The 57,671-nt window shown below is 71.2% G+C and carries 48 protein-coding genes and 1 pseudogene (1 of these 49 running past the window's edge); 21 read left to right on the top strand and 28 right to left on the bottom strand.

What is annotated here, in order from left to right; translation table 11 throughout:
* From Van01_RS00245 to Van01_RS00230, 4 genes are all read left to right on the top strand, one after another.
* Positions 1 to 189, top strand: partial view of a nitroreductase/quinone reductase family protein gene (locus Van01_RS00245; RefSeq protein WP_203997556.1) — the 3' portion only. 165 nt of this gene lie to the left of the window's left edge; only the last 189 of its 354 coding nucleotides appear in the window; the start codon falls outside the window, past its left edge; its stop codon occupies positions 187 to 189.
* Between the two features lie 29 nt (positions 190 to 218).
* Positions 219 to 653, top strand: a complete 435-nt coding sequence (locus Van01_RS00240) for a VOC family protein (RefSeq protein WP_203997553.1) — start codon at positions 219 to 221, stop codon at positions 651 to 653.
* A 140-nt stretch (positions 654 to 793) separates the two neighbouring features.
* Positions 794 to 1,591, top strand: coding sequence for a hypothetical protein (locus Van01_RS00235; RefSeq protein WP_203997550.1), 798 nt, complete (start codon positions 794 to 796; stop codon positions 1,589 to 1,591).
* A gap of 99 nt (positions 1,592 to 1,690) precedes the next feature.
* Positions 1,691 to 2,476, top strand: coding sequence for a DivIVA domain-containing protein (locus Van01_RS00230; RefSeq protein ID WP_203997547.1), 786 nt, complete (start codon positions 1,691 to 1,693; stop codon positions 2,474 to 2,476).
* Positions 2,477 to 2,500: 24 nt separating this feature from the next.
* Here Van01_RS00230 and Van01_RS00225 read toward each other — a convergent pair whose 3' ends face one another.
* Entirely contained in the window at positions 2,501 to 3,733 is a 1,233-nt protein-coding gene (locus Van01_RS00225; protein WP_203997544.1) for a multidrug effflux MFS transporter, read from the bottom strand.
* Positions 3,734 to 3,840: 107 nt separating this feature from the next.
* Here Van01_RS00225 and Van01_RS00220 point away from each other — a divergent pair, with 107 nt between their 5' ends.
* Entirely contained in the window at positions 3,841 to 4,284 is a 444-nt protein-coding gene (locus tag Van01_RS00220; protein WP_203997541.1) for a MarR family transcriptional regulator, read from the top strand.
* Between the two features lie 39 nt (positions 4,285 to 4,323).
* Here the strand turns inward: Van01_RS00220 and Van01_RS00215 are convergent, their stop codons facing one another.
* Together Van01_RS00215 and Van01_RS00210 are read right to left on the bottom strand one after the other, a co-directional pair.
* Entirely contained in the window at positions 4,324 to 5,223 is a 900-nt protein-coding gene (locus Van01_RS00215; RefSeq protein WP_203997538.1) for an NAD(P)-dependent oxidoreductase, read from the bottom strand.
* On the bottom strand, positions 5,220 to 6,089 hold the full coding sequence (locus tag Van01_RS00210) for an NAD(P)-dependent oxidoreductase (RefSeq protein WP_203997535.1): 870 nt from the start codon (positions 6,087 to 6,089) through the stop codon (positions 5,220 to 5,222). Before Van01_RS00210 ends, Van01_RS00215 begins: the two co-directional genes overlap by 4 nt.
* A 148-nt stretch (positions 6,090 to 6,237) precedes the next feature.
* Between Van01_RS00210 and Van01_RS00205 the strand changes: the two genes are divergently transcribed.
* Both Van01_RS00205 and Van01_RS00200 read left to right on the top strand, forming a co-directional pair.
* Positions 6,238 to 6,594, top strand: a complete 357-nt coding sequence (locus Van01_RS00205; protein ID WP_203997532.1) for a winged helix-turn-helix transcriptional regulator — start codon at positions 6,238 to 6,240, stop codon at positions 6,592 to 6,594.
* 149 nt (positions 6,595 to 6,743) lie between these two features.
* Positions 6,744 to 7,112, top strand: coding sequence for a VOC family protein (locus Van01_RS00200; protein WP_203997529.1), 369 nt, complete (start codon positions 6,744 to 6,746; stop codon positions 7,110 to 7,112).
* Positions 7,113 to 7,120: 8 nt separating this feature from the next.
* Here the strand turns inward: Van01_RS00200 and Van01_RS00195 are convergent, their stop codons facing one another.
* The 10 genes from Van01_RS00195 to Van01_RS00150 form a co-directional block, all read right to left on the bottom strand.
* On the bottom strand, positions 7,121 to 8,230 hold the full coding sequence (locus Van01_RS00195; RefSeq protein WP_203997527.1) for a hypothetical protein: 1,110 nt from the start codon (positions 8,228 to 8,230) through the stop codon (positions 7,121 to 7,123).
* A 311-nt stretch (positions 8,231 to 8,541) separates the two neighbouring features.
* Positions 8,542 to 8,826: a putative quinol monooxygenase gene (locus Van01_RS00190; protein ID WP_203997524.1), complete on the bottom strand. Its 285-nt coding sequence runs from the start codon at positions 8,824 to 8,826 to the stop codon at positions 8,542 to 8,544.
* 71 nt (positions 8,827 to 8,897) lie between these two features.
* Positions 8,898 to 9,656, bottom strand: a complete 759-nt coding sequence (locus Van01_RS00185; RefSeq protein WP_203997520.1) for a MerR family transcriptional regulator — start codon at positions 9,654 to 9,656, stop codon at positions 8,898 to 8,900.
* 36 nt (positions 9,657 to 9,692) lie between these two features.
* Complete coding sequence (locus Van01_RS00180; RefSeq protein WP_203997517.1) at positions 9,693 to 12,029, bottom strand: putative bifunctional diguanylate cyclase/phosphodiesterase; 2,337 nt, start codon at positions 12,027 to 12,029, stop codon at positions 9,693 to 9,695.
* Between the two features lie 547 nt (positions 12,030 to 12,576).
* Positions 12,577 to 14,064, bottom strand: coding sequence for a hypothetical protein (locus tag Van01_RS00175; RefSeq protein ID WP_203997514.1), 1,488 nt, complete (start codon positions 14,062 to 14,064; stop codon positions 12,577 to 12,579).
* 76 nt (positions 14,065 to 14,140) lie between these two features.
* Positions 14,141 to 15,247 (bottom strand): hypothetical protein, encoded by a 1,107-nt coding sequence (locus Van01_RS00170; RefSeq protein WP_203997511.1) that lies wholly within the window; start codon positions 15,245 to 15,247, stop codon positions 14,141 to 14,143.
* Between the two features lie 130 nt (positions 15,248 to 15,377).
* Entirely contained in the window at positions 15,378 to 16,235 is an 858-nt protein-coding gene (locus Van01_RS00165) for an SRPBCC family protein (protein ID WP_203997508.1), read from the bottom strand.
* Positions 16,228 to 16,785 carry a winged helix-turn-helix domain-containing protein gene (locus tag Van01_RS00160; protein WP_203997505.1) on the bottom strand — a complete coding sequence of 186 codons (558 nt, stop codon included), beginning with the start codon at positions 16,783 to 16,785 and terminating at the stop codon, positions 16,228 to 16,230. Before Van01_RS00160 ends, Van01_RS00165 begins: the two co-directional genes overlap by 8 nt.
* Positions 16,786 to 16,887: 102 nt before the next feature.
* The gene (locus tag Van01_RS00155; RefSeq protein WP_203997501.1) at positions 16,888 to 18,228 is read right to left on the bottom strand and encodes a class I SAM-dependent methyltransferase; all 1,341 of its coding nucleotides are present in this window, start codon (positions 18,226 to 18,228) and stop codon (positions 16,888 to 16,890) included.
* Between the two features lie 22 nt (positions 18,229 to 18,250).
* The gene (locus tag Van01_RS00150; protein WP_203997498.1) at positions 18,251 to 19,630 is read right to left on the bottom strand and encodes an FAD-binding oxidoreductase; all 1,380 of its coding nucleotides are present in this window, start codon (positions 19,628 to 19,630) and stop codon (positions 18,251 to 18,253) included.
* Positions 19,631 to 19,754: 124 nt separating this feature from the next.
* Between Van01_RS00150 and Van01_RS33405 the strand changes: the two genes are divergently transcribed.
* Positions 19,755 to 20,456 (top strand): RICIN domain-containing protein, encoded by a 702-nt coding sequence (locus Van01_RS33405; RefSeq protein ID WP_203997495.1) that lies wholly within the window; start codon positions 19,755 to 19,757, stop codon positions 20,454 to 20,456.
* Positions 20,457 to 20,482: 26 nt separating this feature from the next.
* On the opposite strand, the gene Van01_RS00140 is transcribed toward Van01_RS33405, so the two are convergent.
* The 4 genes from Van01_RS00140 to Van01_RS00125 form a co-directional block, all read right to left on the bottom strand.
* Complete coding sequence (locus tag Van01_RS00140) at positions 20,483 to 20,950, bottom strand: DinB family protein (protein ID WP_203997493.1); 468 nt, start codon at positions 20,948 to 20,950, stop codon at positions 20,483 to 20,485.
* Positions 20,951 to 21,125: 175 nt separating this feature from the next.
* Entirely contained in the window at positions 21,126 to 23,078 is a 1,953-nt protein-coding gene (locus tag Van01_RS00135) for a VWA domain-containing protein (protein ID WP_203997490.1), read from the bottom strand.
* Between the two features lie 2 nt (positions 23,079 to 23,080).
* Entirely contained in the window at positions 23,081 to 24,526 is a 1,446-nt protein-coding gene (locus Van01_RS00130; RefSeq protein WP_203997488.1) for a sigma 54-interacting transcriptional regulator, read from the bottom strand.
* A 101-nt stretch (positions 24,527 to 24,627) separates the two neighbouring features.
* Positions 24,628 to 25,218 carry a TetR/AcrR family transcriptional regulator gene (locus Van01_RS00125; protein WP_203997486.1) on the bottom strand — a complete coding sequence of 197 codons (591 nt, stop codon included), beginning with the start codon at positions 25,216 to 25,218 and terminating at the stop codon, positions 24,628 to 24,630.
* A gap of 74 nt (positions 25,219 to 25,292) precedes the next feature.
* Here Van01_RS00125 and Van01_RS00120 point away from each other — a divergent pair, with 74 nt between their 5' ends.
* Positions 25,293 to 25,748 carry a GNAT family N-acetyltransferase gene (locus Van01_RS00120; protein ID WP_203997483.1) on the top strand — a complete coding sequence of 152 codons (456 nt, stop codon included), beginning with the start codon at positions 25,293 to 25,295 and terminating at the stop codon, positions 25,746 to 25,748.
* 57 nt (positions 25,749 to 25,805) lie between these two features.
* Here Van01_RS00120 and Van01_RS00115 read toward each other — a convergent pair whose 3' ends face one another.
* From Van01_RS00115 to Van01_RS33700, 3 genes are all read right to left on the bottom strand, one after another.
* Positions 25,806 to 26,873 carry a hypothetical protein gene (locus tag Van01_RS00115; protein ID WP_203997480.1) on the bottom strand — a complete coding sequence of 356 codons (1,068 nt, stop codon included), beginning with the start codon at positions 26,871 to 26,873 and terminating at the stop codon, positions 25,806 to 25,808.
* Positions 26,874 to 26,950: 77 nt separating this feature from the next.
* Positions 26,951 to 27,601 carry a response regulator transcription factor gene (locus tag Van01_RS00110; RefSeq protein WP_203997476.1) on the bottom strand — a complete coding sequence of 217 codons (651 nt, stop codon included), beginning with the start codon at positions 27,599 to 27,601 and terminating at the stop codon, positions 26,951 to 26,953.
* The gene (locus Van01_RS33700; protein WP_373306187.1) at positions 27,598 to 28,284 is read right to left on the bottom strand and encodes a sensor histidine kinase; all 687 of its coding nucleotides are present in this window, start codon (positions 28,282 to 28,284) and stop codon (positions 27,598 to 27,600) included. The genes Van01_RS00110 and Van01_RS33700 overlap by 4 nt, the downstream gene beginning before the upstream one ends.
* Before the next feature lie 752 nt (positions 28,285 to 29,036).
* Between Van01_RS33700 and Van01_RS00100 the strand changes: the two genes are divergently transcribed.
* Positions 29,037 to 30,320: a TIR-like protein FxsC gene (locus tag Van01_RS00100; RefSeq protein ID WP_203997470.1), complete on the top strand. Its 1,284-nt coding sequence runs from the start codon at positions 29,037 to 29,039 to the stop codon at positions 30,318 to 30,320.
* Positions 30,317 to 34,369: an FxSxx-COOH system tetratricopeptide repeat protein gene (gene fxsT, locus Van01_RS00095; RefSeq protein ID WP_203997467.1), complete on the top strand. Its 4,053-nt coding sequence runs from the start codon at positions 30,317 to 30,319 to the stop codon at positions 34,367 to 34,369. Before Van01_RS00100 ends, fxsT begins: the two co-directional genes overlap by 4 nt.
* Here the strand turns inward: fxsT and Van01_RS00090 are convergent.
* From Van01_RS00090 to Van01_RS00075, 4 genes are all read right to left on the bottom strand, one after another.
* Positions 34,338 to 36,308, bottom strand: coding sequence for an HEXXH motif domain-containing protein (locus Van01_RS00090; protein ID WP_203997464.1), 1,971 nt, complete (start codon positions 36,306 to 36,308; stop codon positions 34,338 to 34,340). The genes fxsT and Van01_RS00090 overlap by 32 nt on opposite strands.
* Positions 36,305 to 37,513, bottom strand: coding sequence for an FxsB family cyclophane-forming radical SAM/SPASM peptide maturase (locus Van01_RS00085; protein ID WP_239098788.1), 1,209 nt, complete (start codon positions 37,511 to 37,513; stop codon positions 36,305 to 36,307). Before Van01_RS00085 ends, Van01_RS00090 begins: the two co-directional genes overlap by 4 nt.
* Positions 37,495 to 37,665 (bottom strand): FxSxx-COOH cyclophane-containing RiPP peptide, encoded by a 171-nt coding sequence (fxsA, locus tag Van01_RS00080; protein ID WP_099847423.1) that lies wholly within the window; start codon positions 37,663 to 37,665, stop codon positions 37,495 to 37,497. Before fxsA ends, Van01_RS00085 begins: the two co-directional genes overlap by 19 nt.
* Positions 37,666 to 37,862: 197 nt before the next feature.
* Positions 37,863 to 38,831 (bottom strand): aldo/keto reductase, encoded by a 969-nt coding sequence (locus Van01_RS00075; protein WP_203997461.1) that lies wholly within the window; start codon positions 38,829 to 38,831, stop codon positions 37,863 to 37,865.
* Between the two features lie 83 nt (positions 38,832 to 38,914).
* Here Van01_RS00075 and mgrA point away from each other — a divergent pair, with 83 nt between their 5' ends.
* Positions 38,915 to 39,910: an L-glyceraldehyde 3-phosphate reductase gene (gene mgrA / locus Van01_RS00070; protein ID WP_203997458.1), complete on the top strand. Its 996-nt coding sequence runs from the start codon at positions 38,915 to 38,917 to the stop codon at positions 39,908 to 39,910.
* 53 nt (positions 39,911 to 39,963) lie between these two features.
* Here mgrA and Van01_RS00065 read toward each other — a convergent pair whose 3' ends face one another.
* Positions 39,964 to 40,875 (bottom strand): lytic polysaccharide monooxygenase auxiliary activity family 9 protein, encoded by a 912-nt coding sequence (locus Van01_RS00065; RefSeq protein ID WP_203997454.1) that lies wholly within the window; start codon positions 40,873 to 40,875, stop codon positions 39,964 to 39,966.
* A 147-nt stretch (positions 40,876 to 41,022) separates the two neighbouring features.
* Here Van01_RS00065 and Van01_RS00060 point away from each other — a divergent pair, with 147 nt between their 5' ends.
* Positions 41,023 to 42,024 (top strand): 2-hydroxyacid dehydrogenase, encoded by a 1,002-nt coding sequence (locus Van01_RS00060; RefSeq protein WP_203997451.1) that lies wholly within the window; start codon positions 41,023 to 41,025, stop codon positions 42,022 to 42,024.
* Positions 42,025 to 42,061: 37 nt separating this feature from the next.
* Here the strand turns inward: Van01_RS00060 and Van01_RS00055 are convergent, their stop codons facing one another.
* Positions 42,062 to 42,967, bottom strand: coding sequence for an AraC family transcriptional regulator (locus Van01_RS00055; RefSeq protein WP_203997448.1), 906 nt, complete (start codon positions 42,965 to 42,967; stop codon positions 42,062 to 42,064).
* A gap of 83 nt (positions 42,968 to 43,050) precedes the next feature.
* On the opposite strand from Van01_RS00055, the pseudogene Van01_RS00050 reads away from it, so the two are divergent.
* Positions 43,051 to 44,022, top strand: a pseudogene (locus tag Van01_RS00050) (SDR family NAD(P)-dependent oxidoreductase).
* Positions 44,023 to 44,052: 30 nt separating this feature from the next.
* Here Van01_RS00050 and Van01_RS00045 read toward each other — a convergent pair.
* Positions 44,053 to 45,480 carry an aldehyde dehydrogenase family protein gene (locus Van01_RS00045; RefSeq protein WP_203997445.1) on the bottom strand — a complete coding sequence of 476 codons (1,428 nt, stop codon included), beginning with the start codon at positions 45,478 to 45,480 and terminating at the stop codon, positions 44,053 to 44,055.
* 218 nt (positions 45,481 to 45,698) lie between these two features.
* Here Van01_RS00045 and Van01_RS00040 point away from each other — a divergent pair, with 218 nt between their 5' ends.
* The 3 genes from Van01_RS00040 (at position 45,699) to Van01_RS00030 (ending at position 48,248) form a co-directional block, all read left to right on the top strand.
* The gene (locus Van01_RS00040; protein ID WP_203997442.1) at positions 45,699 to 46,535 is read left to right on the top strand and encodes a helix-turn-helix transcriptional regulator; all 837 of its coding nucleotides are present in this window, start codon (positions 45,699 to 45,701) and stop codon (positions 46,533 to 46,535) included.
* A gap of 152 nt (positions 46,536 to 46,687) precedes the next feature.
* A complete protein-coding gene (locus Van01_RS00035) occupies positions 46,688 to 47,740 on the top strand; it encodes a trypsin-like serine peptidase (RefSeq protein ID WP_203997440.1) in 1,053 nt (350 codons plus the stop codon).
* A 109-nt stretch (positions 47,741 to 47,849) separates the two neighbouring features.
* Positions 47,850 to 48,248: a carboxypeptidase regulatory-like domain-containing protein gene (locus tag Van01_RS00030; RefSeq protein WP_203997438.1), complete on the top strand. Its 399-nt coding sequence runs from the start codon at positions 47,850 to 47,852 to the stop codon at positions 48,246 to 48,248.
* Positions 48,249 to 48,292: 44 nt separating this feature from the next.
* Here Van01_RS00030 and Van01_RS00025 read toward each other — a convergent pair whose 3' ends face one another.
* A complete protein-coding gene (locus tag Van01_RS00025; RefSeq protein ID WP_203997435.1) occupies positions 48,293 to 48,793 on the bottom strand; it encodes a MarR family winged helix-turn-helix transcriptional regulator in 501 nt (166 codons plus the stop codon).
* A 180-nt stretch (positions 48,794 to 48,973) separates the two neighbouring features.
* On the opposite strand from Van01_RS00025, the gene Van01_RS00020 reads away from it, so the two are divergent.
* The 4 genes from Van01_RS00020 to Van01_RS00005 form a co-directional block, all read left to right on the top strand.
* Positions 48,974 to 49,690 carry a TspO-related membrane protein gene (locus Van01_RS00020; RefSeq protein ID WP_203997433.1) on the top strand — a complete coding sequence of 239 codons (717 nt, stop codon included), beginning with the start codon at positions 48,974 to 48,976 and terminating at the stop codon, positions 49,688 to 49,690.
* A 228-nt stretch (positions 49,691 to 49,918) separates the two neighbouring features.
* Positions 49,919 to 53,848, top strand: a complete 3,930-nt coding sequence (locus tag Van01_RS00015; RefSeq protein ID WP_203997432.1) for a ThuA domain-containing protein — start codon at positions 49,919 to 49,921, stop codon at positions 53,846 to 53,848.
* Positions 53,849 to 54,009: 161 nt separating this feature from the next.
* Positions 54,010 to 54,600 (top strand): TetR/AcrR family transcriptional regulator, encoded by a 591-nt coding sequence (locus Van01_RS00010; RefSeq protein WP_203997430.1) that lies wholly within the window; start codon positions 54,010 to 54,012, stop codon positions 54,598 to 54,600.
* Between the two features lie 136 nt (positions 54,601 to 54,736).
* A partial coding sequence (locus tag Van01_RS00005; protein ID WP_203997426.1) for an AfsR/SARP family transcriptional regulator occupies positions 54,737 to 57,671 on the top strand: 2,935 nt, incomplete at its 3' end.

Genomic DNA, 57,671 nt, shown 5'->3' with positions numbered 1-57,671 from the left:
AACGTCCAACAGACCCCGATGGTCCAGTTGGCCGTGGATGGCACCGCGTTGAGTTCCAGCGCCACCCCGATCACCGAGGCCGACCGGGTCGACCACGTCGTGGCGATGTTCCGCGACAAGTACGGCGCCGACCAGATCGCCTCGCTCTACCCGAAACACGACGTCGCCGTCCAGGTCCCCCTCGGGTAGCCGTCGCAGATCCGGGTTACCTTGCTGCGATGGAACAGCGACTCAGTCTGATCACGCTCGGCGTCGCCGACCTGGCCCGGTCCCGCGACTTCTACCGGCAGCTCGGCTGGCAGGGCCAGGAGGTCGAGCAGACCGTGTTCTTCCAGGCCGGCGGGCTGGCCGTGGTGCTGTGGGCGCGGCAGTCGCTGGCCGAGGACGCCGGTGTCGAGGACCGGGGCGCGGCCTGGTTCGCCGGGGTGGCGCTGGCCCACAACGTACGCGAGCGCGCCGAGGTGGATCAGCTGATGTCCGCCGCCGCCCGGGCCGGGGCCCAGGTCACCCAACCGGCCCGGGACACCTCCTACGGCGGGTACGCCGGCTACTTCACCGACCCGGACGGGCACCTCTGGGAGATCGCCTGGAACCCGGGTTTCCCGATCGCGGCGGACGGCACCATCACCGTCCCCAACTTCGGCACGGCCTGACCACCTCCGCTGCGGGCGCCCCGGACGGCCCCGGGACAGGCCGCCGGGCCCGCCTGGCAGCACAGTCGCCGGGAGGACAGCCCGACCAGTCGGCCCATGTCATGCTCTCCCCAACGCCTCATTGATTCGAGGGGGTCGATGTGGAGTTGCGGAGAAGCCGTGGCCCGTTGGTGCTCGGCCTGTTCTTCTTCGTGGCCGGCGTGTTCCTGCTGGGGTGCTTCGAGCTCACCGAAATTGGCTGGATCATCGGTCTTCTCGCCCTGCTGATCGGCGGCGGGATCGTCCTCGCCGAACGCCGGCCGTTCAGGTTCCAGATCGGGCCGAACGGGCTGGCCGTCCGGGTGGCCGGGCTCAACCGGGCGGTGCCGTGGGCCGAGATCGACGCGATCATCCTCGACCAGGATGTGCCGACGATCAACGTGAAGAAGCCTCCCTACTCCGGTCTACTGCTGGTGCCGGCGGCGGGTTCGACTATCGACGGCCCGTTCGACGGGCAGAGCCCGCTCGACGGGCGGCCGGCGCTGGTCCTGCTGGATCTCGCCGACGTCAAGCAGTCGTTGGACGAGGTGGCGGCGGCTCTGGCCCGCTTCGCCGGGAGCCGCTTCATCGACGTCCGCCACCAGCGTCGCGCACGCTTCGAGTCGCTGGACTTCGCCGTCGGGCCGGGAGGTTACGACCCGGCCCGGGTGGACGAGTTGATCCGACAGGGGCGGGACGGGCTGCTCATCGACGAGTTGCTGCCGCGCTGGGCGGCCAGGGCGCGCTTCGAGCAGGCCCGGGCGGAGTTGCCCACAGGTGAGCTGGGCTACGACCGCACCGCTGTGGACGCGGTGCTCGACGAGCTCGCGGTCCTGATCGCCCGCTGGCCGGACCTGGACGACCGACGCCACCAAGGCGACCCACCGGACCAGCGCGGCCAGGGCGCCCCGTCCGACTGAGCGTCAGCGATCGACGGTGGGCCGATGCCGGCGGGGTCAGCGTCGGTTGCGTCCGCGTGCCATGCTCTGCACGGCCGCATAGATGATCGAGGTGTCGCTGTGGAGTTGCGCAGGAATCGGCGTTCGCTGGCACTCGGGGTGCTGCTGCTCGCATTCGGGGTGTCGCTGCTGCTGGGCAAGGACTCCCCCGGGACCGGTGTCTGGATCTTCGCCGGAGCCGCACTGCTGACGGGTGGTTGGATCACCGCCCGGTCGCTGCGGCCGTTCCGGTTCCGGATCGGCGCCGACGGGCTGGACCTGCGGGTCGCCGGGCTCAACCGGCTGGTGCCGTGGGCCGAGATCGCTGCGATAGTGCTGGACCAACCGGCGCGGGCAGCGGGCGCGGCATCGCCCACCCCGTCGTTGCTGCTGGTCCCGGGCGTCGGGTCGACTATCGACAGGCCGCTGACCGGCCGAAGCCCGGTGGACGGCCAGCCCGCTCTGGTCCTGCTCGACCTCGCCGACGTGCGGGAGTCGGCCGACGAGGTGGCCGCCGAGTTGACCCGGGTCAGCGGTGGTCGCTTCACCGACGCCCGGCAAGGCCGAACCAACGCGCGGCACGGTGAGCGGGGTGTCTCCGAGCCGGTCTTCGACACGGCGCTGCGCGGTTATGAGAAGCAGATGGTGGACGGGCTGGTCCTGCGGGGCCTGGACGTGCTCGCCTCGGGGACGGCTGTGCAGCGGCAGGCGGTCAGGGCGGAGTTGGATCCCACCACGCTCACCGTCGCGCTGCGCGGCTACGACATGGGGCAGGTCGACGCCTTCCTGGAGCGGCTCGCCGCCGCCCTCGCCAACGAGTCGGATCAGCCCGAACAACCGCAGTCGCCGCAACCGCAGCCCGAGTAGGCGGCGTAGCCGGGGTAGCCGGAGCTATCGGGCGCGGGTCGGGCGGGCGAGGGTCAGCAGCATCAGCAGGGAGGCGGCGGCTGCGGCGCTGAGCACCACCGCCATCGGGAGCGCGCTGCCCTCGCCGCCCAGCCCGACAAGGGGTGCGGCGCTGGCGGCGATGACGGCCTGGATGCCGCCGAGCAGCGCCGCTGCGGTGCCGGCGCGGGAGGCGTGCCGGTCCAGGGCGAGGGCGGTGCCGTTGGGCATCACCAGGCCGAGCGAGCCGAGGAAGACGAAGAGCGCGGCGATGACCACTGGCAGGTTGTTCAGCAGTGCCCCGGCGAGCACGCCGAGGGCGGCGATCAGGCCGAGACCGAGGCCGGTGACCAGCAGCGGTCGGGGATCGTGGCGGTCGAGCAGGCGGGCGTTGAGCTGACCTACGGCGACGAAGGAGAGCGCGTTGAGTCCGAAGATGATGCTGAACGTGCCGGCGGAGAGGCCGAAGACGTCCTGGAGGACGAACGAGGACCCGGAGAGGTAGGCGAAGAGGCCGGCGAAGGCGAGGCCCTGGGTCAGCGCGTACCCGAGATAGACGCGGTCGGCGAGCAGCGCGCGGCCGGCGGCGGCGGTCGCGGCCAGGCCACCGGTGTTGCGGCGCTCGGCGGGCAGGGTCTCCGGCAGCCGCAGCGCGACGGCGGTGGCGAGCAGGGCACCGACCAGGGCGAGGGCCACGAAGATGGTGCGCCAGTCACCGACGTTGAGGACCAGGCTGCCGAGGGCGGGGGCGACCATCGGCGCGATGCCGAAGATGAGGACGAGTCGGGAGAAGTATTTCGCGGCGGCCCGGCCGGAGTACAGGTCACGCACGACGGCGCGGGCGACGACGGTGCCCATGCCACCGGCGAAACCCTGCGCGAAGCGGGCCACCGCGAGCGTCTCCGCCGACGGCGCGAGAGCACAGACAAGCGACAACAGGGTGTACGCGGCGACGCCGACGAGGACCGGGAGACGTCGCCCCCAGCGGTCGCTGAGCGGGCCGGTGACGAGTTGGCCCAGGGCCATGCCGATCAGGCAGGTGGTCAGGGAGAGCTGGATCTGGGCCTGACTGGCGGCCAGGTCGCGGGTCATTCCGGGAAACGCCGGCAGGTAGGTGTCAAGCGACAGCGGACCGATCGCGGTGAGCGAGCCGAGCAGCACCAGCAGCGCGAGGGCGGCGCGGCCGGTGGGTGGGGTGATGCGCTCCGGCGGGCGTACGGGCACGTCGGTCTGCGGCATCCGTGTCCCCTCGGCGGTCGGCGCCACCACGGCGTGGCCGGCTGCCGGGGGCGTCCGGCTACGATAGCTCTGCCTACAGAGGTGTTGCAGCGTGAAAGGGCGGCACTGTGACCGACGAGACGCTCGACCAGCTCGGTGCCGCCCTCAGTGACCTGCATCGGGTGCTCCGCCGGCGGGCCATCCAGCGGACCGGGCGTGCCGCCCTGCCGGACGCGCAGGTCGAGGTGCTGCGGCTTGTGCAGCGCCAGCCCGGGATCAGCGTTCGGGAGGCCGCCGAGCGACTGGGTACCGCCGCGAACACGGTGAGCACCCTGGTCGGCGAGCTGACCAGCGCCGGTCTGCTGCGTCGGGACCGGGATCCGGCCGACAGGCGTACCGTCCGGTTGGCGTTGACCGAGGTGGCGTGCGAGCGCATCGCCGCCTACGGTCAGCACCGCCGCGAGTTGCTCGCCGCCGCCCTGGCCGGCCTCGACGCGACCGACCGGGAGCGGCTGCGCGCCGCCGCGCCCGCCCTGTCCCGCCTGGCCGACCACGCCGCGGAGCTGCCCTGACCGCCGTCCCCCGGACGCCCGCCGGCCGCAAGCCCGGTCTCAGCGCCTCGCTCTGATCACCTCGTACAGGGCGGTCCAGTCCTGGTCACCGTGTCCGGCGGCGACCGCCCGCTGGTAGTGCGAGTTGACCGCCTTCGGCAACTCGGTGTCGACGCCGGCTGTCTCGCTGGTCCGCAGGATGTGTTCGGCCGTGGCACCCATCATCCGCGCCGTGCTCAGGTCGCCCGGGTGCTCGCCGGCCTCCAGTGCGCGTGCCAGCTCCAGCCCGTCGCCGATCATCGCCGGGATGTCGGTGAGCGTGGTAAGCGCGCCGGGCAGGAACTCGGCCGCCGGTACGCCCGCCGCGGTGACGAGTGCGGTGGCGTGCAGCAGGCTCGACAGGCAGGTGAGGAAAACGTCGAGGTGCGCCTGGTAGAACAGTTGCGCCAGCCCCGGATCGACACCCAGGTATCTCGGTTCGCCGATGATCCGCAGCACCGGTTCGCTGCTGTCGAAGGTGTCGCGGGGCCCGCTGTAGAAGACGTACGCATCGCCCGTGCCGATCATGGGGGCGGGCACCATCACCCCGCCGGTGACGAACCGCGCGCCGTGACCAGCGGCCCAGGCAGCCGCCTCGCGGGAGATGTCGGGGGTGTCGGAGCTGAGGTTGACCAGGGTGCGGTCGGCCAGGGCCCCGGGCTCGTCGGCCAGCGGGCCGAGGATGTCGTACATCGCCGGGTAGTCGGTGAGGCTGAGGATCGTCAGTTCGCTTGCGGCCACGGCGGCTGCGGGCGTCGGTGCGAGGGTGGCTCCCCCGGCGACCAAGCCGTCGGCGCGGCTCGGGGTGCGGTTCCACAGCGTGACCGGATGTCCGGCGCGCATCAGGGCGGCGGCCATCGCCTGTCCCATCGGGCCGAGACCGATGACGGTGACCGGTCGGAGATCGCTGTTCCCGCTCATCGGGCACTCCTCAGTTCCTCGAACATGCGGGCGGTGCCGTGCTCCCCGAATCCGGCGGCGAGCTGCCGACGGACCAGGTCGTGCACCGGCTTGAGCACCTCGTCGGTGACGCCCTGCCCGGTGCTGGCCTGCATCACCGTGCTGAGGGCCGTCTCGGTGAACCGCAGGCTCTGCTGGTCCGGCCCGAGGTAGTCCTGCTCGTCGATGGTCGCGGCGTAGTCGGCCAGTTGCTCGGTCATCGCGGCGAGGAACGGCGCCTGCCGCCGGACGAACTCGCCGGCCGGCACCCCCTCGGAGCCGACCATGGCCGCGCCGTGCAGGAAGCCGGCGAACATCGCGTACATGCCGGCGAGCATCGCCGTGTCGTAGAGCGCCGCCATGCCCGCGTCCGGCCCGAGGTAGCTGCTCTCGCCCCACAGGTCGAGCAGTTGTCGGTGCTGTGCGAAGCCCTCAGCCGATCCGCTGTAGAAGATCGCCGACCCGGGGCCGCCGATCGTCTCCGGGACGGCCATGATCGCACCGTCGAGGAGATCGATGCCCCGATCGCCGGCCCAGCGGGCGAGGTCGCGGGACTGGTCCGGCGTCGTGGTGGTCAGGTTGATCACGGTACGACCGGACAGGCCGGTCGCCACGGGTTCGAGCACCTCGCGTACGGAGGTGACGTCGAAGAGGCAGACGACTACCGTGCCCGTACCGACGATCGCCTGCTCGACGCTGTCGGCGAGGACGGCGCCCCGCTCGCCGAGGCTCTGCGCCCGGTGAGCTGTGCGGTTCCAACAGACGATCCGGTGGCCGGCGTCCAACGCTGTTGTCGCGAGCGCGCTGCCCATCGCGCCCAGTCCCAGGAAGGTGGTGCTGACTGTCATTCGGTGGTCCCCTGCTCTGTCCGGTGATCCGACGGGCGCGCCGATCACCATGCTTGGCGACCACAATCAAGCGGGCAAGTACCCACTATTTTGTTCAATACTTACCAGAAGGTAAGTATTGAAGATCGGCTACCGAGGAGGCGGATCCATGGCATCGGGAGACAGGTGCGGCCCATACATCTGCGGGATCGACGCCGCGATGGACGTGGTGTCGGGCAAGTGGAAGTCGCTGATCCTGTGGGAGCTGGACAATCACGGCACCCGCCGGTTCGGCGAGCTGAAACGTGGCCTGCCCGGGGTCAGCGAGAAGATGCTCATCCAGCATCTTCGGGAAATGGAGCAGGACGGTCTGGTCCACCGCGAGGTCTACCGCGAGGTCCCGCCCAAAGTGGAGTACTCCCTGACCGAACACGGCCTGTCGCTCAACGAGGCGCTCGGCCCGCTGGGCGAGTGGGGCCAGCGCCGGGCCGAGCGGCTGGCCGCCGAGGCGGCGGCCGCGTCCTGATCGTGTCCCGTCGCCTGCCCGGCGGGGCGCGGCCGTCCGTGACCGCGCCCCACCGCGTCGGGTGACTCGACGGCGAACCTCGGCTCCTGTCGTACCCGGGCCCTAGCCTCTGTTTCGTCCGAGCCCTTCCCGTGCGCCGGAGGCATCAGATGCTCGACCATCTCGGCATTCAGGTCCGTGACCTCGACGCCAGCATCACGTTCTACGACGCCGTCCTGGCCACGCTCGGCGCCCGCCGGATGTTGCAGTATCCCGAGGCCGTCGGTTACGGCAGCGGCAAGCCGGACTTCTGGCTCAGCCCGGCCCCCGCCAAGGCGACGGGGCGGGAGAGCCACATCGCCTTCACCGCACCCGACCGCGCCTCGGTGCGGGCGTTCCACGACGCGGCGGTGGCCGCCGGGGCGCAGGTGCTGCACGAGCCTCGTGTCTGGCCGGAATACCACGCCGACTACTTCGGCGTGTTCGTCCGCGACCCGGACGGCAACAACGTCGAAGCGGTCTGCCACGCGCCCGGATAGGCGGCCGGTCAGTCCCAGACGGTGCGGCGTACGCCACCGTGCAGGCCGCAGGCTTTGGGGCTGCCGCCGGCCAGGCTGATCTTGCCGTTCTCGCACTGCACCAGGTAGCCGCGTCCCTCCCAGAACCCGGGCACGCAGTCGAAGTGGTCGCACACCTCGCGGGCGGGCTCGCGGACCCGGTCCCCGCCGCAGAAGTCGTACCCCATCGGGTTGTCGGGGGCGCCGCAGCGCCGTTCGGGCTTCGGGCTGGCCTGGCGCGCCTTGGCTGAGCCGGTGGCGCGCGGTGTCGTCGAGGCGCTGGCCGCGGCGGACGCCGGGGTGGCGGCCACAGCGGTTTCGGTGCTTGTCGGGTCGGACGGGCCGGAGTTGGCCAGGGCCACCGGCACCATCACCGCGAGCGCGGCGGCGACCACGGCGGTCCGTCGCCCGCCGGGGATGAGCGCCGACAGCCGGGCCTGCCCGGGGGTGGCGATGCCGGGCCGGGACGGGCGCAGCCGGGCGTGCTCGCTGATCAACTCGTCGAGCTGGTCGATGACCGCCTGGCGTTGCTCGATGGCGTCGGCGAAGGCCAGGGTGAGCACGAACCGGAACTCGGCCGCCACGTCGGGGCGCAGCAGCAACCCGGAGGCGCGCCGCCGGTCCAGCACCTGGATCAGCGTCACCGACGCGTGCGGGTCGTGCGCCAGACCTGTCATCCTGCCGTACGCCCAGTCGCGCCGGCCCCGCCCGCCGAGCAGCACCAGCCGCCGGTTGGTGATCACCGCCATGCCGGCGTCGGCGACCCGCACCCCGTCGGGAAGGCGTCGCCGCAGCCGGCCGGTGGGCGCACCGACGGTCAGGTCGGGAGCGGGCAGCACGGCGTCGTGCCGCAGCTCCACAAGTTGCGCCGCCGGTACCACCCGGAGCACGACCTCGTCGGATGTCAGTTCCAGCGGGAGGCCGTCGCCGGCCGTGGCCGAGCCCTGACACTGCTCGGCGAGCGTGCGCAGGCGGCGCAGTTCGCCGTCGCGTCTCCGCCAGGTCCCCTCGGCGCTGCGGAACAGCCGCAGCCGGCGCTCGTTCTGCCGGCGCGCCCACCGGTACCGCCATGTCGAACCCGTCGAATCAGTCCTTGCCACGCCGACTCCTTCGCCGCGCATGCCACCAACCGCAGGCCACCAAATGGGGTGTCACAGTGTTAACGGCTGCGGGCACCGGCATGGACACGGGCAGAAGCGGTCGAATTACCCGATCGGTGGAGCAATACGGACGAGACGGCGGTTTCGCTCTACCCCGTTCGCCTTCCGTTCCGGCGGCTGTGACGTAACCGGCCACCGGTACGCCGATCAGTAGTGGGAAGTAGACGAGGGCTGCAACGCATGCCCACCACCAAGCGGGGCCGGGCGGGTTCTCCCCGACCCGTCCGGCCCCGCGCCCGCCCAACCGACGATCAGGGTGACTCGACTGCGCTGATCAGGAACTTGTTGACCTCGGCCTCCACGATCGCCACCTGCTGCTCCGGTTCCGGGCCGGAGCCGCGGAAGTCGAGCAGTTGATCCTCGGACTCCCACCGCTCGTAGACGTTGATCCGCCCCGGTTCGGTCAGGTCCGGGCTGATGGCGAAGTCGAGGCAACCGGGCGCCTTGCGCGCCTGGCGGACGATCTCGGCGCAGGTGGCCAGGTAGTCGTCCCGCTCGGCGGGATCGACGTGCAGCGTGCCGGCGACGATCAGCAATGCAACCTCCGAAGATCGGGAGAGCGGACGCCAGTCATACTCTCCCGATCCTGCACGGTCCACACGCCCGATCAGGCACGGGTGATCGCGTTGGCGTGGATCGCCTCAGCCAGATACTCCGTCAGACCGGGAGCCATCGCCTCGTAGTGCGCGGTGAACCGTTCGTCCGCCAGGTACAGGTCGGCCAGCCCGGTGTGGATCTCGTACGTGCACTCGTAGAACCACCTGCTGATCTGCTGCCGGTGTTCCTCAGCCAACTCCATGGCCGTCGGCCCGTCGGCCGGCGCGCCCGAGGTCAGCAGCGCGACGATCCGCCGCCCCCAGTCCTCGGCCTCCGCCTTGAACCGTTGCCAGTCCTCCTTGCGGTAGCTCGACGTTCGCCGGGTCGACTCCTGGTACGCCTCGGTGCCACCCCACCGCTGTTCCGCCTCCTGGGCGTACGCGTCCGGGTCGAAGCCACCGAAGACCTCGAACCGCTCCTGCGGGGTCAGCTGGATGTTCATCTTGCTCGCCTCCATCGCGAATTCGATCGCCGAGACCATCTCCTGAAGGCGCTTGATCCGCACCGTCAGCAGTTCGTGCTGGCGGCGCAGGTGCGTCCCCGGGCCACTCGCCGGGTCGTCGAGGATCACGGCGATCTCGTCCAACGGGAACCCCAGCTCGCGGTAGTACCGGATCAGCTGCAACCGCTCCAGGTCCGCCTCGGAGTAGCGGCGGTATCCCGAGCCGCTACGCCCGCTCGGCGTCAGCAGACCGATCTCGTCGTAGTGGTGCAGCGTCCGGACCGTCACGCCGGCGAGCTTCGCCACCTGACCAACCGTGTGAGCCATGGTTCCCCCTTTCCGGAACCACGGTCCCGCCTGCCGTTACGTGAGGGTCAACCCCGATTCTGCGACGCCTGACACACCCGGCGGGTCGGCCTTCGCCAAGACGGCCCGCAGCTCGGCCAGCGCGGTCGGGCGACCGTAGCGGTAGCCCTGCCCCTGCACGCAGCCGATCGCGGCCACCGCGTCGTGCTGCCGCTCGGTCTCCACCCCCTCGGCCACCACGCCCAGGTCGAACGCGCCGGCCAGCCGGGTCACCATCTCCACTGTCGCGTACGCCCTGGCGTCCTCGGGGATCCGGGCCACGAACGACCTGTCGATCTTCAACTCGGTCGCCGGGATCCGGTGCAGGTAACTCAACGACGAGTACCCGGTGCCGAAGTCGTCGATGGCGATCCGGATGCCCAGTTCCCGCAGCTGACCCAGCCGGTCCAGCACCGCGTCGCTGCCCTCGATGAGCGCCGACTCGGTCAGCTCCAGGGTCAGTGCCCGGGGCGCCAACCCGGCACCCGCGGTGGCCTCGGTGACTGTCGCGATCAGGTCGGGCCGGCGCAGGTGCGACGCGGCGATGTTCACCGCCACCGTCGCCGAGGGAACCCGGTCCTGCCAGGTGGCCGCCGCCCGGCACGCCTCGTGGATGACCCACCTGTCGATCGGCAGGATCAGCCCGGTCTCCTCGGCCAGCGGCAGGAACCGGGCCGGGCTGAGCACACCCAGCCGGGGATGCCGCCACCGCACCAACGCCTCCGCGCTGCGTACCGCCCCGGTGGCCAGGTCCACGATCGGTTGGAACTCCAGGTGCAGTTGCTCCTCGTCGACGGCCCGCCGCAGGTCGGCGATCAGCTCGGCCCGGCTCACCGCCGACTCCCGCAACCCCTGCGTGCACCGCCGGTACGCGGACTTGCCGGCCGCCTTCGCCGCGTACATGGCGATGTCCGCGTCGCGCAGCAGGTCGGTGTGGGAGATGTGCTGCGGCCCGTACTCGGCGATGCCGATGCTCGCCGACGGGTGCACCCCCACCAGTTCCTCGCCCGGCGACGGCTGCAGCGCCGCCAGCAGCCGCTCGGCCAGCCGCTCCGGCGCCAACGGCCGCCCGTCGGTGACCAGCACGGCGAACTCGTCACCACCGATCCGGGCGATCATGCCGTCGTCGCCGACCGCCCGCCGCATCCGTCGCGACAGACCAGACAGCAGCGTGTCGCCCGTGGTGTGCCCGAACCGATCGTTCACCTGCTTGAATCCGTCCAGGTCCAGCAGCAGCACGGCGACCCGGTTGGTACCGCGCAGGGCGCCCCGCAGTCGGCGGGTGAACGCCAGCCGGTTCGGCAGCCCGGTGAGCTGGTCGACGTAGGCCAGCTTGCGTAGCTGCACCACCAGGCGCAGGTTCTCGTTCGCCGCCAGCCCCTGCCGCAGCGCCAGCGTCGCCAACAGCGCCATCATCGCCAGGAAGATCGGCATCGGCGTGTGACCGCTGGCGTCGCGGGCCAGCATCGTCGCCACGATCGCCCCGCCCACCGGCAGATAGGGCAGCACCACCCGCCACCATTGCGGCAACGGCGCCTCCCCGACCTCTCCGACCTCCTCGGCAGCTCCGTGATCCCGTGGCGGGGACATCCGGGTGGCCACCACGATCAGCAGGTAGCTCAGCGGCCAGAGCACGTCGACCGGAGTGCCGGGCTGATAGGTGCCGGCGGCGACCAGCGACACGTAGACCGTGTCGGCCACCGCCCGTACCGTGAGGCTCACCCCCAGCAGCGCCATCGGCCGCCACACCGGCCGGCCGGGGCCGACCACCGCGACCAGGATGGTCAGCTGCATCAGGTCGAACATCGGGTAGAGCAGGCCGGCGGTACGCAACGGCTCGTCCAGGTCGGCCAGGCTGACGTTGCGGAAGATCAGCAGCCAGCCGATCGGGATCAGCGCCAGCCCGACGATCACCCCGTCGAGCAGGGTCCGGGCCCGACCCACAGTGGTACGCGGTGCGGTGGTCCAACAGAACAGCGCAGCCGTCCCGGTCAGCAGGCTGGCCGCGAAGATCAGCCCGATCGGCAGGGTGTGCGGCAGGCGCTCCCCGAGCAGCCGCTGCGACGTCCACAGTGCCCGCCCGGCCAGCGACAACGCCATGGTGACGGCCAACAGCAGCCAGAACCGGCGCAACGTCACCGGGTGCCGGCGGGCCGCCGCGACACAGGCCACCGCGGCCCAGCCCGCCGCCGTGAGCGCACCCAGATCGCTTACCAGCGCGCCGGCGGGTAGCCCCAGCACCAGCCAGAACGCCTCGACCGCGACGACGACACCGGCACCGACCAACCCCACACGGCCGACCCGGTCCTGTCCGGGCGAGCGCGCGGCAGCCTGCTCGACGTCCTTCCGCGACACAGTGATCGCTCCGGCTCTCTCTCGTGCGTACACCCTGGACGGCGGGGGACCGGCCCTGGCAAACCCCGAAAGCCTAGCCACGCCCGCAGCCGCCCCGCCAGATCCAACGGGTACGCAAGTCCACAACCTGACGACTCCCGGGCGACCGCGACGCGGGCACGACCCGCCGCAACACCGCCATGACCCTGCGTCACCACGGCGACGCATCACTAACCGTGACCGTCCGGTCCACCACCGACAATGCTGTCTTCCACCTTTGCTCTGCTTACCTATACGCAACCCCACGTTGAGCTGGCCTTACCGGGAAGGCACAGCGTTCACCCCGGTCACTCAGCGCAACCTGTGCGTATAGGTAAGCAGAGCAAAGCGTCTGAAGGGGACAGTGTCCCTGCCGGGGGATGGTTACCGTCGGCGACCGGCGACCGGCAACCGGCAACCGGCGACCGGCGGTCTGCGGTCGCGGGTCAGCGGTCTGCGGTCGGCGAACCGGCTCCGCGATGGGTGGGTTTGTCAGGGTGGGTGGTCCGTCGGAGGGCGGCGCATGCGCTCACGCCCATTGTTCGTCGGGTGCTGCGGCTCCGGTCGCGGGTGGACCGCCGTGGGTCCACGGGGTCTCATCCGCCGTGGGGAACGCCGCGCCCGGAACGTAGGCGTCGCTGAGCGTGGTGTAGCAGAGCCGCTCCCCCACCTCCGGCACGCTGCCCGGGCTGGCCGTCAGGCCGCGCCCCATCCCGCCGGACAGTTCCAGCACCACCTCGGTCTTGCCATCAGCCGCCGGGGTGACGAACACCGTCCGGGCCTTCTGCCCGGGGCGGGACGGGCTGGACAGGGTCGCGCCCACCGGTACCAGCACCGGGTCGGTGGTCATCAGCTGGATGCGCGGGCGCAGTACCGGCCGTCGGCCGCTGTCGTCGACCCGGGTCGGGTCGGCCAGCAGCACCTCGCCGACGAGCGCCTCCCCGGTCAGCCGGTACTCCGCCATCACCAGCGGGTCGTCGTAGGCGCGCTGCACCGCGTAGGTGGCCGCGGCCCGTTCCAGGCGGTGCAGCCGGGCCGCGGCGGTCACCGCACCGTCACGGCGTGGCTGTGGCGCGCCGTCCGCGTCGAGGTGGTCGGCGTGGGCGGTGAAGGCGTCCCGGTCGCCGTCCCACCGCGCGGCCACCCGCGCGCCGGGTGGCAGGGCGCGCAGCAACCCCAGGCCGCGCCACATCAGCTCCCAGGTGGGCGTCAGCTGGTCCCGCAGCAGCCGCTCGATCTCGGCGTACGCCTCGACGCGCGTCGCCTCGTCGGCGTCGGCGTACGCCTCGATGGCCGGTGCCAGCAGCCGATTGTCGAACTCGGGATCGGTGGCCGGGCCGGCCGGCGGGCAGATCGACGGGTCCTCGGCCCGGGCAGCAGCCTCGGCACCGGAGAGCCCGCCGGGCGGGGCGATCCACCCCAGCAGCGCCGGCAGGTGCAGATCCTCCACCGCGCTCTGCCCGGTCGCCCAGTGCAGCGTCAACGCCTGCGTCATCGCCACCAGCGCCGACGAACCGGGGTGCTCAGCCCGTTCGGCGAAATAGGTGAGCCAGCGGCCCAACAGCGGCACCTGCGGCGGTACCGGATACTCGCCGTCGACCCGACGGAACCTGGTGGAACGGCCGAGCAGCCGCAGGAACGTCACGCCCGCCGGATTCGGCACCAGCAGCTGCGGTGCGTCGAGGTACCGGTACCTGACGTCCCGGCCCCGGTCCACGGCGATCGCCTCGTTCGCCGTCCGGTGTCCGTCCACGTAGGGGAGCACGATCGCGGCCAGTTCGGCGGCGAACGCGAACCGTTGGTCCCGGTTGCGCGGCTGCGGCACGATCAGCAGCCGCGCGTCGCCAGGGGCCGAGCCGACCATCGCGGCGAGTGGCGCGTTGGCCTCTCCCGCCATCGCCAGCGGCACCAGCACCAGCGGCCTCCTCGACAGGTGCAGATGCCGGACGGTGGCCACCGGTTGGGCCACCCCCGAGGCGACCGCCTGTGCCGCCGCCAACGCCCGCACCGTACTCATGCCGGCACTCCGCTGCGCTGCGTGCCGGCATGAGGCATCACAACACTGAGCCTGATGATTCCCTCGCTCCGCTCGCTCATGCGGTGGCGAGGGCGTCGGCGCGCAGGCGGGCCGCGGTTCGCAGCAGCGCGGCGGCCTCCGCCCGCTCGGGGTCGGTGGCGGGTTCCCCACCGGCGAGTGCCAGCACCTCGCCGACGTCGGCGATCCCGCCCAGCGCCTCGCGGACCGGGCGGCCGAGCGTCCCGGTCTGCCCCCGTGCCTCGTGTCGGCAGAAGTACGCCAGCTCGCAGCTGGCCAGACAGTCGGGGGCGTACCGGGCCGGCACCCGCGCCAGCGAATCGGCAAGGGCCGCCGGATCGGCGGCGGGATCGGCTGTGAAATCGGCCGGCACGTCGGCCAGCAGCGTGTCGAGCCGGTCCATCCGGTCCAGTTGCCGGCGTACCACTAGCAGTTGCCGGCGGACGTCGAGCAGGTGCGCGACCGGCTCGTTGCTGAAGTCCCGAGGGCAGACCAGCAGCACCTCGTGCGACACGAGCTGCGGGTCGTGGCCCCGGGCGGTGAGCAGTTCCCGCAGGGCCAGCACGTAGACGGCGGACTGCACCGCCGCGGCGGCCAGCTTCGCCGGGTCGGCCTGGCCGTCGATCACCGGGAAGGACTTGATCTCGACCACGTGGAACCGGCCACCCAACCGGGCGGCCACCAGGTCCGGTTCCAGGTGCACCCGCTGCCCGGCGACCGACAGGCCGAGCATCGGATGGTCGAACAGCGCCGCCGACTCGGCGGGGTGGGATCCGGTGGGCGACAGCGCCTCGGTGAGCAGGGTCGCCGATCGTCGGGCCCGGGTGGCCGGGTCGTCGCCGTCGCCGAGGTCCGTCCAGCTGGCCGCCGCCGGCACCGGTACGCCCAGCCGCTCCGCGACCAGTCGTAGCAGCTCGGCCCCACCGTCGGCCTTCACCTGCGCCTCGAAGACGTTGCCCCGGGTGATGGCGAACCGGGACTGCCCGAACCGGGCGGGAAAGCCGACCCGCTCAGCCAGTGCCGGCTTGTCCACCCCGGCACCGTCGAGGACCGCTCGCCGGGTGCAGCCCGGGTTGCCTGTCAACGCGGCGATCGTACGGGCGTTGTGTCGTTTCGGCGGTGCGTCGCCCCGGATCGCGGCCAGGCGCTGCTCGGTGTCCGTCACGACAGGCCACGATAGTCGCGGTGACGAGTTCCGGCCCGTCGCGAATCCCGGCGCATCACGGGCAAGCCAGTCAGCCGGTCGGCGCGGACGGCCACCAGGCTGCCCCGGTGACCGCCCGTGCCGGTGCGGCTCAGCCGGCCGTGGTGGCGGACTCCTCGGGCAGCCAGATCGGCTGCCAGTCCGGCACCTCGTGGAAGCGGCGCAGCTCGGCCCACCCGGACACGATGCCGGACCAGGCCGCGTACGGCGGGTTCTGCTCGTCGAAGCCGCTCTGCACGAAGGTGAGCTTCGTGCGGCCCTCGGACTCGGCCAGTTCCCAGCTGCTGACGCCGGCCGGTCCCCAGTCGATGGACATCTTCCGGCCCGGCTCCAGGTCGACCACCTTCGCGGCGAAGCCACTGTCGAAGCCGCCCATGGCGTACCGGCCGCCAACCCAGGGTTCGATCCCGATCGGGTAGCCGAACCAGGCGCTTGCCTGCTCGGAGTCGGTCAAGGATTCCCACACCTTGTCGGCCGGCGCGCCGATGACCATCTCGCCCCGGAAGTCGCTGCTGGTGAAGTCCGTCCTGGGCAGCAGCGGCTGGCCGGCCAGGTGGGCCTCCAGGTTGGCGATCGTGAGCGCCCAGTAGGTCTGCAGGACGCCCCGGATGCTGGTGCCGTTGACCACGTCGTTGAAGTCGAAGTGGGTCTGCGACAGCCGCAGCACCGTGGCGTCCGGCCCGTCCGCGCTCAACGTGATCTCGGTGGTGGTCTCCACGCCGTCGAGCAGCCAGGCGAAGCGCAGCCGGTCGTCGTCGGCGTGCAGCAGCCGCTGATGTGGAGCGTCACCCTCGGGCGTGTAGCGCCCCCAGAACTCGTACCGCTCGGGCAGCTCGACCTCGGCGTGCTCGGCCAGCCAGACGCGCAGCTCGGCGGGGTCGGTCAGGGCCTGGCGCACCCGCGCGACAGGCGCGGCGAGGCGGGCGGCGAGGGTCATCGGTTCAGTCACTGTCATTCCCCTTCGGGTAGCAGGCCACGGCGAGCTTGAAGGCGTCTCCCTCGGCGCCGCCGTAGCGCGTGAACAACTCCTGCAGCGCGGACTGCAGGTCGTGCAGGAACTCCTGCCGGCGCTCGGCCGGCACGCGGATCTCGCCGGAGACGCCTATCGAGGGCAGCTCCGGTGCGGTGCGGTCCAGGGCTGCGACGTCGGCCTGGACCTCCTCCATCAGGTCCAGCAGGTAGCCCAGGCTCAGCTCGTCGCGGGCGCGGCGCAGCCCGATCCGGCCGACCAGGCGGGGTGAGAGCCAGTACGACCGGGCCGCGGCCTGGTAGATGCCCTCGGTGATGCCGCGGACCTTGCGCTGGTCGACCTGCTCGACCAGCCCGGCCGCGACGAGTTGCTTGACGTGGTAGTAGACGCGCTGCGGCGTCTGCTCCAGCCGGGCGGCCACCTCGGTGCAGGTGCGTGGCTCGGCCAGCTGCCGCAGGATCTCGACGCGCTGTGGTTTCAGCAGCGCCTCGGCCTGCTCGATCTGCTCCAGGTACAGGACATCTCTCATGGCAAAATCAGTTTGTACGTAAAAAACTTCCTTGTCAATGGGTTCGCGAAAGGCCGCGCCGGCAGATCCGGCGCGGCCTCGCGCAGTCCCGCAGTGCCCCGGTCAGGGCAGCCAGTCCGGGCGCAGCGGGTAGCCGTTCACCGCGTCCGGACCGTTGCGCGTCGCCACCACCTGGTGCAGCTGGATGCCGTTGCGCTCGAAGGCCAGCCGCGAACCGGCCATGTAGAGCCCCCACACCCGGGCCGTACCCGCACCCACCTCGGCGACGCAGAAATCCCAGTGCCGCACCAGGTTGCGGCACCAGGCCGCGAGGGTCAGCGCGTAGTGCTGGCGCAGGTTCTCCTCGTGGTGCACCTCCAGCCCGACATCGTGGATCTCACTTATCACCCGGCCCGGGCCGGCCAGTTCGCCGTCCGGAAAGACGTACCTGTCGATGAACGCTCCGGACCGGTGCGGTGCCCGGCTGTCCGCCCGGGTGATGCAGTGGTTGACCAGCCGCGCCCCGGGACGCAGCCGGTCCCGCAGAAAGCCGAAGTAGGCAGGATAGTTGCGCACCCCGATGTGCTCGGTCAGGCCGATCGAGGAGACCGCGTCGAACTGTTCGTGCGGTGCGTCGCGGTAGTCGAGGTGCCGCACCTGCGCCAGGTCGGACAGCCCCTCCCGCTCGATCGCCGCCTGCGCCCACTGCGCCTGCGCCCGCGACAGCGTCACGCCGAGCGCCTTGACGCCGTACTCGCGGGCCGCGTGCCGGACCATGCCGCCCCACCCGCAGCCCACATCCAGCAGCCGCATCCCCGGCCGCAGCGCGAGCTTGCCGGCGACCAGGTCGTACTTGTTCGCCTGGGCCTGCTCCAACGTGTCGTCCGGGCCGCGGTACACCGCGCAGGTGTACGTCATCGACGGGCCGAGCACCTTCTCGTAGAAGGCGTTCGACACGTCGTAGTGGTGTGAGATGGCGCTGCTGTCGCGGGTCCGCGAGTGCCGCAGGCCGCCCATGATCCGCCTCCAGCGCGGCTGCGCCTCCTGTGGCGGTGCCGGCGGCGGCAACAGCCGCTCCCAGCCCAGCCCCCGGACCAGAGCCAACCCGTCGGCCAGCGCCGGAGGCCGCATCCGCAGCCCACTGAGCACCCGCAACGCCTCGTACGGGTCGCCCGGGTGCACCCCCTCCAGGGTCAGGTCACCGCTGACGTAGGCACGTGCCAAGCCCAGGTCGCCAGGTGCGGTGAGCAGATACGACAGCCCTCGCTCGGAGTGGATCGACAGGGTGATGCCGGCGTCGGCCGGCCCGACGGTGCTGCCGTCGTACCCGGTGACACGTACCGGCAGCGGGCCCGAGGTCACCGCGCGGACGATGTCCGCCACGGTCAACCCGTGCCGCCGGCCCCCCGGGGGCGGCGTGGCGGGAGCGCCTGCCGCTCCCTGGCTACGGTCGGTGAGGCTCATGCCGACACTCCGCTCCGCTCGTTCATGCTCGTGCTACCGCCTTCTCGTACAGTCCGGTGAGCCGATGGTCCGGGTCGTACCGGTCCCGCACGGCGCGCCATGCCCCGCCGCCGTAGAGCCGGTCGAACGAATCCCGGTCGTAGTACGCGTCGGAGTAGAGCGACTTGTGCCCGCCCTTCTCCGACACCGCGCGCTCGATCTCCCGGTTGACGTCGCCGTCGGCGGCGCCCTCGGCGATCGGCACGCTCCCCCAGAACCCGATGTTGACGTAGTCCAGCCCCTGCCGTAGCGGATACAGCGGCCAGGACCGGGCCGATCCCGCGCCGGCCGGCTCGCGCAGCCGCAGCGGACACAGCCACACGGGCGTCATCCCGACAGCGGCGGCGAACCAGTGCAGAAACTCGGCGGTGCGGTCCAGCGGAATCTCCACGTCCTGCACGACCCGCTCCCGGGCCGGCTGGCCACGCCACCTGTCGATCCGGGCCGCCACCCGGTGGCGGTGCTCAAGGCGCACGATGCGGTGGTACACGTCGCTGCGCCGCCACCGTGCCGGCCACAACCGCCGTACCACCGGGTGCTGCGCGCCGAACGCCGCCGAGCACCAGAACCAGTCGGTGTCCCAACGCCACAGGTAGTCGTGGCTGGTCAGCGCGTCGTGGGTGCGCTGGCGCAGTGAGCGGTAGTAGATCTCCTGGCCGGTGTAGTCGGAGACCGCCGGCACGTGGTCGGTGAAGCTGCCCAGCACCAGGTACGCCTCACCGGGACTGAACATCACCCCGTCCATCGCGTCGACGCTCTCGCCGGCCCAGCGGCGGGTCGCGGTGATCTCGCCGATCGCCTCGGTCAACGCGGTCAGGTTGGTGAACCGCAGATTGCGCAGCGCCACGTACCGACGGACCGGTTGCAGCTCGATCCGCAGCCGGGTGGCGTACCCGAGGCTGCCCAGCGAGTTGGGAAAGGCCGCGTACAGGTCGGCGTGCGGGCCGTCGGGCCGGGCGGTGACCACCTCGCCGGAGCCGGCGAGCACGTCCAGCTCGATCACCGACTCGTGTGGCAGGCCGTTGCGGAACGAGGTCGACTCGATGCCCAGCCCGGTCACCGCCCCGCCGAGGGTGATGGTGCGCAGCTGGGGCACCACAAGCGGCATCAGGCCGTACGGCAGGGTCGCCGCGACCAGCCGTTCGTAGGTGCACATGCCCTGCACATCGGCGGTGCCGGCGGCCGGGTCGACGGTCAGCACCCCGCCGAGGCCGCTGACGTCCAGGCCGGTGGCGGGGGCGCTGCGCGGTCGGAACAGGTTGGAGGTGCGCTTGGCCAACCGCACCGGCTGGCCGGATGGCACCGCCGCGTACGACCGTCGCAGCTGGGCCACCGCCAGGTCATGATCACGCAGAGCGTGCATGGGATCACTTTACGCGTCACGGGGGCGGCTGGCGGGATGTCCACCGGAGGCGTTTCGCACCGGAATCAGGCCAGCCGCCGGGGGCGGTTGGTCGGCACCGTGCGTCGTGGGACAGGATGCCGGCATGTCGGAAACCGATGGCTCGGGCACCGTCTACGGCACCCGCCGCCCCGGCGGGCTGCCCCGCGACCCGCTACTGGTCACGGCACTGGCGGTCGGGCTGGTCGGCGTACTGGCCGGGGTGCTCTTCGCCACCGGCGTGCTCGGTGGCGACGGCCCGGAGCCGGCACCGACGGTGGCCGCGCCCAGCCCGAGCACGGTGCCGCCCGACCCGACCGAGAGCGCACCGGCACCCAGCCCCACGAGGTCCGCGCCGTCCCCCACCCCGAGCCCCAGCCAGGACCCGGACGCGGTCGTCGGGCCGAAGGTGTTCCGTGGCGTCGGTTCCGGTCTCTGCCTCGGCCTCGACGGTGACGGTGAGAAGGCCGCCGCCAAGCTGGCCGACTGCGGCGGCGGGCCGGAGCAGCAGTGGGTGGTAAACGCCTTCGGTGCGGACACGGTGACGCTCACCAACGCCGCCCACAACCAGTGCCTCGACGTCGAGGGCGGCAGCGGCGACGACGGTGCCCGGTTGCAGCAGTTCGGCTGCCACGGCGAGGGCAACCAGCAATGGCGGCTGCAACCCGTCGACGGCGGCGCGACAGTGCTGGTGGCCGTGCACAGCGGCAAGTGCGCCCAGGCCCGCGACGGCGGTGCCGCGGCCGGCACGGACATCGTCCAGGCCCCCTGCGACGGCAACCCGGCCCAACGCTGGGCCCTCCAGTAACCGCAGTGGCCGCACGGCCGTCGCGGTCAGGTGTTGGCGCGCAGCGCGCGTAGCTCGCTGAGGTGTCGGGGCAGGTGCACGCGGGCGTGCAGGTCGATGGTGCGGCCCCACGGCAGCGGCTCGTCGATGACGAGTTCGAACCCCTCGCGTAGGTGCGTCTCGACCGGGGTGTCCGCCGCCGCACCGAGCTGCGCCACAAGCGCCACCAGTTGGTCACTTGTGGCGCGCAGCCGGGTGGCGAGCCCGTCGAGGCCGCCGCACTCGGCGGCCAGTTGGTCCAGCTCCGGTCGGTGGACCTCGTCCAGGTCGTAGAAGGCGTACGGCGAGCCGGCCAGCACCGCCTCGGTGGCCTCGCGCATCAGCTCGTCGTTGGCGACCAGGTGCGCCACGACCTGCTCGGCGCTGTACCGGTCGGGCGGGGGCGGCCCGAACCCGCCCGCGTCGACCTCGGCCAGCACCTCGTCGTACGCCCGTCGCAGCCCGTCGACCTCCACCCGGCCGAGCTTAGTCCGCGTTTCATGAGACCGTGCCCGGCTACGCCGGACTCAGACGGCGACCGGCCGCGTTGGAGGTCTGTCCGGATACAACACCGGTATCCGGACAGACCTCCGCCTCGCCGGACCACCGCCTGAGCCTCGGCTCGCTCGGGCGAGCCGCATGAAACGCGGACTAGCGGCGGCCCCGGCGGGCCCGCAGGTAGTCGCTGACCACGTACTCGCCGAGGTCGTCGGCGTCCGGGGTGAACACCCGGCCGCCGCTGCGCCGGGCCACCGCGTCCACGAAGCGGCGCAGCCCGGGGTCGTCGCCGAGCATGAAGAGGTTGAGGGTGGCCCCGTAGCGGCCGAGCCGGTCCACCTCCCGGACCGTCGCCTCGATCGTCTCCGGCGACGACGGCCACGCGAACAGCGCCTCACCGTCGTCCGGGTCCAGGTGGGCTGTCGGTTCCCCGTCGGTGACCACGAGCACCACCGGCTCGGCGTCCGGATGGCGCCGCAGGTGCCGGCCGGCCAGCCGCAACGCGTGCTGCAGGTTGGTCCCCTGCATCATGTCCGGCTCGACGGCGGCCAGCTCCTGCTGGGTAAGCGTCTCCGCCCGCCGGCCGAACCCGATGATCTGCAACGCGTCCTGTGGGAACCGGGTCGCCATCAGGTGGGCCAGGGCCAGCCCGGTCTGCTTCATCGGCCCCCACCGCCCCTGGGAGATCATCGAGTACGACAGGTCGACGCAGAGCGCCACCGCCGCCGATGCCCGCCGTTCGGTCTCGACGACCTCGAAGTCCTCGACGGCCAGTTGCACAGGCACCCCGGGGCCGGCCCGGCGGATCGCCCGGGTCAGCGTCCGCACCACGTCCAGCGGCTGCTCGTCGCCGTACTCCCAGGGCCGCGACGCCCCTGTCACCTCGCCTGCCGCACCGGCCGAGCGCAGGTCGTGCTGGCCGCGCGGGCCGGCGGTCAGCTCGGCGAAGACCTGGCGCAGCGCGGTGCCGCCGAGCCGACGCAGCGCCTTCGGGCTCAGGGTCAGCCCGTCGGTGTCACGGGTCACCCAACCCTGCCGGCGCAGCTCCCGCTCCAGCTCCCGCAGCCGGCGTACGTCGTCGGCCGCGTCCCGGCCCAGCGTCCGGGACACCGCGTCGACGTCGATGTCGTCAAGGGTCGCGCCGGGGTGTGCCTGGCCCAACTGGTCGAGCAGATCGTCCAGCTCGGCGATCTCGTCCAGCGCTCCGGTCGCCTCGCCGTAGCCGAGCGCCTGGCCGCCCTGCATCCGCTCGCCCCGCCCCCAACGCAGGTCGGGCCGCAGCGCGCGGAGGTTACCCTCCAGCGCGGCCAGCTCACCGGCGAGCCGGTCACCGAGGGACTCGCGCATCAACCCGGCCAGTTCCTCCCGCTGCCGTTGCGACAGCGAGTTCATCAGCCGCTGCCCGGCCGCCGACCGTCGGGCCAGCAGGTCGACAAGTTCGTCCACGTCACGGGGGCGTTCCGGGAAGAAATCGCCGTGCCGGCGCATGAACTCGGCGAACGCGTCGGTGGTGTCCTCGGCGCGGGCGTGCCGGGCCAGCAGGGCGTTGAGGTCCCGCACCATCTCGGCGACCCGCTCCTGCACCGCCGGGTCACCGGCCAGCCGCGTCGAGTCGCGCAGGCCTGCGAAGCGCTGGCCGAGCACGTCGTCGCGCAGCCCGTCGAGGATCCGCTGGTAGGTCTGCCGCGCCTCGTCACTGACCCACCGGTAGTCGGCGAGGTCGCGCACCGCCTGCGCGGTCGAGCGGGGCAGATCGTCCAGGACCGTCTCGGCGAACCGGGCCGCCTCGTCGTCCCGGCGGGCCAACTCGTCCCGTTCGGCGGCCAGTGCCTGGTCGAGCAGCGCGCGCGCCCGGGTCACCGCGCCGTCCAGCTCGCCCCGGCGCAACGCCTCGCGGCGCAGCCGGCGGGCGCGGGCGGTCAACCCGTCCAGCCCGCCCCGCCCCTGCGGGCCCCGGCGCAGCAGGTCCCGCAGCGCGTCGCGGAGACTGCCGCCGGCCAGCACCTCCGCGCCGACCTGGTCCACCGCGGCCTGCACGTCGTACGGCGGCGCGAGCGGATCGGGACCGCCACGCCACTGCCCGTATCGGAACCGGTTGCCGGCCATCGCTAGTCCCGGCCGCCGTAACGGGTCCGCCCGGTGTCGGTGACGTCCTTGCCCAGCCGACGGCCCAGATGCAGCCCTTCCAGCACGAACTCGACGGCCGCCGCGGCCTGCCCGGTGCTCGGCGCGTCGCCGATACCGAGCCGGTCGAGCACCTTGGCCAGCCCCGGCACCGTGCCCACCTGCCGCAGCAGCTCAGCCGCCGAGACCAACTCGCCGGTCTCGACCACCTGCTCCTCGTCGACGAGCGCGGTGAAGCCGGACAGGTCCAGCCCGGCCAGCCGGGCCCGGAACGTCTCGGCGGTGGCGGTACGCAGCAGGTGACCGAGAAGCTCGATCTCCCGGCCCTCCTCGCCGCTCTCGAACTCCACCTTGCCGCGCAGCGTCGAGGTCACCGACACCGCGTCCCCCACCCGCGCCACCGCCTCGGCGGACGGCAGGTCCGAGTCGGCGCCGAGCAGGCACGCCCGGCGCAGCGCGGCGGCTGCGACGGTCTCCGCGGCGGCGATGGCGAACCGCGCGGAGACACCTGAACGCGGGTCCACCGCCGGCGACTCGCGTACCGCCCGGGCGAACCGGGCCAGCACCTCCAGCACGTGCTCCGGCACCTCGGCGACCAGGTCGGCCTCCTGCCGGATCAGGTCCAGCTCCAGCTCCAGGTCGGTCGGGTAGTGGGTGCGGATCTCCGCACCGAAGCGGTCCTTGAGCGGAGTGATGATGCGGCCCCGGTTGGTGTAGTCCTCCGGGTTGGCGCTGGCCACCAGCAGCAGGTCCAGCGGCAGCCGTAGCTGGTAGCCGCGTACCTGGATGTCCCGCTCCTCCAGCACGTTGAGCAGCGCCACCTGGATCCGCTCGGCCAGGTCGGGCAGCTCGTTCACCGCGAAGATGCCCCGGTTGGTACGCGGCACCAACCCGAAGTGGATCGTCTCCGGGTCGCCGAGCGTGCGCCCCTGGGCCAGCCGGACCGGGTCCACGTCGCCGATCAGGTCACCGACGCTGGTGTCCGGGGTGGCCAGCTTCTCCCCGTAGCGCATGGAGCGATGCAGCCAGCCGACCGGCAGGTCGTCGCCGGCCTCGGCGACAAGCGACCGCGACGCCGGGGTGACCGGGTGCAGCGGGTGCTCGTTGAGCACCGAACCGGCGATCACCGGCGTCCACTCGTCGAGCAGCGTCACAAGCGATCGGATCAGCCTGGTCTTGCCCTGGCCACGTTCGCCGAGCAGCACCATGTCGTGGCCGGCGAGCAGGGCGCGCTCCACCTCCGGCAGCACCGTGTCGTCGTACCCGACGATGCCGGCGAAGCGCGGCGCGCCGTCGCGCATCCGGGCCCGCAGGTTGTCGCGTAGCTCCTGCTTGACGGTGCGGTGGCGGTGCCCGGCGGCGCGCAGCGCACCGAGCGTGGCGGGCAGGTCGGCGGGTGGGAGCGGTGGAACAGGCGATGACTCACTCACCCGCCCACGCTAGCTCGCCACCGCCCGGGTCAGTCGCCGCCAGCCTGGCTCGATGATGAACAGTGCGGTTCGGCAGGCGACCGCACCCGCCTGCCTGAGGCTCAGGGCTCGGTGTCGAGCGCGGCGAGTGCGGCGTCGAGGGCGCTCCGTTGGGCCTGCTCGCCGTAGGTCTCCGGGTCGACGCAGGCGAGCGTGTTGAGCCCTTCGACGAGGGCCACCAGGCTGGTGGCCGTGTCGGCCGTCTCGGCCGGGCCGAGCTCCGGCCGGGCGGCGCTGACCAGCCCACGGATCCGGGTGACGAACCGGCGGTTGTAGTCGCGGTGCAGGTCGGCCAGGACCGGGTCGGCCAGCGCGGCGGCGAGGAAGCCGACCCAGACCCGTGCCTCCTCCCGCTCCTCCTCGGTGGGCGAGGCGGCCTGGAACAGCACGGCCCGCAGCGCCTCCAGGGGGCTGCTCGCCGCGGCCTGTGCGGCGTCGGCCCGCTGGCCGGTACGCCGGTGCAGCAGCTCGCGGGCGTGTACCAGCAGGGCCTGCTTGTCGGCGAAGGTGTGCAGCACCATGCCGGTGGTGCACCCGGCCCGCTCGGCGACGGCGCGCAGGGTGAGCCCGGGTAGGCCGCGTTCGGCCAGCACCGACCAGGTGGCTGCCGACAGGCGTCGCTGCTGGTCGGCGAGATCACGGCGTCTGGCCATCCGTACCCCTTCCCGATTGACGACCCATACCGTAGCGTACGTTACGGTAACGCTCGTTACGGAAAGGTTGACAGGTGCTCAGCATCGTTCGCGAACCCTGGGAGTCGACGGACGCCATCCGGCTACGTGCTGCCCAACGGGCCGAACTCGACGCCCGCTACGGCTGCGACGACCACGAACCGGGTGAGGAGCCCACGGCGGAGACGGTGAGCGTCTTCCTGATCGCCCGCGACCCCGACGGCACCGCCGTGGGCTGCGGCGGCCTGCGCTTCCTCGCCGCCGGTTCCGCCGAGATCAAACGGATGTACGTCAGCCCGCCGGCCCGGGGCACAGGTGTCGCGACAGCCATCCTGCGCGCCCTGGAGCAGGCCGCCCGCGACGCCGGCGTCCGCACCCTGTTGCTGGAGACCGGCACCGCCCAACCCGACGCGATGCGCTTCTACGAGCGGGAGGGCTACCAGCGGATCGACAACTTCGGGCCGTACCGGGACGAGCCGCTCTCCGTCTGCTACGCCCGCGACCTGCCGTGACGTGTGGACCCGGTCCGCCGCCCACCCCCGTGCCGGACGGCGGACCGGATCCGCAGGTCACCGCTGGCCGCAGCGACCGCAGGCACCCCGACGACGCAGGTGGTAGGCGTACGTCGCGGCACCGAGCGCGAGCCCCCACAGCGGGAAGAACATCAGTGGGGCACCTGCCGCACTGAGCCCGCGGTCCGGCTCCCAAAACGCCGGAACGCTCACCGCGCTCACGCCGGCCGCGGTGGCCAGGACCGCGACCACCGTCGCGGGGACCACGGCCAGCCGCACCGGCACCCGCCTACCGGCCAGCCCCACCATCCAGCGCGGGAACCGCTCACCCCAACGCTGCACCAACCCGAGGGTGAGCACCGCGCCGACGGTGGCGAAGGCACCCAGCCCGGCCCCCGCCCAGACCGCGCCGTTCTCCCACAAATCGGCGAGGTCGTCCCGGGAGATGCCGAGCGGGATGCCGGCCAGCCAGGCGAACCGGGTCAGCGCGTAGCCGAAGGGGATCACCGCCGCGATCCAGGCGGCCCATCGGCCCCAGCGGGCGGCGGCCGTAGGGGTGGTCCAGCCCTGGTCGGTGCCGTCGCGGCCACATCTCCCGCAGCGTCCGGCGGTACGCCGCTGCCATCCCACCAGCGCCCCGCCCAGGAGCACGCCGCCCGCCAGCGCGGCGACCCGGGCCGCCAGCGCCCAGGTGAAGACGTCGGCGTAGTCCACAGGTGGCCAGCCGAAGGGTGCGCCGAGCAGCAGCATCGGTGCGTACCCGGCCAGGGCCAGCACCTGTACGCCGGGCACCACGACGGCCAGCACGAGCGTCACGGCCCAGCCGTAGCCGAGCAGCAGCACCCGCAGCGGGCCGGTGGGCGTGGTCGTACGGCTGACCAGGACCAGCGCGGCGGCGCTGAGCAGCATCCCGGCGAGGAACTGCGGCCCGGCTTCCGGCGGGAGCAGCCGGAGCAGTGTCGAGTCCCGGTGCGGATCGTCGGCACCGAACGGGTAGCCGGTGCCGGTGATGGCCGCCACCAGGGCGAGCAGGCCCCACAGCCCGAGCCAACCGGCGGCGAGTGGGGCGAGCAGGCCGGGACGACGGGACGTGTCGCGGTGTTCGGGTACGGCTACCTTCGTCATGCTTCCCAGCCTCGGCCGGGGCGCCCGCCCCGCCCTCCCGTGCGGCGGGGAACCGTCTCCCCTTCGTGGAGGACACCTCAACCGGCTGGCGTGACGAACCCCGACTCGTAGGCGGCGATCACCGCCTGGGTGCGGTCACGCACCCCGAGCTTCGTCAGCACGTTCCCGACGTGTGTCTTCACCGTCTCGACCCCCACCACCAGGCGGGCGGCGATCTCCGGGTTGGACAGTCCGGCGGCCATCAGCCGCAGCACCTCCGCCTCCCGCTCGGTGAGCCGGGCCGCGCGCAGCCCGTCGGCGTTGCGCCGCCCGTACGCCCCGACCAGTCGACGGATCGCGGCCGGGAAGAGCAGCGACTCACCGCGCGCCACCACCCGTACCGCCGCCACCACCTCTGCCGGTCGGGCCCGCTTGAGCAGGAACCCGCTGGCCCCGGCGCGCAACGCGTCGTAGACGTACTCGTCGTTGGCGAAGGTGGTGATGACAAGCACCCGGGGCGGGTCGGCGGAGGTGGCCAGCAGGCGTCGGGTGGCCTGGATGCCGTCGATCCCGGGCATCCGCACGTCCATCAACACCACCTGCGGGCGGTGCCGGGCGACAAGCGGCGGTACCTCCGCCCCGTCAGCGGCCTCGGCGACGACCCGCAGATCCGGCTGGGCGTCGAGGATGGTCCGCAGCCCGATCCGGACCAGTTCGTCGTCGTCGACGATCAGCACGTCCACGCTCATCGATCCGCCCCGACCGGTAGCCGCACCCGTACCCGCCACCGCTGCCCGTCCGCACCTGCGGTGATCCGGCCGCCGAGCAGCAGCACCCGTTCCCGCATGCCGACAAGCCCGCGCCCACCACCCGGCACCGCCGCACCACCTACCCGCTCGGCCATGGCGTTCACCAGTTCGATCTCAAGTCCGTCCGGCGTCACGTCCACCCGCACGGTCACCGGACCGTGGCCGTGCCGGGCGGCGTTTGTCAGCGCTTCCTGCACGATCCGGTAGCCCTCGCGGGAGACCGCCGACGGCAGGGCGTCCAACGGGCCGCGGTTGCGGCTGCGGACCGACATGCCGGCGGCCCGGGTCTCGGCGATGAGGTCGTCCAGATCGGACAGGGTCCGTTGGGGAGCGACGACAGGCGGTTCCCCGGTCTCCCGGAGCAGCCCGAGCACATGGTCGAGATCGTCCATCGCCCGTCGGCCGGTCTCCTCGATCGCGGCAAGCGCCCGGCGAACGAACTCCGGGTCGGCGTCGAGCACCTCCCGGGCGGCACCGGCCTGGAGGGTCGCGACGGTGAGCGCGTGGCCGACCGAGTCGTGCAGTTCCCGGGCCAGCCGGTTGCGTTCGGCCAGTCGCGCGGCCCGGGCTTCCAAGGCGGCGATCCGCTCAGCCGACGCCGGTCCGAGCAGCGCCGGCGCCATCGACGCGGCAAGCGCGCCGAGCCCGGCCACCACATAGCCGAAAGCGGCAAGCACGAGCACCGCGACGAGCGCCAACCAGCCGGTGTCCCCACCGTCGAACGGCCCGAACCGCTCGGCTCCGGTGAGGCCGACGTCCACCCCGGTCGGCGCGGCGATCAGGGCGAGTGCCATCGGCACCGCGCTGAACAGCGCGGCCACCACAAGCGCACCGCTGGTCAGATGGAGTCCGATCCAGAGCGCGGCGCGCAGCCGGGTCTCCCGGTCGAGCCGACGACCGGGCAGCGGCTCAGGCAGGTCGACCCCGAGCAGCCCACGGACCGCGGCTATCTCCAGCGCCCGGCTACCGCCCAGGAAGACCGGTACGACGGCGATGGTGGCCGCCGGCACCAGCAGCATCAGGACCAGCAGCCGGGGTGCGCCGGACGTGGTGAACAGCTGTGCGAAGGCCGCGGCGAGCAACGCGTACGGCAGCGCGAGCACCCCGCCGAGCAACAGGAACACCCCGCGCCGCCAGGTGGAGCCGGCGACCAACGGACGCAGCGGCGCGCGAGGATCCATCGCCTCATGATGCCGGTGCCCCGCCCGGCCGGTCACCGCCACCTGGGATACGACAGTTCGGCGGGCTGCCACGCCCCGTTTCCGCACCTATACTCGCGGTGAAGCTCCCGCCGCCACGGCCGTCGGCACCTGGCCCACCGGCGACAGCCACGACCCAGCCACCCCATGGCCAGAGTCCCAGGCGCGGAGGTGCGGTGCTGTACTTCTTCCTCAGCTACGCCAGAGGCGACGAGGACGCACTCGTCCAGAAGTTCTACGAGGATCTCAGTGCGGAGGTGCGGCTGATCGCCGGTCTGTCCCGGGACGAACGGGTCGGGTTCGTCGACCGGACGATCCTGCTCGGTGAACGGTGGCCGCAACGGCTTGTCGAGGCGCTCGGTAGCTGCCGGTCCTTTCTCGCGCTGATGACACCCAGGTACTTCCAGAGCCGGGTGTGCGGGCAGGAGTGGCAGCTCTTCGCCGAGCGCACCGCCCGGTTCGAGAGCCAGCGGCGGGTGGACACCTCACTGCTCAAGCCGTTGATGTGGATTCCCGCGCAGCCGGGGCGGATCCACCCGGTCGCCCAACCGTTGCAGTACACCTCCGACAGTCTCGGCGACCTCTACCAGCGCCTCGGCGTCCGGCAGCTGATGCGACTGCAACGGCACAGCGACGACTACCGCACCTTCCTGTTCGAGCTGGCCAGCCAGATCGTGACCAGCGTGGAGGCCAATCCGCTGCCGGAACAGCACCGCCCGGTCGACCTCCAGGCCGTGGACAGCGCCTTCCATCCGGAGGAGGCCACGAACGGCGTCGACCGGGGCACCGCCGCCGGCGGGGACGCCACCGACCCGATGCGCGTGCACTTCGTCGTGGCCGCGTCCAACCGGGACGAGATGCGTGGGATACGCCAACACGTCACCGTGTACGGCGACGACGCGTTGCAGTGGGCACCGTACCGGCCGCCGATGCCGGAGCCGCTCATCGACTACGCCCGCGAGATCGCCGCCGACCACAGCTACCAGTCCACAGTGGTGGAGGTGGACAGGCTGCCGCACAGTGCCGAGCTGGCCGCCCGCTACAACCAGATCCTGGTGCTGATCGTCGACGCCTGGATGACCCGCCTGCCGCAACGACGGCAGGCCCTGGTCGAGCACGCCTCGGCGGCGCTGGGCAACAGGAGTGCCGCCACCGCGGTCCTCATCCCCAGCAGTCGCGACGACCCGGAGACCCGCGAGCACTGGCAGACCCTCTCCCGGGCCTGCCGGGAGATCTTCAACGAGTTCACCTCGGACGACGAGCTCTACCGGTCGAACATCATCACCCACCGGGCCTTCGAGGACGAGCTTCCGGAGGTCCTGGAGGTCGCCCGGAACCGGGTGTTCAGCCGAGGTTCGGTGCACCGGCCGCCCGACCCGTCGACGGACCCCTCGCCGCCCCGGCTGGACGGGCCGTGGGCACGCGACGACGACCAGCCCGGAACGGGAGGACCAGCGTGACGAGCAGCGACCCGGTCGCGGCAGCCGCCAGCGGAGAAGGCCGGATCATCACCTTCTACTCGTACAAGGGCGGCACCGGACGCACCATGGCGCTGGCGAACGTGGCCTGGATTCTCGCCGCGAACGGCCACCGGGTGCTCGCCGTGGACTGGGACCTGGAATCCCCGGGTCTGCACCGCTACTTCCACCCGTTCCTGCTGGACAAGGACCTGCGCACCTCGCGCGGGGTGATCGACATGGCCCGGGACTACGCCGACGCCGCGGTACGCCCGATGGACGAGACGGAGGACCCGGACTGGATCGGCACGGCGGCCGACGTGCTGCGGCACGCGGTGTCGCTGGAGTGGCGTTTCCCGAACCCGCCCCGCGACGTCACGGGCGGTGCCCGTCCGGTCCGGCCCGGATTTCTGGATCTGCTCCCCGCCGGGCGACAGGACCCGTCGTACACGAAGGCGGTGAGCACCTTCGACTGGCAGTCGTTCTTCGAGAAGCTCGGCGGCAACGGCTTCCTGGACGCGCTGGCGGCCAGTATGCGGGCGAACTACGACTACGTGCTCATCGACAGCCGGACCGGAGTCAGCGACGGCGCCGGCATCTGCACGGTACGGCTGCCCGACGCGGTCGTCACCTCCTTCACCCTCAACGAGCAGAGCATCGACGGTGCCGCCGCGGTCGCCAGGTCGATCGTCAGGCAACGCGGCGACCGGCCGGTACGGATCCTGCCGGTGCCGATGCGGGTCGACAACGCCGAGCAGCTCAAGCTGGAGGCGGGCCGGGATCAGGCACGTCGACGGTTCACCCCGTTGCTGCCCCGGCTCTCGCCCGAGGAAAGTGACAGGTACTGGGGCGAGGTGGAGATCCCCTACCAGCCCTACTACGCCTACGAGGAGATCCTGGCCACGTTCGGGGACCGGGCCCACCACGAGGGGACCCTGCTCGCCGCGTACGAGCGGTTGACCCGCGCGATCACCGACGGTGCGGTCGAGGACCTGCCCCCGTTGGACGACCGGCTCCGCCGGACCTGGCTGGCGAAGTTCGAGCGGCAGCGGCTCGTCGGTGCCGCCCCGGACGTCTTCGTCAGTTACGCGGCGCTGGACCGGGCCTGGGCGGAGTGGATCTGCGACGAGGTTCGCGCCGCCGGCCTGCGGGCGGTCATGCGGGAGGTCGACTTCCCCGCCAACCCGTCCGGCGGTGACCGCGCCACCGTCGGCCTCGACGACGCCGCCCGGCTCGTCGTGCTGCTGTCCCAGGAGTACATGCAGTCGCCGAACGCGGCCGAGCTGTGGAGTCAGGCCACCGCGCACGATCCCACCACCGGCACCAGCTACCTGGTGCCGGTCCGGCTGGACAATTCCCGCGCTCCCGGGTTGTTCCTGGAACGCATACCTGTCGACCTGGTGGGGATCGACGAGCAGGAGGCGACGGCCCGGCTGATGGAGGCGCTGGACCATCCCGCCCGGCCCGCCCCCGACCCGGAGGACGCCCAGCGACGCCGCCGGTTCCCGGGCAACGAGCCGCCGGTCTGGCGGGTCCCGCTACCCCGCAACGTCCAGTTCGTCGGTCGTGGTCCGCTGCTGGAGGAGATGCGCGACTGGCTGTCCAGTTCGGAGGCCGGACACGTGCCGTTGGCGCTGCACGGTCTCGGCGGCGTCGGCAAGAGCCAGATCGCCCTGGAGTACGCGTACCGGTTCCGCGCCGAGTACGACATCGTGTGGTGGATCTCGGCGCAGCAGCCGAGCGTCCTGCGGCTCGCCCTGGGCGCGCTCGCCGACCGGCTGGCCGCCGAACTCGACGCCCCGTTGAGCGGCAGCGTCAGCGAACGGGTCAGCTGGGTCCTCGACGTGCTGCGCCGGGGCGTGCCGTTCCGACGGTGGCTGCTCGTTCTCGACAACGCGGACGAGCCCTCGGAGCTGCTCGACCTGCTCCCGCAGGGGCCCGGGCACATCCTGGTCACCACCCGCAACCACGCCTGGGCACGGCCGGCCCGGATGTTGGAGGTCGGTGCGTTCGACCGGGAGGAGAGCGTCGCCCTGCTGCGGCGACGGGCCCGGCATCTGGCCGACGGCGACGCCGACCTGATCGCCGACCGGCTCGGCGACCTGCCACTGGCCATCGAGCAGGCCGGCGCGTGGCTGGCCACCACCGGTGAGACGCCCGCGCAGTACCTCACCCGGGTCCGGCGCTACCTGCCGGACATGCTCGCCGGGGAACTGCCGGCCGACTACCAGCAGACAGGTGCCCAGCCGTGGCTGGTCTCGCTGGACAGCCTCCGGGAGCGCAACCCGGCGGCGGCCAAACTGCTTGAGGTCTGCGCCTTCTTCGCCAGCGAGCCGATCCCGATGTCCCTCGTCAACGGGGACCGCTTCATAAACGTGCTGCTCTCCTACGACGGGTCGCTGCGCGACCCGCTGCTGATGGGCAGGACGCTACGCGACATCGGCCGCTACGCGCTGGCCCGCATCGACAGCGTGCGGGGCGGCGGCCGGGGGCGCGGTCAGGACCGCGCCGACGAGGCCGGTCAGACCAGCCTGCGGATGCACCCGCTGGTGCAGGAGTTGATCCGGGAGTCCCTCTCCGAGCAGGAGAAGGACGAGAACCGTAAGCACGTGCACGCCATCCTGGCCGCCGCCAACCCCAAGGATCCCGACAAGCCCGACAACTGGCCGATCTACGCGGAGCTGTGGCCACACCTGCTGCCGTCGCGGACCCTCACCTCGGACCAGCCGGAGGTCCGGCAACTGCTGCTCGACGTGGCCCGCTACATGTGGATCCGGGTGGACTTCGCCACCTGCGCCGAGCTTGCCGAACAGGCGATCGCGCTGTGGCAACGTCGGTACGGCCCGGACGATCCGCAGACGTTGATGATGCGGTTCCAGTTGGCCAACGCGCTGCGCCTGGAGGCCCGCTACCAGGACGCCTACGACATCGACCGGGACGTCTACGACCGGCTCCGCCGCAGCCTCGGCGAGGACCACGAATACACGGTCATCTCGGCCGGCAGCCTCGCCGCCGACCTGCGGGCACTCGGCTTCTTCGAGCGGGCCCGCGAGTTGGACACCCGTACCGAGGAACTGGCCCGGGAGGTGTTCGGGGAGGACCACCCCCGCGCACTCATCGCGGCGCACAACCTGGCGATCTCACTGCGCCTGGTCGGCGACCTGCGGGGTGCGTTGAGCCGCAACGAACGCACCCTGGCCCGCCGCCGGGAGACACTCGGCCCGATGCACCCGTTCACCCTCTTCTCGGCCGGCCAGTACGGTCGCGACCTGCGCGACACCGGCGACCTCGTCGAGTCCCGTCGGGTCCTGGAGGCTGCGGTGGAGGCGAACCGGCTGGTGCTCGGCGAGGAGGACCCGGAGACGCTGCGGGCGTTGAAGAACTACGCGGTGACGCTACGCAAGCTCGGCGAGTTGGAGCGGGCGTACACGTTGAGCACCGACGTGCTGGTGCGCTCCCGCCGGCGGCACGGCCCGGACCACCCGGACGTGCAGGCCAGCGCGATGAACCTGGCCTGTGACGAGTCGGCGATCGGCGACGACGTGGGTGCGCTGCGCCGGGCCCGGCCGGTGCACCGCTGGTACCGCGACAACATGGGCGAGGACCACCTGTTCACCCTCGCGTACGCCAACAATCTGGCGATCTTCCTGCGCAAGGCGGGTGACGCGGAGGCCGCCTTCGAGGTCTCCGAGGAGGTGGTAGCCCGGCTCAGCGAGCGGATCGGTGCGGATCATCCGTACACCCTGGCGGCCAACATCAACCTGGCGAACTGTTGGTTCGGCCGCCGGCAGTTCGCCGAGGCCCTGGCCAGCGACCGGGAGGCGTACGAGCGCAGCCGGCGGATCCTCGGGCCGGGGCACCCGGACACTCTGGCGGTGGCGAACAATCTCGCCACAAGCCTGAGCGTCACCGGGGACCACGGCGGTGCCCGGTCGCTACGGGAGCAGGTCATGCCGCTGTTCCGTCGGGTCCTCGGCGAGGAGCATCCGAACACCATCGCCCTGGTCGAGGCGAACCGGCTCAACTGCGATCTTGAGCCGCCACCGACCTGACCGGCTGCGGCCCGCCCTGCCGAACCGTGCCCGACGCCACGCCCGGTGGCGGTTCGCTCGGTGCCGACCCGGCTGGTGGCGGGCCGTCCGCGACGGCCACACACGTCACCGGGGCGAGCCAGCGGGACAATTCGAGCGGGTCCGGTGCCGCGGTGGACTCCGCGACCGCGCACAGCACGGCCCGGCACAGCTCCGGGTCGGCGCGCATCGCCGCCTCGGCGGTCGGCAGCCGACCATCGGCAAGTGTCATGCCGACCCAGGCCGCCACCTGGTCCGGCTGCTGCCGCAGTTGTCGCTGGTACCAGCCACGCGCCGCGAGGTGATCACCGGCGGCCAACGCCAGGTCGCCTTCCGATGCCTCCGCGAGCGCGTCGGCAAGGCGTTCGGCCCCGCTGCGCAGCCGCTCGAAGCGCGCCGGGTCGGCCAGCCGCAGCCGGACCAGGTCCAGTCGGGGGCTGCGGCTCAGCCACCTGCCGTCGGCCGGGCGTACCGCGACCGGCACGGTGATCGCGGGGCAGGCCGCACCCGCCCGCCACGCCTCGGCGAGCTGCCGCACCAGCCGTGCCTCCGGCCGCCGGTTGCGTAGCCGCCACACCGTCCAGTGATCGTCGGCCGCCTCCCGGGCGAGCACGGTGGCCTCGGCTGGCACCACCTCGTCCCGCCAGCCGTCGATGACCTCACCCAGCCCGGCGACGAACCGGCGTCCGGCCGCCGTCAGCCGCCCGTACGCCCGGATGTCGGCGCAGGTACGGGCGACCCGGTCCCGCCAACGCGCGAACTCCACCTCGGCCAGCCGGGTCCGGCCGCGCGGCAGCACCGTCCGCCGGGTACGCCAGAACTCGGTCACCGCGACGAAGGCGTAGACGCCGTGCAGGGCGGCACCGAGCGGGCGCGGATCGTCACGCCAGGGCGCGTAGTAGTACCGCCGGTCCTCGGCGTCGTGCAGCGGCTCGATGTCGATGGCGGCACCGAGCTTCGCGTGCTGGAACTCGTGCAGCAGACCGAGCGCCAGCGCCGTACCGTCGGCGGGCGGGGTCATCGAGACCGCGCCGAACGCGTCCATGCTCGTGACGTTCACCCCGGCGCTTGCCGAGTCGGACTGCAACGGCACGACTGTCCGCAACCCCGCCGAGATCGCCTCCGCGTGGCTCCGGTGGTGCCGGACCAGGATCGGCCAGGCCTCGTCGAGCATCCGCTGCCACCGCCCGACAACTATCGCGTCCAGCCGCCCGGTCGCGCAGAGCCGGTGGCAGTCCCGGTACGGGTCGAGGTCGTCGAGCCAGAGTTCGATGCTGAGGCCGTCGGCGCTGCTGGTCAGCCGGTGCAGACCGGACCAGTCGGCAGTGTCGACACCGGCGCGAGGCGGCCCCTCGTCGTCGGGCACCGGCACCTCCACCGACCCCACCCGTACCCGGTCACCGGACCGGGACACGGTCACCGGGCCGCCGCCGCAGCGGGCCCGCCCCAGCAACGGCAGGAAGACCGCGCCGTCGGGTGCCGCGAGGGTCAGTTCGAAGTCCAGGCCGGCCCGGATCGCCGCCGTCACGGCCAGCGCGCCGAGATATCCCAGGTCGGCCTCGGCCGGGCGGTCCGCCTCGGGCGGCAGATCCAGGCCCGCGGTGGTACGGCCGGACGTCGCCGCGATCGTGCGATGGTCCGGCCGCTGACGCAACCGGCGCAGGGTGACCGCCAGCCACGCGCCGGTGTGCGGCAGGGCCAGCAGTTCCGGGCCGACCGCCGGATTCCGCCGGGCCGCGGCGGTGAGCAGCGCGAAGGAGGCCCCGGTCTGCTCCGGGCCGGCCAGGTCGAGCACTGCGCGCAGCTGCAGCATCCGTTTGCTCACCTGCCCGGCGCGGAGGGTACGCACCAGGTCGACGCTGCCCGGTCCGGCGGCGAGCGCGTCGAGGTCCGCCGGCCGCAACCGGTGGTAGCCGCTCACCGGCCCCGGCTCCGCAGGCCGGTCAGGTCCGCCCGCAGCCGGCCCGAGACGTGCTCGATGAGCAGGCGCAGATCGCGGCAGTACACGGAGGGATTGCGGAAGCTGCCGGCCCGGTACCGGTGCGGGTAGTTGCCGCCGCCGCAGACCAGGTGGACGGGACAGGCCCGGCAGTCGGCGGCCAGCGCCGACAGGCCTGCCTGGCGTACCGCCACGGCGGGATGGCGCAGCACGTCGTCGAGGGAGTTGTCGAAGACCGTCAGGTCGGTGTCGACAGCGCCGGGATAGGTGGACCGTAACGTGTCGACCTGTTCGTAACCGCCGTCGGTGTTGACCACGACGGCGGCGACCGGGCTCAACCCCACCGACTCGGTGCGGCTGCTCCCGCCGAGCAACAGGTTCATCAGCTCCTCGAAGAGCCGGACCCGGGTGAGTCGCACCGGCACGTCGTACCAGGCGTCGAAGGCGTCGCAGAGCCAGCTGCCGTACGCGTCCGCTCTCGCGGCCCGCCCCGACCGGGGCGGCGGGGCGTCCCAGTTGGCGTGCGGCAGCAGGAAGTCCACCATCGGCGGGCGGTACGCCAGCAGGGCCTCGTAGGTCCGCCGGGGGTCGGCGTCGAGGTCGACCACGCAGAGGATGCCGGCGTACGCGCCGGGACGGCCGGCCAGCAGCCGCAGCGCCCGGTCGACGTCGTCGAAGCTGCCGCGACCGGACGCGTACCGTCGGTGCCTGTCGTTGGCGACCCGGTCACCGTCCAGGCTCACCCCGATCAGCACGCCCGCGTCGGCCAGCACGGACAGGGCCCGATCGTCGAGCAGGGTGCCGTTCGTCTGCACGCTGACCCGGGCGACGGCGGGGTGCACGGCCGCCCGCAGCCGCTCGGCCATCCGCACCAGCGTCGCGGCCCCGGCCAGCAACGGCTCACCACCGTGCAGCACGATGCGGGCGTCGCTCAGCTCGTGCGCGTGGACGTGCTCCGCCACCCGTCGGCAGGTGAGGTCGAAGATCTCGGTGGACATCAGCGGCGGGTCGGTGCGGGCGCGGCGATCCGCCAACTCGTACATGTAGCAGTAGTCGCAGGCCAGGTTGCACCTGCTGTGGACCTTGAGAATGAACTCGGAGAAGGGCACCGGCCGCACCGCTGCCGGAGGGTCCACCACCGCCTGGCCACGCCCCTCGCCCGGCACTGTCACATCGCCGAGTTCCACCCGGCGACCGCGTCCTGCGGGCGGTCGATCTCATCCAGGATGCGCCGGAGTGAGCAGGCGAACGGCGACCCGTCCAGCTCCGGCAGATCGGCGAGGCTCACGTCGCTGAGGTCCACCAGGACTCCCAGGGAGCCGTCTTCGGTCGTATCCATAGTGATCCGTCCACCCGCGAAGGAAACTCGCGCCCGAATGAGCGATGACTTGTGCGGGAGCCGCCGGAACAGAGCCCGTCCCTACCGCCGAACCCGCCAACGAACCGGGCCATCGTAACGGCATCGCGCAACGCGGCGACTCGGGTGGGTCACCCGGTTCAACGCTTCCAATGGTGCGGGGGACATCATCCGCACGGTCAGCCGCGGGTGCGGGATCTGACGAATTTCGGTATCGCGGCCAGGCCGGTGACCGGACGGAACGCCCGGGCCACGTTGACAAGTGCGGCGTACTCGTCCTCGGTCAGGTCGATCTCGGCGGCGGCGGCGTTGCGCTCCAACTGCTCCACGCTTGACGCCCCGGGGATGGCCACCACGTTCGGATGACGCAGCACGTACGCCAGGGCGATCTGGCTCGGCGTCGCGTCGTGCGCGGCGGCCACCTGACGCAGGGTCTCGATGAGTGCGCTGCCGCGTTCCAGGTTCTCCGGCAGGAAGTACGGGTTGGCCCGGCGGATCGCGCCGACGGGTGGATGGGTGGCGTCGTACCGCCCGGAGAGGAACCCCTGCGCCAGCGGGCTGTAGGCGATGACCAGCCGCCCCGCCTGCTCGGCGTACGGAAGGAGGTCCTCCTCCGGTTTTCGGTCGAGCATGCTGTAGCGGACCTGGTTGCTGAGCACCCGCCGACCCAGCGCCGCCTCCGCCACCTGCCAGCGACGCAGGCTGTAGTTGCTCACCCCGACCTCGGCGACCAGGCCGACGTCCTGCAACGCGCGCATCCCGCGCATGGTCCGGTGGTCGCTGACCACCGGGTTGGGCTGGTGCACCTGGTAGAGGTCGATACTTGTGACGCCGAGCCGAGCCGCCGAGGCGACTGCCCGCTGTTGTACCACCGACGCGACAGGCAGCACCGGAAGGATCTTGGTGGCGATGGCCACCTTGTCCCGGTCGGCGGCCAGCGCCGCACCGAGCAGCCGTTCGCTACGACCGAGGCCGTAGATCTCGGCGGTGTCGAAGAGGGTCACGCCCAGCTCGACGGCGCGCCGGACGATGTCCGCCGCCAGCCGTTCGTAGTCGGGACCGTAGCCCCACTCCCGCGAACCGAACTGCCACGTGCCGAGGCCGATCCTGGACAGGGGCTTCGGGGTGTCGAGCCGCACGTACCGCATGGGTCGACGCTACCCGTCGCGGCGCACGACGGGGGCGGCGTCGGTCACGAGCCGGGCCGGGTCGGCGACCTCGGGCTAGGGTCATGATCGTGACCTACCTCGCCGCTGACACGCGCTATGACCAGATGACCTATCGGCGCAGCGGAGCCAGCGGGCTTCGGCTGCCCGCGATCTCCCTCGGCCTGTGGCACAACTTCGGTCCGGACCGCCCCGTCGAGCGTCAGCGGGACATCGTCCGGCGCGCCTTCGATCTCGGCGTCACCCATTTCGACCTGGCCAACAACTACGGACCACCGCCCGGCTCGGCGGAGGAGAACTTCGGGCGGATGCTCGCCGGGGACCTCAAGCCGTACCGCGACGAGCTGATCATCTCTAGCAAGGCCGGCTACCTGATGTGGCCCGGACCGTACGGCGAGTGGGGTTCCCGCAAGAACCTGATCGCCTCGCTCGACCAGTCCCTGCGCCGGCTCGGCCTGGACTACGTCGACATCTTCTACAGCCACAGGTACGACCCGGACACCCCGCTGGAGGAGACGATGGGCGCCCTCGACGCCGCCGTCCGCTCCGGCAAGGCCCTCTACGTCGGCATCTCCAACTACACCTCGGAACAGACCGAGCGGGCCGCGGCGATCCTGCGCGACCTGGGTACCCCGTTGCTGATCAACCAGCCGGCGTACTCGATGTTCAACAGGTGGACCGAGGAGGACGGGCTGCTCGACACGCTGGAGCGGGTCGGTGCCGGCTGCATCGCCTACAGCCCGCTGGCCCAGGGTCTGCTGACCGACCGTTACCTCGACGGTATCCCGGCCGACTCCCGGGTCCGCACAAGCGTGTTCCTCGACGAGGGCGATGTGAACGCGCAACGGCTGGACACCATCCGGGGACTGGCCGCCATCGCCGAGCGTCGGGGCCAGTCGCTCGCGCAGCTCGCGCTCGCCTGGGCGCTGCGCGACCCCCGGATGACGAGCCTCATCATCGGCGCCAGCAGTGTGCCGCAGTTGGAGGCGAACATCGCCGCGGTGGACAACCTCGACCTGACCGCCGAGGAACTGGCCGACATCGACGCCCAGTTGGCCTGACCGGCGCGTACGCCCGCCCGGCGCTCACCGTCGGGCGGTCGGGCCGACCGCCGTCACCAGACGCGGGGGTTGGCCCGGTGGTTGCGTACCGTGCAGGGCCGGCCGGGCGACGGGCCGCTGCGGGATCCGCGTAGCCGCATGCCGACAAGCAGGATCAACAGCATGACAAGCGCGCCACCGGCGATCATCAGCCACCGCCACGAATCCAGCGGGGTCACCGACGCCACCGCCACGTTGCTCTCCGCCGCCGCGTCGCCCCCTGGTGCTCCGGCGATCCGCGGCGTCCCGTCCGGGCCGGCGCTGGCGTCCGTCACTCCGACCGCCGGGTCCTGCCCGGACTCACCGGCCGGTTGGACGTCCACATCGGAGCAGGAGTAGTAGGTGTCCGCGCTGTCGGAGTTCTGCCAGACCGTATAGATCAGGTGGCGGCCGGTGCGGTCGTCCGGCAGCCGCCCGGTCAGCTGGTACGCCCCGTCGCGTACCGGCGGGTCGGTGGCCCGCAGGAACGGCGTCTCGTCCAGATCCCCCCAGGTCAGCTTCTTCTTTGGGGCGTAACCGGGCCGGGTCAGATAGAGCCGGAAGCTGCCCCGGTGCGGGATCGTGGTGCGGTAGCGGAAGAGGAACTCGGCACCTGCCGTCAACGGCGTGGTCGGCCAGTCGGCACGCGCCAGGTCCAGGCCCTGATAGGCCGACAACCCGCCGCTGCACAACTCGCCGTCGGGGATCAGTTCCCGGTCCCGGCCGTTGACCCCGTACACCCGGATGTTGTCCCACTCGCGCAGGGCCGCGCCCGCCTTGACCGCCGCCCGGCAGGCCGGCTTGTCGGCGTGGTCGCCGTCCGGGGCGCAGGCGGCGGATCGGCTGAGCGGGTAGGTCGGCGCACCGTGCGCGGTCGCGGGCACCGCACCGGCCGTCAGCGCGACTGCGGTGCCCAGCACGATGACGACGATCCGACGTACGGCCATGGCTTGTGCGAACCTCCCACGCATTGGTACGGACGGCGGGGGCGAACAGTTCGACATGCGCGTGGGTCGCGCGACACGGATCGACGGGGTCGCAGGACCCTGCCCCGAACCGGTGTCCGGCCTTAGCGTGAGTGGTGGAGGTGGCCCATGCGAGTGGCAGTGTTCAGCACCAAGCCGTACGACCGGACGTTCCTGACCGAGGCGAACGCCGCAGCCGGTCACGAGCTGACCTTCCTGGAGCCGAGGCTCACCGCGCAGACCGCCCGGCTCGCCGAGGGGTCGGAGGCGGTCTGCGCCTTCGTCAACGACGACCTCTGCGCCGAGGTCCTCGACCAGCTAGCCGAGGTGGGCGTCCGGGTGGTCGCGCTGCGTTCGGCCGGTTTCAACAACGTCGACGTGGCCGCTGCCCGCAAGCTTGGCCTGACCGTGGTACGGGTGCCGGAGTACTCGCCGCACGCGGTGGCTGAGCACACCGCCGGCCTGATCCTCGCCCTGAACCGTAAGATCCACCGGGCCTACAACCGGGTACGCGAACACAACTTCGCCCTCGCCGGTCTGCTCGGCTTCGACCTGCACGGCCGTACGGTAGGCATCGTCGGCACCGGGCGGATCGGTGTCTGCGTCGCCCAGATCATGGCGGGTTTCGGTTGCCGGGTGCTGGCCAGCGACCCGTTTCCGAACGACGCGGCCAAGGCCGCCGGGGTGGAGTACGTCCCGCTGGAACGGTTGCTCGCCGAGTCGCACATCGTCACCCTGCACTGCCCGCTCACCCCGGACACCCGGCATCTGATCGACGCCGAACGGATCGCCCTGCTCCGGGAGGGCGTCATGCTGATCAACACCGGCCGGGGCGCGCTCGTGGACACCCGGGCCGTGATCGACGGTCTCAAGAGCGGCCGGATCGGCTACCTCGGCCTCGACGTGTACGAAGAGGAGAGCGACCTGTTCTTCGAGGACCGCTCCGAACGGGTCCTCGGTGATGACGACTTCGCCCGTCTCACCACCTTCCCCAACGTGCTCATCACCGGGCACCAGGCGTTCTTCACCGAGGACGGCCTGCACAACATCGCCACCACCACCCTCGCCAACCTGACCACAGTCGAACACTCAGGCCCCACCGCCCTCCCCACCCCAGCCCACGTCTGCTGACCCCTCCCCCCTCCCCCTCGCGCGCGATCTTGCAGGGTCATTGGGGGTGGCGGTGGGCGCGGGGGGTGTGGCCGGTGACGCGCTTGACGGCGACGCTGAGGGCGCTCTCGGAGCCGTAACCGACCTGTTGCGCGATGGCGGCCAGGGTGTCGTCGGTCCGGCGGAGCCGGTCGGCGGCGAGTTCCACCCGCCAGTCGATGAGGTATTCCAGTGGGGCCCGGCCCACCACCGCCCTGAACCGCGCGGCCAGGGTCGAGCGGGAGACCGAAGCGGCCCGGGCCAGTTCCGCCACAGTCCACTTGTGTGCCGGCCGCTTGTGCATCTCCCGCAGGGCCACGGCCACCACCGGGTCACCGAGGCCGGCGAGCCAGCCGGTGGTCGCCCGGGCGTCGGCGGCGAGGTGGTGGCGGAGCACCTGGATGAGCATGACGAGAGCGAGATGCTCGGCGACCAGGCCCGCGGCGGCCCGCTGCTGTCGCAACTCCGTGTCGACCTGCTCGATCGCCCAGTGCAGGGTGGCGGCCTCGGCCGCCGCCGAGGGCACGTACACCACCGGAGGCAGGGCGTCGAGCAGCAGCGGGCGGGCCCGTTCGCCGAAGTGGAAGGCGCCGCCGATCGCCGCGAAGTCGTCCCCCGTCCCGGTGCGGGCCACGCCATCCGCCGCCGCCAGGAAGATCGATCGTGCCGGCGCCGGGACCGCCTCGGGGTCGCTGAACAGGGTGTACGACCGGGACCGGGTCAGCAGGTAGCAGTCGTCCGGCGCGAGTGGCAGCGCCTCGGCGGCACCGTCGACACGCAACCAGCAGTGCCCCCGCCGGACCGCGTTGAACTTGATCCCCACAGGTGCCTCGAACTCGACAGCCCAGCTGCCGCCAGCCACCATACTGGCGGAGACGTGACCTGTGGTGCCCAGCAGGGTCAGCACGTCGTGCAGTGGGTCCATCCCCCACCCTTCTGGACGAGCGCTAAAGAGAACCGGACGCAAAACCATAGTACGTCCGACTCGGCGGACCTAGTGTTGCCCTCATGGACGACAACACGAAGACCCGCTCCCGCGTCGTCACCCCGTTCGGACCCCGGACCACCGCTGCGGAGGTGCTGGACGGCGTCGACCTCACCGGCCGTCGGATGATCGTCACCGGCGGCGCCTCCGGCCTCGGCACCGAGACCGTACGCGCGCTTGTCGGCGCCGGAGCGGAGGTCACCATCGCCATCCGCAGGCCAGCCGTCGCGGACGATCTGGTCGCGCAGCTGTCAGCACTGCCGGGCTCGGCCCGCGCCGCCCAGCTCGACCTGTCCGACCTGGCCTCGGTCGCCGCCTTCGTGGCGGACTGGCAGGGCCCGGTGGACGCCGTTGTCGCCAACGCGGGGATCATGGCCGTGCCGAACCGTGAGCTCAGCGCGCAGGGCTAGGAGGCGCAACTCGCCACCAACCACCTCGGGCACTTCGCGCTCGTCACCGGCCTGCACGACAACCTCCGGGCCGCCGAGTCAGCGCGCGTCGTCCTGGTCAGCTCGGGCGCGCACCTACGGGCACCCTTCGACTTCGCCGACCCGCACTTCGCCGAGCGCCCGTACGACCGCTGGTCGGCGTACGGCCAGTCGAAGACCGCGACTGTACTGTTCGCCGTCGGCATCGCCAACCGCTGGGCGGACCAGGGCATCGTCGCCAACGCCGCCAATCCCGGCTACATCCTGACAAACCTCCAGCGGCATCTCGACGACGAGACGATGCGTGCCTTCGGTGTGCTTGACGAGGCAGGCAACCGGGTCCCGTTGGACTACTACAAGACACCCGAACAGGGTGCGTCGACCTCGGTCCTGCTGGCCGCATCGCCCCTCGTCGAGGGCGTCACCGGGCGGTACTTCGAGGACAACCAGGAGGCCGAGGTGGCACCGGCGCCGGCGGAGGCCGAGGCGGGGGTCGCCCCGCACGCTCTCGACCCGGCGGCGGCAGAGCGCCTGTGGACGTACTCGGAGCAGGCCCTCGCGGCCTGACCGGCGGCGCCCCGGCCGTTGCGGTCCTGGTCAGCGCTGGATGGACTTGGTCTCCAGGTACTCCTCCAGACCGGCCCGGCCGAACTCGCGTCCGTTGCCGGACTGCCGGTAGCCCCCGAACGGGGCGTACGGGTTCCACTGGCCACCGTTGACGTCCACCTGACCGGCCCGCAGTCGCCTGGCGACCGCGAGCGCGTGCTCGGGCTCGCCGAAGACACCCGAGGTGAGGCCGTACATCGTGCCGTTGGCGATCTCCACCGCCTCGTCCTCGTCGGCGTACCCGATGATGGTCAGGACCGGGCCGAAGATCTCCTCCTGGGCGATGGCGGAGTCCGGATCCACCTCGGCGAAGATGGTCGGCCGCACGTACGCCCCCTTCTCCAGCCCTTCCGGCCGGCCGGGTCCGCCGAACACGAGCTTCGCCCCGTCGGCGACACCCCGTTCGATGTAGCTCTGCACCTTCTGCCGGTGTGCCTCGTACGCCATCGGACCGATCCGGGTGCGCTCGTCGTTGGGGTCGCCGACGGTGTACTGGGCGGCGGCGGCCACCGCCAGGCGCACGACCTCGTCCTGGCGCGACGCCGGCACCAACATCCGTGGCCACGCGCCGCAGACCTGCCCGCCGTTGGCGAAGGCCATCATCACGCCGGTCTCGACCGCCCTGGGCAGGTCGGCGTCGTCGAGGATCACGAAGGCGCCCTTGCCACCGAGTTCGAGCGCGACCCGCTTGACGGTCTCGGCGGCGACGGCCGAGATCCGCCGCCCGGCTCTGGTCGAGCCGGTGAAGGAGATCATGTCGATGTCGGGGTGCGCCGAGATCGCCTCGCCGACGACATTGCCCGTGCCGTAGACCACGTTGAAGACGCCGGCCGGCAGGCCCGCCTCGGCGGTCACCTCGGCGAGGATCCGTGCGGTCAGGGGCGCCACCTCAGACGGCTTGAACACCATCGTGTCGCCTGCGATCAGGGCTGGTGCCAGCTTCGACACGATCTGCTGCAACGGGAAGTTCCATGGCGTGATCGCCCCCACCACACCGATCGGCTCACGAACGATCAGGGAGTTTCCGACCTCCTCGGTCCACGCGAACTCCTCGGCCAACGTGGCGAACGAGTCGGCGACCGCGACCGGGAAGCCGACCTGTGCGGTACGGGACATGCTCAGCGGCGAACCCATCTCGGCGGTGATCGCCGCGGCGATCTCCTCGCTCCGCTCGCGCAGGCCCGCGCCGATGCGGCGCAGCACGGCGGCCCGCTCGGTGGGCGGGGTGGCGGCCCAACCGGGAAATGCGGCCCGCGCGGCGGCGACCGCCCGGTCCACGTCGGCGGCAGTGCCGGCGGGCACCTCGGCGACGATCTCCCCGGTCGCGGGGTTGCTGACGGTGATGGTCCGGACGGTTCCGGCGGGGACCACCTCGCCGTTGATCCAGTGTCCGGCGGGTGTCTGGGTGTTTGTCGTCATGGGCCGAGTCTTGGCTTGTCCCGCGGGGCCAACCAGGCACAGCCGATCCGTGGTTGGCAGGTCGCCCGCCAGTGGCCCGGATCCCCGGACAACCAGAACCTGGCTGGCCGGGCCCGCTCGTGCCAGCCTGGGAAACAGTCCCGGGCCTGCGGTTGTTCAGCGGTTGAGGGACATACGCCGGACGACGCTCCGGTGGTGCGGAAGCGGAGGGGGCCGCCATGGACCGCGCTCGACTCGCGGAGTTTCTGCGGAGCCGACGCGAGGCACTCCAGCCCGAGGATGTCGGGCTGCCGCGCGGGCACCGGCGGCGGCGCACCGGCGGGCTCCGCCGCGAGGAGGTCGCCGCCCTCAGCGACATGTCGGCCGACTACTACAGCCGGATCGAGCAGCAGCGCGGTCCGCGTCCGTCGGAACAGATGCTCGCCTCGATCGCCCGGGGGCTGCGGCTGTCCGTGGCGGAACGGGATCACCTGTTCCGGCTCGGTGGATACCCGGCGCCGCAGCGGATCCGGCGCAACGACCACGTCAACCCCGGCATGATGCGGGTCTTCGACGGTCTCGGCGACGTCGCCGCCCAGGTGGTGAGCGATCTCGGTGAGACCCTGACGCAGACCCGGCTGGCAAGTGCGCTGCTCGGCGACGACACCCGGCACACCGGCCTGGCCCGCAGCCTGCACTACCGCTGGTTCACCGATCCGGACAGCCGACGAATCCACCCCGAACAGGACCATCCGACGCAGAGTCGCATCATCGCCGCTGACCTGCATCGCGCGTACACCCGTGACGGCCGGGACTCGCGAGCCGGGGAGATCGTGCACGCCCTGCTGACCCAGAGCGCCGAGTTCGCCGAGCTGTGGCGCGAGCATCCGGTCGCCGGGGCGTACTGCGCGCCCAAGCGCATCCGGCACCCCCACGTCGGGCTCCTCGAACTGCACTGCCAGGTCCTCGTCGACCCCGACCAGTCGCAACTGTTGCAGGTCTTCACCGCCACCCCGGGCAGCGAGAGCCACGACAAGCTCCGACTCCTGTCGGTCGTCGCCGGCCAGTCGATCTGATCCGCCCGGCGATGCGCCCGCGCCGACACGAGGTGCGAACTGTCCGAAACCGAACGTAGCGCTGTCGACGGACAGACAGACACGAGTGTGGATCAATCTGGGCGATATAGCTTGCCCATCGGAAGCGTCCAGCTTCGATGAGGAGGGCTCTCGTGAGGTCCACACCGTCCAGCAGAACCCGACCGAGGATCATCCTCGCGATCGGGATCACCACCGTCCTGGCCTCGGCGTTCGCCGCCGCACCGGCCACCGCCGCGCCGACCACCGAGGCGCCGACCACCGCCGCCCGCACCGAGGTGCACGGCGCGGTCGCCGACTCCGGTGCCGTACCCGCCGCCGTCGCGCTGCCCACGCAGCGTGGGCTCAACGGGGTACGGGGTTCCGGCAGCTCCGGCTCCGCCGGCACCGGCAAGGCCGGGCCGGGGGGCAGCCGCTTCGACGCCGGGGGTCGTCCCGCCGCCTCCGACGGCGACTCGATCGGCATCCAGAGCGTCATCGGTACCGACAACCGGGTCCGGGTCGACCCGACCACCGTCTTCCCGTCCAGCGCCATCGTGCAGATCGTCCGCACCACGAACGGCAGCACCTGGGGCTGCACCGGTTGGCTCTACGGGCCGAGCATCATCGCCACCGCCGGGCACTGCGTGCACCCGGGCGGCGGCCAGAACGGCGGTGGCGGCAACAACTTCTACCCGCGCGGAGACTTCCAGATCATCCCGGGCCGCAACGGGGCGTCGACACCGTACGGCACCTGCACCGCCACCCAACTCCTCTCGGTCAACGGCTGGACCCAGAGCGGCGACGAGACGTACGACTACGGTGCCATTCGGCTGAGCTGCGCCGCCGGCAACAGCACCGGTTGGTTCGGCATGTGGTGGCAGGGCGCGTCGCTCACCGGCACCGCGACCACTGTCAGCGGGTATCCGTGCGACAAGACCTTCGGCCAGCAGTGGCGGCACGCCGGGCAGACCGTCGCGGTCACCCACGACCGGCAGGTGTTCTACCAGAACGACACCTTCGGCTGTCAGAGCGGCAGCCCGGTCTACCAGACCCGGGCCGCCGGCAGTTCCTGGTGCGTCGGGCAGTGTGTGATGGCGATCCACGCGTACGGGCTGCACGGCTCATCGCCACACTCCACAAACAACCACGGCACCCGCATCACCGAGAGCGTCTTCAACAATCTGATCACCTGGCGTAACAGCTGAACCGAGCCGACCGGGCGGGTGGGCGCGCGCGAGCCACCCACCCGCACGGAACCGACGTCACCCTGAGCACGTCTCAGCTACTGTCCGTCATTGAGTTGAGGGGGCAGTCATGAGCAGGACGCGTCTCGGGGTGCTCGCACTCCTGATCGCCGCGCCGTTGCTGATCGGGGCGAGCCTGCTGGCGTTCGGCGGCGACACCCCCGTCTCAGACGACGGACCGCCGCCCCCGGCCGGTCGCTCCAACCCGACCGGCACCGTGACCGGCACCGTCACCACCCCGACGGGTGAACCGGTACGTTCGGCGTCCGTGCAGGTCGCCCCGCTGGACGAGCCGGCGCCGGCGATCCCCGAGATCGGCGTCCTCACCGGGGACACCGGCCGGTACGAGTGGCGACTTCCGCCGGGCCGGTACGAGATCACGGTGAGCACCGGCGATCGGAGCAGCGACCCGCAGACCGCGACAGTGACCGCCGACCAGGTCACCCGAATCGACTTCACCCTTTCCTGAGCGGGCCCCTGCGGCTGGCCACAGCCGGTCACCGCCACAGCCGGTCACCTGGCCGCGCGGCGATGCCCTCCGGTCCCGGCGTTGAAGTGCTGGTAAGCGGCGACGACCTCGCCGAGAAACCGGGCGATTGTTCGTCGGTCCTCACCCGAGTACGTCTTCAGGACCTCACCGAGCGCGTCTTCGAGCGGTCGAAGCTGCCGTCGGGCGCTGTCCAGCGCGTCGGGGGTGGGCTCCAGGGTCAGCCTGCGGCGGTCGTGGCGGTCTCGGCGACGAGCGAGATGACCGGCTCGTTCGAGTCGGTCGACGAGCGTTGTCGCGGCACCCGAGGTGAGTCCGACAAGCGCTCCCAGCTCGACCGGGCCGAGCGGACGCTCGGCTGTCAGGAGGTGCTTCATCGCCTGGTACTCGCTCGGACCAAGGTTGAGCCGGCGTCCCAGCGTGACGTCCAGGGCCGCCGCCGCCACCACGAGTTGGTGCAACGCCCAGGAGACATCCTCCGGCGAGGGCTCGGTCCCGCGCTCCGCTGGAGCGTTCCCGTCCGACATCGCTCCATGATACGTTAGCTTGATAATCAAGCTACTTTGCGGCGGAGGTTCGCGCGGCGCGACATCGCGACGAAGCTCGAAGACCGGGGAAGGTGCACGAGCATGACCAGATCGTCGACACCGGACGGACCTGTCGAATCATCCGAACCCACCACCACGGATCGCCTACGCGCAGCCTGCATGGTTGCCGCAGCTGGACTGATGGTGCTCGTGCCCACTCTCGGCCCGGTCATCGCCGGCACCGAGGAAGGAGCCGAGGAGTTCGACACCGAGATCACCCCGCCGGACTACGCCTTCGCCATCTGGGCGCCGATCTTCGCCGGTGTCGCCGCCAACGCCATCCAGCACGCCGTACGACCCGCGGCAGCCGTCAACCGCCGCACCGGGTGGTGGCTCACCGCCGCCTACGGCGCGAACACCGCCTGGTCCGTCGCGGCACAGGCGAACCGCTTCCAGTACACCCCGTACATCCTTCCCCTCGCCGCGGCGTTCGCCGGCACCGCACACCGGCGCGCCCAGGCCGGTCGACCACACGGCCCCGACCGCCTGGTCGCCCCCAGCAGCGGCCTGCTGTTCGGTTGGACGAGCGTCGCCTCCGTCGTCAACGTCTTCGCCACCCGCAGGCGCGGCAGATTCGCACCGACGACAAGGTCCGGCCGGACAGCGGCCCGTCTCGCGGTGCTGGGAGCCGCCGCCGCGCTGGGCACGACGATCGCCACCAGCAGGCGTGGCTACACACCGATCGCGGTGGCCGGCGGCTGGGCCCTGGCCACCAGCGCCGCCAACCGCGAACGCCCGGTCCGAACCCGAGTGTTCAACGCCACCGGAGCCGCGCTCATCGTGGGTACGACAGCGATCCGGTTGTGGACCGACAGACGGTGCAGGCACCGGGCCTGAGAGTGGCTCGAAGATCGTCACCAGAAAACTCCCTGACCTGCCGAGATAACGCTCTCACGAAGTTGCCGGGAAGGCTTGACGCGCCAGCGACGCGACCGTAACGATGTATGCACATGCCTCACGCTCGCATCGGCGACGGCGCGTTGAGCGGGCCACGAGCATGCCCAGCACCACCTCCACCCCACCCAGGCGTGATCGGCGCACGCTGTCCTCGAAAGGACGACCACCGTGCGCAGATCTCTGAGATCGTGGCTCGGCGCCGTACTGAGCGCGATCCTCGTGGCCGGCGGCATCGTCGCCGTGCCACCCGCAGCCACTGCCGCCCCGTTCACCGTGCTTGTCTTCAGCAAGACCGCCGGATTCCGGCACGGATCCATCGTCCCCGGCATCGCCGCCATCCAGCAGCTCGGTGCGGCAAACGGGTTCACCGTCGAGGCCACCGAGGACGCGGCCCAGTTCACCGACGCCAACCTGGACCGGTTCGCCGCGGTGATCTGGCTGTCCACCACAGGTGACGTACTCAACGCCAGCCAGCAGACCGCGTTCGAGCGGTACATCCAGGGCGGTGGCGGGTACGTGGGCGTGCACGCCGCCGCCGACACCGAGTACGAGTGGCAGTGGTACGGCGGGTTGGTCGGGGCGTACTTCGCCTCGCATCCGGCCAACCAGACCGCGACCATCAAGGTCGCCGACCAGGTGCACCCGTCCACCGCCTCGCTGCCGCAGCGGTGGACCCGACTGGACGAGTGGTACAACTACCGCACCAACCCACGGGGCAGCGTGCACGTGCTCGCCACTCTGGACGAGACCACCTACACCGGCGGCGGCAACGGGTACGACCACCCGATCTCATGGTGCCAGAACTACTCAGGCGGCCGGGCCTGGTACACCGGCCTCGGGCACACCGATGAGTCGTACGCCGAACCGAACTTCCGTACCCACCTGCTCGGCGGCATCATGAGCGCGGCCGGTGCGGCCGAGGCCGACTGTGGCGGCACCGTGACCAGCAACTTCCAGCAGGTCGAGTTGGCGAAGGGCGCAGCCGAGACGGGCGAGCCGATGAGCCTCACCGTGCTGCCGGACCGGGGCGTGTTCCACACCTCGCGCAACGGTGTCATCCGACACACCGACGCGGCCGGCAACACCAAGGTCGCCGCCACGCTGCCTGTCTACACCGGCGACGAGGAGGGTCTGCAGGGCATCAAGGTGGACCCGAACTTCGCCACCAACCGCTGGGTGTACGTGTTCTACGCGCCACCGCTCGACACCCCAGGTGGCGGAGCGCCAGCCACCGGAACGCCAGCGGACTTCGCCCGGTGGGACGGCGTGAACCGACTGTCCCGGTTCACCGCCAACGCGGACAACACCATCAACCTGGCAAGCGAGACGCTGATCCTGGACGTGCCGACCAGCCGGGGCATGTGCTGCCATGTCGGCGGTGACATGGACTTCGACGCGGTCGGCAACCTGTACCTGTCCACGGGCGACGACACCAACCCGTTCGAGTCGAGCGGGTTCACCCCGATCGACGAGCGAGCCGGCCGTAACCCGGCCTTCGACGCCCAGCGCACCTCGGGCAACACCAACGACCTGCGCGGCAAGGTGCTGCGGATCAGGCCGAGCGCGGCCGGCGGGTACACCATCCCGGCCGGAAACATGTTCGCGCCGGGCACCGCGCGGACCCGTCCGGAGATCTATGCGATGGGCTTCCGGAACCCGTTCCGGATGAGCGTGGACAAGGAGACAGGCGTCGTCTACCTGGGTGACTACGGTCCGGACGCGGGCACCGCCGACCCGAACCGGGGTCCGGCGGGCAACGTGGAGTTCGCCCGGATCGACAAGCCCGGCTTCTACGGCTGGCCGTACTGCACCGCCCGCAACGACGCGTACAACGACTACACCTTCCCGTCCGGCCCGTCCGGCCCGAAGTTCGACTGCGCCAACGGGCCGGTGAACAACTCGCCGAACAACACAGGTCTGACCCAGCTGCCGCCGGCCGTCCCGGCCTGGCTGCCGTACGGCGGTTCCGGCTCGCCGCCGGAGTTCACCGGCGGCGGTCTGTCGCCGATGGGCGGACCGGTGTACCGGTTCGACCCGGACAACACCTCCGCTGTGGCGTTTCCCGAGTACTACGACGGGACGTACTTCGCCGGTGAGTTCGGCCGCCGCTGGATCAAGAACATCAAGCTCGACTCGACCGGCCAGCCGCTGAAGATCAACCCGTTCCCCTGGACCGGCACCCAGGTCATGGACCTGGAATTCGGGCCGGACGGCGCGCTCTACGTGCTCGACTACGGCACCGGCTGGTTCAACGGCGACGCCAACTCGGCCCTCTACCGGATCGAGTACGCCCGCGAGGGCAGAGCCCCACGGGCTGTCGTCTCGGCCACCCCGACCAGCGGCGTCGCACCACTGACCGTACGGTTCTCGTCGGCCGGCACGCTCGACCCGGACGGCGACCCGTTCACCTACGCCTGGGACTTCGACAACAACGGCACCACCGACTCGACCGCGACGAACCCGACGTTCACCTACACCGCGAACGGCACCTTCAGACCGACCCTGACCGTTCGGGACACCACAGGCAAGGTCGGTACCGCGAGCACCGTCATCACTGTCGGCAACAGCGCCCCGGTGGTCACCGTGAACACGCCGTTGAACGGGTCCACGTTCACCTTCGGTGATGCCATACCGTTCTCCGTCACGGTCACCGACGCGCAGGACGGCACGATCGACTGCGCCCGGGTGAAGGTGAACTACGTTCTCGGCCACGACTCACACGGTCACCAGATCAGCAGCGTGCAGGGCTGCTCCGGGGTCATCCAGACCTCGGTCGATGGCGAGCACGACACCGCGGCGAACATCTTCGGCATCATCGACGCCGAGTACACCGACCTCGGTGGCGCCGGTCAGCCACCGCTCACCACGCACACCCAGGCCGTCCTCCAGCCACGGGTACGCCAGGCCGAGCACTTCGGCGACTCGTCAGGCATCCAGGTCGTCACCCCGGGCAGCGCGCACGGCGGAGCGGCGATCGGATACATCGACAACAACGACTGGATCTCGTTCCACCCGTACAACCTGACAGGCATCCAGTCGTTCAGCGCCCGGGTCGGTGCCCCAGCGGACGGCGGCGGCACCCTCGAACTGCGGGTCGACTCGCCCACCGGACCGCTCGTCGGTCAGGCGACAGTGGCGCCGACCGGCGGGTACGCCACGTTCGCCACGGTCACCGGCGGGATCACCGCCCCGACCGGTACCCGCACCCTGTTCCTGGTCTTCAAAGGCACCGGACCGTACTTCGACATCGACGAGTTCACCCTCTCGACCAGCCCGGGCGGCGGCCCCGGACCTGGCCCGGAACCGGGCGCCAACCTGGCCCAGGGCAAGCCGGCCCGCGCCTCGAGCGTGCAGGACGCCTTCGTCGCCGGCAACGCGTTCGACGGCGCGCTCGGCACCCGGTGGTCCAGCGCGTTCAGCGACCCACAGTGGATCGATGTGGACCTCGGCGCCAGCTACGCCATCAACCGGGTCAAGCTGACCTGGGAGGCGGCGTACGGCAGCGGGTACCAGATCCAGACCTCGCCGGACGGGGTCAACTTCACCACCATCCGCACCGTGACCGGCGGCGACGGTGGCGTGGACGACCTCACCGGGCTGACCGGCTCCGGCCGGTACGTCCGGCTCACCGGCACCACCCGGGGCACCGGCTGGGGCTACTCGCTTTTCGAGTTCGAGGTGTACGGCGGCACCAGCGGGCCGCAGCCGGGCACCAACCTGCTGCTGAACAAGCCGACGCTGACGTCCAGCAGCGAGGGAGCCGGCATGTCCGGCGCCCAGGCGGTGGACGGCAGCCTCACCACCCGCTGGTCGTCGGCGTTCTCCGACCCGCAGTGGATCCGGGTCGACCTCGGCAGCCCAACCGCGATCGGCCGGGTCAAACTGAGCTGGGAAGCGGCGTACAGCAGTGCGTACCGCATCCAGACCTCGAACGACGGCACCACCTGGACCGACGTGAAGACGGTGACCGGGGCCGACGGCGGGGTGGACGAGCACACCGCGCTCGGCGCCAATGGCCGCTACCTACGGATCTACGGCACCGCCAGGGGCAGCGCCTGGGGTCACTCGCTCTGGGAACTGGAGGCGTACACCAGCTGAACCGAACCACCGCAGTCGTGGCCGGCACGGAGAACCCGTGCCGGCCACGGCAGGTCCGGCCGCTGAGCACAGCGGTTCGTTGTCATGATCGAGCGCTCGATATGCGACATTGATGTCGCAGAAAGCAACACCGTTGTCGCGGGACATGTTAGCGTCCGGGTGTGCAGTCAGACCCCGATGTGCCATCGCCGGCACGTCGCCGCACGCGTCAAACGATCATCGAGGCGGCAATCGCCGCGTGGGTCCGCGACCGCGACGTCACCCTGAGTGAGATCGCCGACCACGCGGGGACCCATCGGGCCACGCTGCACCGTCATTTCCCAGGCCGGGCCGATCTACTGGTTGCCTCGATCCGGCACAGCATCGGCGAGATCGCCGATGCGACAGAGGCCGCCGCCATCACCCAGGGACCGCCGGTCGACGCCCTGAACCGACTCGTGGCCGCCTACCTGACGGTCGGCGACCGCATCAGGTTCCTGTTCGAGGACCACACCGTCGCCAACCACCCCGCCGTCGCACAGTTCGCCGCAGTCGGCGGCCCGGTCATCGATCTCATCCGTCGGGGCCAGGCGGACGGCACCATCGACCCTACCGTTCCATCGGCCTGGATCGAGCGATCGATGTGGGCGTTGGTCTACGCGGCCTCCGAGGCCGTCGATGACGGGACACTGGCGGCCCACGAAGCCCTGCCCGTGCTCCTGCGAACTGTCAGTGATGGCATCGTCCGCCATCCTCGGCGCGATTCATCCTAGATCTTTGTCTTGCCGGCCCTGGCGGCGCGGCCAATCGACATGCGGCCATGAGGCTCTCTTGCTCGCGGCCGTCCGTGCACTGCTCCTCGCGGCGTAGACGCCAATGTAGGTCCTCCGGGGAGGGTGCCTCAACGGAGTGGGTGTTCCATTGCATGAATCTCTGGACGTCGAGTTAGACGATGCGGCTGCGCCGGCTCCCGCACACGAGTTCCGCCTTCTGGGCCCGGTCGAGGTGGTCAAAGGCCACGAGTTCGTCAAGGTGGGTGGTCCCCGCGAGCGGGGCATACTTGCGATGCTGCTGTTGAATGCCGGCCGCGTGGTCCAAATTGATCAGCTCGTGGAGGCAGTGTGGTTCGATCAGCCACCGCCGTCGACGGCACGTAAACAGGTACAGAACCGAGTGAGTTCGCTGCGGCGAATTCTTTGCTCTGCCGAGGCGGATACCGGACGCATCGTGGCGCACGGCAGCGGATATGCCTTGCACGTTGACACCATGCAGCTCGACCTGGCTCGATTTCGTGAGGGTCTTCGGCAGGCGGATTCACTCACCCATCGGGGCGAATATCGCAAGGCAGCCGACAATCTACGGCAGGCGCTAGGCCTGTGGCGAGGCCGGGCGTTGGATGGCCTACGCGGCCCCTCGTTCCAGTTTCAGGCACGTCGGCTGGAGGAGATGCAGGCCCAGGCGTTTGAGCGACGGCTCATCCTCGACATGACGCTCGGCCGGCACCGAGAGCTGATCCCGGAACTTGTCGCCGCGACCGCGACGGCACCATTCAACGAAAATCTGTATCAACTGCTGATTGTCGCCCTGTACCTCGCGGACCGGAAGGGCGAGGCGCTAGAGGTTTACCGGCGGGCACGGGCGACGTTATCTCACGAGTTGGGGGTCGAACCGGGCAAAGCCCTCCAGGAACTCCACCGCTACGTCCTGGACGGTGCCGATGTGCTGGGCTGGTTCACCGCCAGCCACGGTGTCCCCGGTACGGTTCCTCAACCTCGACACGGATCGGCGCGCGCGGCCACAACCCAGTCTCCTGCGCCCCGACAGTTGCCGCCGGCCGCTCCCGGATTCGTTGGCCGCGCGCACGAGATCCGCATTCTCGACGGCATACTCAACGGGGCCACCGGCCCCCCGGTCGTCGTGATTTGCGGAACGGCGGGTATCGGAAAGACTGCCCTGGCGCTGCACTGGTCCCACCATGTCGCCGACCGCTTCCCCGACGGCCACCTCTACCTCAACCTCCGCGGGCACCGCCCCTCGACGACAATGACCACAGTCGAGGCGTTAGGCCAGATGTTGCGCTCGCTCGGCCTTCCACCGACCTCCGTGCCAGAAGATCTCGACGAGGCGGCTGCCCTCCTGCGGTCGATCCTCGCCGACCGACGGGCACTGGTCGTCCTGGACGACGCCGCCTCGGTCGAGCAGGTACGGCCGCTGCTGCCCGGTGGCCCCGGCGCCTTCACGATCGTCACCAGCCGCATTCGGCTAGCCGGCCTCGTCGCGCGAGACGGCGCCAAACTCATGTCGATCGACATCCTTGCCGAGGACGAAGCGCAGTCGCTCCTGGCGTCCACGATCGGCCCGCAGGCTATCTGCGAGCCCTCCGAGATGGCCCGTCTGGCACGGCTGTGCGCCTATCTCCCGCTGGCCCTTCGCATCGCCGCCGCGAATATCGCCACCCGCCACGGCACAGTCGGCAGCTTCCTCGCGGCCCTGACCGATGGCAGCCCGCTGAGCGCGCTTGTCGTTGACGGCGATTCGGACACCGCCGCACGTAACGCTTTCTCGTCCTCCTACCGGCTCGTGCCGGTCGCTGCCCAACGCATGTTCCGCCTGCTCGGAACCATGCCCGGCGACGACTACACCGTCGGCGCGGCTGCCGCCATCGCCGACATTTCCGACGAGGAGTCAGCGCGCCTGCTCAACGTCCTGCACACCGCCAGCTTGGTCAACAAGGGCGCCCCGTCCCGGTACCGCCTCCATGACCTACTACGACACTTCGCGACAGAGCTGGCGGCAGCCGACGAGAGCAACGCAGCCTTCGAGCGCCTCGCCGCGTGGTACCTGTCCCGAGCGAGGGCAGCAGCCGGGGCGCTCTATCCGCAACACACGCGCCTGCCGCCATCCGCCGACGAGGTCGCTGACCAGCGGTTCACCTTTGCTGGCAACGCAGCCGCTCTGACCTGGTTCCACCTGGAGTGGGCGAACATCACCTCGGCGATATCGACAGCCGCGCAGCGCGGCAATCCCGTCGCGTGGTACCTCGCCGACCCACTGCGGGGATACCTCGCCCGGCAACTCCATATCCCCCAGTGGCGAACGATGTGCGAGACGGTCAGGCAAGCCGCCGCCCAGGCGGGTGACGCCGCAGCCCAGGCAATGGCTCACCTCGGTCTGGCTCACCTGCACCACTGCCTAGGGCGGCCACGGCACGCTGTTCGTGAGCTGGAAGAGGCGGCGGCACTGGCAACTCGGGCCGGCTGGCGCGACGGGCTGGAGACCGCGCTGAACAACCTCGGTATCGTCCACGCCGAGTGGGGCAAGCTCGTCAAGTCCATCGAGTATCAGGTTGAGGCCGTCCGCCTGAGCGGGACCCGTCCCAACCGGCCGCCTGACATGCTCCACGGCGATCGGCTTGACAAGCCGACCTATTCATTCCTTCAGACCCTGCCTGGTGGTGCAGTCGGCGAGGTCCGGCTTGTCTGGCACGAGCCGCTGCAGCGGATGCTCGTGCAGAAGACCATCGACCTTCTCGGGCTCGAGGACGCCGTCGCCTACCGGGAGCCGAGACTGCTCGACCGAGTCGAACACGATCACGTCGTCAAGATCCGTGACGCCCAGCCGGACCGCGACATCCAGCACGGTCTGACTCTCGTAATGGACTATCTGGCCGGCGGGAGCGTGCACAGCGCTCTGCAAGGCGGTCATCGTTTCGGGGTCCGTCGGGCGTTGGTACTGGTAGGGCACATTTTCGACGCACTCGACCATTTGCACGTTAAGCACGGATTCTCGCACCGCGACGTCAAGCCAGGAAACGTACTACTTGACGAAAGCCGGGAAACGGCTT

The sequence above is a fragment of the Micromonospora andamanensis genome (assembly GCF_016863495.1).
In the GTDB taxonomy this organism is placed as follows: Bacteria; Actinomycetota; Actinomycetes; order Mycobacteriales; family Micromonosporaceae; genus Micromonospora; species Micromonospora andamanensis.
Note: the sequence above shows the minus strand (reverse complement) of the source record. Positions and strands in the feature narration are given on the sequence as shown.

What these genes read in the sequence shown, in the direction of transcription:
- Van01_RS00240 (WP_203997553.1), top strand. Translation starts at nt 219, where the DNA reads ATGGAACAGCGACTCAGTCTGATCACGCTCGGCGTCGCCGACCTGGCC.
- Van01_RS00225 (WP_203997544.1), bottom strand. Translation starts at nt 3,733, where the DNA reads ATGCCGCAGACCGACGTGCCCGTACGCCCGCCGGAGCGCATCACCCCA.
- Van01_RS00215 (WP_203997538.1), bottom strand. Translation starts at nt 5,223, where the DNA reads ATGAGCGGGAACAGCGATCTCCGACCGGTCACCGTCATCGGTCTCGGC.
- Van01_RS00210 (WP_203997535.1), bottom strand. Translation starts at nt 6,089, where the DNA reads ATGACAGTCAGCACCACCTTCCTGGGACTGGGCGCGATGGGCAGCGCG.
- Van01_RS00205 (WP_203997532.1), top strand. Translation starts at nt 6,238, where the DNA reads ATGGCATCGGGAGACAGGTGCGGCCCATACATCTGCGGGATCGACGCC.
- Van01_RS00200 (WP_203997529.1), top strand. Translation starts at nt 6,744, where the DNA reads ATGCTCGACCATCTCGGCATTCAGGTCCGTGACCTCGACGCCAGCATC.
- Van01_RS00185 (WP_203997520.1), bottom strand. Translation starts at nt 9,656, where the DNA reads ATGGCTCACACGGTTGGTCAGGTGGCGAAGCTCGCCGGCGTGACGGTC.
- Van01_RS00175 (WP_203997514.1), bottom strand. Translation starts at nt 14,064, where the DNA reads ATGAGTACGGTGCGGGCGTTGGCGGCGGCACAGGCGGTCGCCTCGGGG.
- Van01_RS00160 (WP_203997505.1), bottom strand. Translation starts at nt 16,785, where the DNA reads ATGAGAGATGTCCTGTACCTGGAGCAGATCGAGCAGGCCGAGGCGCTG.
- Van01_RS00155 (WP_203997501.1), bottom strand. Translation starts at nt 18,228, where the DNA reads ATGAGCCTCACCGACCGTAGCCAGGGAGCGGCAGGCGCTCCCGCCACG.
- Van01_RS00150 (WP_203997498.1), bottom strand. Translation starts at nt 19,630, where the DNA reads ATGCACGCTCTGCGTGATCATGACCTGGCGGTGGCCCAGCTGCGACGG.
- Van01_RS33405 (WP_203997495.1), top strand. Translation starts at nt 19,755, where the DNA reads ATGTCGGAAACCGATGGCTCGGGCACCGTCTACGGCACCCGCCGCCCC.
- Van01_RS00135 (WP_203997490.1), bottom strand. Translation starts at nt 23,078, where the DNA reads ATGGCCGGCAACCGGTTCCGATACGGGCAGTGGCGTGGCGGTCCCGAT.
- Van01_RS00125 (WP_203997486.1), bottom strand. Translation starts at nt 25,218, where the DNA reads ATGGCCAGACGCCGTGATCTCGCCGACCAGCAGCGACGCCTGTCGGCA.
- Van01_RS00115 (WP_203997480.1), bottom strand. Translation starts at nt 26,873, where the DNA reads ATGACGAAGGTAGCCGTACCCGAACACCGCGACACGTCCCGTCGTCCC.
- Van01_RS00110 (WP_203997476.1), bottom strand. Translation starts at nt 27,601, where the DNA reads ATGAGCGTGGACGTGCTGATCGTCGACGACGACGAACTGGTCCGGATC.
- Van01_RS33700 (WP_373306187.1), bottom strand. Translation starts at nt 28,284, where the DNA reads ATGGCGCCGGCGCTGCTCGGACCGGCGTCGGCTGAGCGGATCGCCGCC.
- fxsA (WP_099847423.1), bottom strand. Translation starts at nt 37,665, where the DNA reads ATGGATACGACCGAAGACGGCTCCCTGGGAGTCCTGGTGGACCTCAGC.
- Van01_RS00075 (WP_203997461.1), bottom strand. Translation starts at nt 38,831, where the DNA reads ATGCGGTACGTGCGGCTCGACACCCCGAAGCCCCTGTCCAGGATCGGC.
- mgrA (WP_203997458.1), top strand. Translation starts at nt 38,915, where the DNA reads ATGATCGTGACCTACCTCGCCGCTGACACGCGCTATGACCAGATGACC.
- Van01_RS00065 (WP_203997454.1), bottom strand. Translation starts at nt 40,875, where the DNA reads ATGGCCGTACGTCGGATCGTCGTCATCGTGCTGGGCACCGCAGTCGCG.
- Van01_RS00060 (WP_203997451.1), top strand. Translation starts at nt 41,023, where the DNA reads ATGCGAGTGGCAGTGTTCAGCACCAAGCCGTACGACCGGACGTTCCTG.
- Van01_RS00055 (WP_203997448.1), bottom strand. Translation starts at nt 42,967, where the DNA reads ATGGACCCACTGCACGACGTGCTGACCCTGCTGGGCACCACAGGTCAC.
- Van01_RS00045 (WP_203997445.1), bottom strand. Translation starts at nt 45,480, where the DNA reads ATGACGACAAACACCCAGACACCCGCCGGACACTGGATCAACGGCGAG.
- Van01_RS00040 (WP_203997442.1), top strand. Translation starts at nt 45,699, where the DNA reads ATGGACCGCGCTCGACTCGCGGAGTTTCTGCGGAGCCGACGCGAGGCA.
- Van01_RS00030 (WP_203997438.1), top strand. Translation starts at nt 47,850, where the DNA reads ATGAGCAGGACGCGTCTCGGGGTGCTCGCACTCCTGATCGCCGCGCCG.
- Van01_RS00025 (WP_203997435.1), bottom strand. Translation starts at nt 48,793, where the DNA reads ATGTCGGACGGGAACGCTCCAGCGGAGCGCGGGACCGAGCCCTCGCCG.
- Van01_RS00020 (WP_203997433.1), top strand. Translation starts at nt 48,974, where the DNA reads ATGGTTGCCGCAGCTGGACTGATGGTGCTCGTGCCCACTCTCGGCCCG.